The 57,671-nt window shown below is 40.6% G+C and carries 43 protein-coding genes and 3 pseudogenes (2 of these 46 only partly in view); 21 read left to right on the top strand and 25 right to left on the bottom strand.

Features of this window, described 5'->3' with window-relative positions:
• The 16 genes and pseudogenes from ACE1CI_RS28545 to ACE1CI_RS28470 form a co-directional block, all read right to left on the bottom strand.
• Nucleotides 1–220 carry the 5' portion of a GAF domain-containing SpoIIE family protein phosphatase gene (locus tag ACE1CI_RS28545; protein ID WP_413265660.1) on the bottom strand. The gene continues 1,214 nt to the left of window position 1, outside the view, so only the first 220 of its 1,434 coding nucleotides appear in the window; it begins with the start codon at nt 218–220; its stop codon lies off the left edge, out of view.
• A gap of 162 nt (nt 221–382) precedes the next feature.
• Nucleotides 383–715 (bottom strand): anti-sigma factor antagonist, encoded by a 333-nt coding sequence (locus ACE1CI_RS28540; RefSeq protein ID WP_413265659.1) that lies wholly within the window; start codon nt 713–715, stop codon nt 383–385.
• A 91-nt stretch (nt 716–806) separates the two neighbouring features.
• On the bottom strand, nt 807–2,630 hold the full coding sequence (locus ACE1CI_RS28535) for an AGE family epimerase/isomerase (RefSeq protein ID WP_413265658.1): 1,824 nt from the start codon (nt 2,628–2,630) through the stop codon (nt 807–809).
• Between the two features lie 66 nt (nt 2,631–2,696).
• On the bottom strand, nt 2,697–3,320 hold the full coding sequence (locus ACE1CI_RS28530; RefSeq protein WP_413265657.1) for a DJ-1/PfpI family protein: 624 nt from the start codon (nt 3,318–3,320) through the stop codon (nt 2,697–2,699).
• Between the two features lie 60 nt (nt 3,321–3,380).
• Nucleotides 3,381–5,066 (bottom strand): hypothetical protein, encoded by a 1,686-nt coding sequence (locus ACE1CI_RS28525; RefSeq protein WP_413265656.1) that lies wholly within the window; start codon nt 5,064–5,066, stop codon nt 3,381–3,383.
• A 224-nt stretch (nt 5,067–5,290) separates the two neighbouring features.
• Entirely contained in the window at nt 5,291–6,100 is an 810-nt protein-coding gene (locus tag ACE1CI_RS28520; RefSeq protein WP_413265655.1) for a nuclear transport factor 2 family protein, read from the bottom strand.
• A gap of 41 nt (nt 6,101–6,141) precedes the next feature.
• Nucleotides 6,142–6,513, bottom strand: coding sequence for a nuclear transport factor 2 family protein (locus ACE1CI_RS28515; protein WP_413265654.1), 372 nt, complete (start codon nt 6,511–6,513; stop codon nt 6,142–6,144).
• Between the two features lie 162 nt (nt 6,514–6,675).
• On the bottom strand, nt 6,676–7,437 hold the full coding sequence (locus ACE1CI_RS28510) for a nuclear transport factor 2 family protein (protein WP_413265653.1): 762 nt from the start codon (nt 7,435–7,437) through the stop codon (nt 6,676–6,678).
• 60 nt (nt 7,438–7,497) lie between these two features.
• Entirely contained in the window at nt 7,498–9,546 is a 2,049-nt protein-coding gene (locus ACE1CI_RS28505; RefSeq protein WP_459564096.1) for an EthD domain-containing protein, read from the bottom strand.
• 24 nt (nt 9,547–9,570) lie between these two features.
• A pseudogene (locus tag ACE1CI_RS28500) lies at nt 9,571–9,921 on the bottom strand (carboxymuconolactone decarboxylase family protein); the annotation flags it as partial.
• A gap of 165 nt (nt 9,922–10,086) precedes the next feature.
• Entirely contained in the window at nt 10,087–10,653 is a 567-nt protein-coding gene (locus ACE1CI_RS28495) for a hypothetical protein (RefSeq protein WP_459564095.1), read from the bottom strand.
• Nucleotides 10,654–10,908: 255 nt separating this feature from the next.
• Nucleotides 10,909–11,667, bottom strand: a pseudogene (locus tag ACE1CI_RS28490) (EthD domain-containing protein); the annotation flags it as partial.
• A 45-nt stretch (nt 11,668–11,712) separates the two neighbouring features.
• The gene (locus tag ACE1CI_RS28485; protein ID WP_413265650.1) at nt 11,713–12,069 is read right to left on the bottom strand and encodes a carboxymuconolactone decarboxylase family protein; all 357 of its coding nucleotides are present in this window, start codon (nt 12,067–12,069) and stop codon (nt 11,713–11,715) included.
• A 134-nt stretch (nt 12,070–12,203) separates the two neighbouring features.
• Nucleotides 12,204–12,866 carry a nitroreductase family protein gene (locus ACE1CI_RS28480; RefSeq protein ID WP_413265649.1) on the bottom strand — a complete coding sequence of 221 codons (663 nt, stop codon included), beginning with the start codon at nt 12,864–12,866 and terminating at the stop codon, nt 12,204–12,206.
• Between the two features lie 845 nt (nt 12,867–13,711).
• Nucleotides 13,712–14,632: an ADP-ribosylglycohydrolase family protein gene (locus tag ACE1CI_RS28475; RefSeq protein ID WP_413265648.1), complete on the bottom strand. Its 921-nt coding sequence runs from the start codon at nt 14,630–14,632 to the stop codon at nt 13,712–13,714.
• 193 nt (nt 14,633–14,825) lie between these two features.
• Complete coding sequence (locus tag ACE1CI_RS28470; RefSeq protein WP_413265647.1) at nt 14,826–15,389, bottom strand: Uma2 family endonuclease; 564 nt, start codon at nt 15,387–15,389, stop codon at nt 14,826–14,828.
• Nucleotides 15,390–15,537: 148 nt separating this feature from the next.
• Between ACE1CI_RS28470 and ACE1CI_RS28465 the strand changes: the two genes are divergently transcribed.
• The 7 genes and pseudogenes from ACE1CI_RS28465 (at nt 15,538) to ACE1CI_RS28435 (ending at nt 30,467) form a co-directional block, all read left to right on the top strand.
• Nucleotides 15,538–15,981, top strand: coding sequence for a tetratricopeptide repeat protein (locus ACE1CI_RS28465; protein ID WP_413265646.1), 444 nt, complete (start codon nt 15,538–15,540; stop codon nt 15,979–15,981).
• A gap of 672 nt (nt 15,982–16,653) precedes the next feature.
• Nucleotides 16,654–17,013 (top strand): annotated as a pseudogene (locus ACE1CI_RS28460) (tetratricopeptide repeat protein); the annotation flags it as partial.
• Nucleotides 17,014–17,346: 333 nt separating this feature from the next.
• Nucleotides 17,347–20,088 carry a tetratricopeptide repeat protein gene (locus tag ACE1CI_RS28455; RefSeq protein WP_496615903.1) on the top strand — a complete coding sequence of 914 codons (2,742 nt, stop codon included), beginning with the start codon at nt 17,347–17,349 and terminating at the stop codon, nt 20,086–20,088.
• Nucleotides 20,089–20,203: 115 nt separating this feature from the next.
• Nucleotides 20,204–22,405, top strand: a complete 2,202-nt coding sequence (locus ACE1CI_RS28450; RefSeq protein WP_413261969.1) for a caspase family protein — start codon at nt 20,204–20,206, stop codon at nt 22,403–22,405.
• 366 nt (nt 22,406–22,771) lie between these two features.
• The gene (locus ACE1CI_RS28445; protein WP_413261968.1) at nt 22,772–25,804 is read left to right on the top strand and encodes a PAS domain S-box protein; all 3,033 of its coding nucleotides are present in this window, start codon (nt 22,772–22,774) and stop codon (nt 25,802–25,804) included.
• A 20-nt stretch (nt 25,805–25,824) separates the two neighbouring features.
• Nucleotides 25,825–27,156, top strand: a complete 1,332-nt coding sequence (locus ACE1CI_RS28440) for a response regulator (RefSeq protein ID WP_496615878.1) — start codon at nt 25,825–25,827, stop codon at nt 27,154–27,156.
• 305 nt (nt 27,157–27,461) lie between these two features.
• A complete protein-coding gene (locus tag ACE1CI_RS28435) occupies nt 27,462–30,467 on the top strand; it encodes a plasmid replication protein, CyRepA1 family (protein WP_496615877.1) in 3,006 nt (1,001 codons plus the stop codon).
• Nucleotides 30,468–31,023: 556 nt separating this feature from the next.
• On the opposite strand, the gene ACE1CI_RS28430 is transcribed toward ACE1CI_RS28435, so the two are convergent.
• Together ACE1CI_RS28430 and ACE1CI_RS28425 are read right to left on the bottom strand one after the other, a co-directional pair.
• A complete protein-coding gene (locus ACE1CI_RS28430; protein WP_413261965.1) occupies nt 31,024–31,947 on the bottom strand; it encodes an alpha/beta fold hydrolase in 924 nt (307 codons plus the stop codon).
• Between the two features lie 160 nt (nt 31,948–32,107).
• The gene (locus tag ACE1CI_RS28425; RefSeq protein ID WP_413261964.1) at nt 32,108–32,287 is read right to left on the bottom strand and encodes a hypothetical protein; all 180 of its coding nucleotides are present in this window, start codon (nt 32,285–32,287) and stop codon (nt 32,108–32,110) included.
• Nucleotides 32,288–32,729: 442 nt separating this feature from the next.
• Between ACE1CI_RS28425 and ACE1CI_RS28420 the strand changes: the two genes are divergently transcribed.
• Both ACE1CI_RS28420 and ACE1CI_RS28415 read left to right on the top strand, forming a co-directional pair.
• On the top strand, nt 32,730–33,365 hold the full coding sequence (locus ACE1CI_RS28420) for a cold shock domain-containing protein (protein WP_413261963.1): 636 nt from the start codon (nt 32,730–32,732) through the stop codon (nt 33,363–33,365).
• Nucleotides 33,366–33,424: 59 nt separating this feature from the next.
• A complete protein-coding gene (locus ACE1CI_RS28415; protein ID WP_496615876.1) occupies nt 33,425–34,429 on the top strand; it encodes a hypothetical protein in 1,005 nt (334 codons plus the stop codon).
• 205 nt (nt 34,430–34,634) lie between these two features.
• On the opposite strand, the gene ACE1CI_RS28410 is transcribed toward ACE1CI_RS28415, so the two are convergent.
• From ACE1CI_RS28410 to ACE1CI_RS28395, 4 genes are all read right to left on the bottom strand, one after another.
• Nucleotides 34,635–36,347, bottom strand: coding sequence for an EAL domain-containing protein (locus tag ACE1CI_RS28410; RefSeq protein WP_413267642.1), 1,713 nt, complete (start codon nt 36,345–36,347; stop codon nt 34,635–34,637).
• Entirely contained in the window at nt 36,340–36,807 is a 468-nt protein-coding gene (locus ACE1CI_RS28405; protein WP_413267643.1) for a response regulator, read from the bottom strand. Before ACE1CI_RS28405 ends, ACE1CI_RS28410 begins: the two co-directional genes overlap by 8 nt.
• A gap of 57 nt (nt 36,808–36,864) precedes the next feature.
• Nucleotides 36,865–42,060, bottom strand: coding sequence for a PAS domain S-box protein (locus ACE1CI_RS28400; protein ID WP_413267644.1), 5,196 nt, complete (start codon nt 42,058–42,060; stop codon nt 36,865–36,867).
• Between the two features lie 127 nt (nt 42,061–42,187).
• Complete coding sequence (locus ACE1CI_RS28395; RefSeq protein ID WP_413267659.1) at nt 42,188–42,493, bottom strand: hydroxyethylthiazole kinase; 306 nt, start codon at nt 42,491–42,493, stop codon at nt 42,188–42,190.
• Nucleotides 42,494–42,921: 428 nt separating this feature from the next.
• On the opposite strand from ACE1CI_RS28395, the gene ACE1CI_RS28390 reads away from it, so the two are divergent.
• From ACE1CI_RS28390 to ACE1CI_RS28375, 4 genes are read left to right on the top strand one after another with little or no spacing between them, the layout of a single operon-like run.
• A complete protein-coding gene (locus ACE1CI_RS28390) occupies nt 42,922–43,194 on the top strand; it encodes a hypothetical protein (RefSeq protein ID WP_413267645.1) in 273 nt (90 codons plus the stop codon).
• Nucleotides 43,195–43,222: 28 nt separating this feature from the next.
• Nucleotides 43,223–44,305: a peptidoglycan-binding domain-containing protein gene (locus ACE1CI_RS28385; protein ID WP_413267646.1), complete on the top strand. Its 1,083-nt coding sequence runs from the start codon at nt 43,223–43,225 to the stop codon at nt 44,303–44,305.
• A gap of 55 nt (nt 44,306–44,360) precedes the next feature.
• A complete protein-coding gene (locus ACE1CI_RS28380; protein ID WP_413267647.1) occupies nt 44,361–45,191 on the top strand; it encodes a class I SAM-dependent methyltransferase in 831 nt (276 codons plus the stop codon).
• 36 nt (nt 45,192–45,227) lie between these two features.
• A complete protein-coding gene (locus ACE1CI_RS28375) occupies nt 45,228–46,583 on the top strand; it encodes an MATE family efflux transporter (RefSeq protein ID WP_413267648.1) in 1,356 nt (451 codons plus the stop codon).
• 60 nt (nt 46,584–46,643) lie between these two features.
• Here the strand turns inward: ACE1CI_RS28375 and ACE1CI_RS28370 are convergent, their stop codons facing one another.
• Entirely contained in the window at nt 46,644–47,501 is an 858-nt protein-coding gene (locus tag ACE1CI_RS28370) for a DNA adenine methylase (protein WP_413267649.1), read from the bottom strand.
• Nucleotides 47,502–47,528: 27 nt separating this feature from the next.
• On the opposite strand from ACE1CI_RS28370, the gene ACE1CI_RS28365 reads away from it, so the two are divergent.
• Both ACE1CI_RS28365 and ACE1CI_RS28360 read left to right on the top strand, forming a co-directional pair.
• Nucleotides 47,529–47,960, top strand: a complete 432-nt coding sequence (locus ACE1CI_RS28365) for a GNAT family N-acetyltransferase (protein WP_413267650.1) — start codon at nt 47,529–47,531, stop codon at nt 47,958–47,960.
• Between the two features lie 38 nt (nt 47,961–47,998).
• Nucleotides 47,999–48,706 carry a Uma2 family endonuclease gene (locus ACE1CI_RS28360; protein ID WP_413267651.1) on the top strand — a complete coding sequence of 236 codons (708 nt, stop codon included), beginning with the start codon at nt 47,999–48,001 and terminating at the stop codon, nt 48,704–48,706.
• Between the two features lie 89 nt (nt 48,707–48,795).
• Here the strand turns inward: ACE1CI_RS28360 and sbcD are convergent, their stop codons facing one another.
• Together sbcD and cysH are read right to left on the bottom strand one after the other, a co-directional pair.
• Nucleotides 48,796–50,070: an exonuclease subunit SbcD gene (gene sbcD, locus ACE1CI_RS28355; protein WP_413267652.1), complete on the bottom strand. Its 1,275-nt coding sequence runs from the start codon at nt 50,068–50,070 to the stop codon at nt 48,796–48,798.
• A gap of 80 nt (nt 50,071–50,150) precedes the next feature.
• A complete protein-coding gene (cysH, locus tag ACE1CI_RS28350; RefSeq protein ID WP_413267653.1) occupies nt 50,151–50,888 on the bottom strand; it encodes a phosphoadenosine phosphosulfate reductase in 738 nt (245 codons plus the stop codon).
• 231 nt (nt 50,889–51,119) lie between these two features.
• Here cysH and ACE1CI_RS28345 point away from each other — a divergent pair, with 231 nt between their 5' ends.
• From ACE1CI_RS28345 to ACE1CI_RS28320, 6 genes are all read left to right on the top strand, one after another.
• Nucleotides 51,120–51,401 carry a glutaredoxin family protein gene (locus ACE1CI_RS28345; protein WP_496615902.1) on the top strand — a complete coding sequence of 94 codons (282 nt, stop codon included), beginning with the start codon at nt 51,120–51,122 and terminating at the stop codon, nt 51,399–51,401.
• A 31-nt stretch (nt 51,402–51,432) separates the two neighbouring features.
• Entirely contained in the window at nt 51,433–52,929 is a 1,497-nt protein-coding gene (locus tag ACE1CI_RS28340) for a UDP-N-acetylmuramoyl-L-alanyl-D-glutamate--2,6-diaminopimelate ligase (protein ID WP_413267654.1), read from the top strand.
• A gap of 430 nt (nt 52,930–53,359) precedes the next feature.
• Nucleotides 53,360–54,676: a response regulator gene (locus tag ACE1CI_RS28335; RefSeq protein WP_413267655.1), complete on the top strand. Its 1,317-nt coding sequence runs from the start codon at nt 53,360–53,362 to the stop codon at nt 54,674–54,676.
• A gap of 42 nt (nt 54,677–54,718) precedes the next feature.
• On the top strand, nt 54,719–55,081 hold the full coding sequence (locus tag ACE1CI_RS28330) for a response regulator transcription factor (protein WP_459564152.1): 363 nt from the start codon (nt 54,719–54,721) through the stop codon (nt 55,079–55,081).
• Nucleotides 55,082–55,119: 38 nt separating this feature from the next.
• A complete protein-coding gene (locus ACE1CI_RS28325; protein WP_413267657.1) occupies nt 55,120–55,659 on the top strand; it encodes a chemotaxis protein CheW in 540 nt (179 codons plus the stop codon).
• Between the two features lie 275 nt (nt 55,660–55,934).
• Nucleotides 55,935–57,671: the start of a GAF domain-containing protein gene (locus ACE1CI_RS28320; protein ID WP_413267658.1), read on the top strand. The gene runs 1,794 nt beyond the window's last position; only the first 1,737 of its 3,531 coding nucleotides appear in the window; the start codon lies at nt 55,935–55,937; its stop codon lies off the right edge, out of view.

Genomic DNA, 57,671 nt, shown 5'->3' with positions numbered 1-57,671 from the left:
TTTCGGCACCTGTCAGTTTGCAGGAAATTTCAAAAGCCTGCTGGAGAACATTTTCTAAAATTTCCCCCGGCTTAGGACTTTCTGCCATGTTCAGCATATTTTCCAGCATCCGATTTTGCGCTTCTAGGGCGAGTCTGGCGATTTTTAGTTCAGCTACTTCTTGTTGCAGTGCTGCCATTTGTTCTAATAAAGTTTCCGTTGATTGAATTTGAGCATCCATAACTGCTTCAGTCGTTAGTCGTTTAATAGATCGGGCTTAGATCTGTATTATTCCTGAAGCAGAGAAGATTGTGCCTGCGACTCCTGATATATAGGTGCTAGAACTTTTGCCATAGCACCTATCCCGTAGTAGTAGTCTTCTTCCACTCATGCAGAGGAAAACTTACATCAGCGCTTTTAATCCTGCATCTACGTCATCAAATCTGGTAAAAAATTCCAGAAATCCAGTAATCGACATAGTATCCTGAATTTCCTCAGAAAGCCCCACCAGCACCAACTGACCATCATTACCAGTTACTTGCCGATACAGAGAAAGTAACAAACGTAAACCAGCACTAGAAGTATACGGGACTTTGGTCATATCCAGAAGGATTTTACTTCCCGGCTTCGCCAAGGGTAAAACTTCTTTCTGAACTGTGGGTGCTGTATTCGCATCGATGTCGCCAGCCATTTCGACGACAGTTACATCTTTGAGGTTTTTTATATTAATGTCCATTTTACTTGTTAGGGAATCATCAACAGTTGATTGTAGATGGCAAATCGAAAATTATTTCAACTTGCCATATATAATCTCTAGTTTCCCATTCCTAGCGAGGAACGATATTTACCTTCACTTTCACCTGTTCGGACGTATCTGGCAGTTTCACAGTCAAGCCATCAGCATCAAAATTGCTGTACTCTTCTTCATTAATCCAAACTTTGCCAATGCTGATACTTCCGGGAGGTAAAATATCTGGTGAAACCCGCAAGATATTATCTTTAAATGCTCCTGGCATCGGCTTAAAGTAAAAGTCCATTGGGTATTTGAAGATCAGCAAATTCTGATAAACTGCTGACAAATAACACAGTTCAGTTGAGTGATAAGCACTCATAGAGTGACTGCCTTTAAAGCGTTCTGTACCCATTAAGAAAGGCAAGCCATTTGCCAAAGTGTTGAAGTAAACAGCACCGTCATCATGATCGAGGAAGTGAGCATTATAGAAAGCAGAAGCTTCACGAGCGTGGCGTAAATAATCAGATTCTTTCAAAATACCATTCAAAAGTAGATAAGCTAAAATTGCTTGTTCTTGTTGCCACCAAGCTTTGCGATCGTGCCACACAAGACGATAATTTTCTTCACCTTCTGCTAAGGTTCGTTCTACCATGTCATACCAACCACCGCGTTGGCGATCGCTACCCACATCTGGCATTAATTGAGCAATCTTTTCTGCCAAAGCAACATATTGATCCTTTGATTTTAAGCTTTGCATCCGCATTAAATTCCAGGCAATTTTTAAGTTATGCCCTACAACGGCGCGGTTTAGTTGCCATCCCCATTCTTGATCCTTACTCCAATCTTCATGGAATTTTTCTTGCACAAATGGGCTATTCTCGTAATCTGGAAAATACTTTTCAATAGTGTCAAAAGTATACTCCAACATATCAGCATACTTTTGTTCCCCAGTTGCCAACCACAGGTTAATTAAATAAGCTGGAGCATGATCTCCCACTGAGTTCCAATTTTTCCGGGCACGGTTACGTCCCAAAGACTCTGCACGAGGATCTAAAGTAATTGGATCGATGTGCGAAAAATAACCGCCTTGCTCTTTATCTAAGTAGAATCTGTCAAACAAATCTACCGTCATTTCCGCATCTTTTAAAATGCGAGGATCTCCCGTAATTCTGTAAGTTTGAATTGGCCCAGCTAAAGCATAAATTTGTTCATAAGCTGGGATACAATCGTAGTCGTCGCTAAACTCAGAAACCAGCAGTTTTTGTTCCCGTTTCCCTTGAACTTTAATCCCGTGATACCAGTAAATTAAATTTTCTTCAGTATCATAAAACCTCATGTGTTCCCGCAGATAATTAGTTCCTTTTTCGGCACCTTCTAAAAAGCGGTCTTCCCCTGTTAGTAAATAAGCAGAAGCTAACCCATAAACCAAGCGGGAAATAGTATCAGTTTCTTGCAGGTAATCGTCGCGTTTTTTCTCACCTGCTAAATTTAGCATTGTGCGATATTCCCGATAATCTATTTCTTTTTCGGGATAACCAAACTGCCATTTTAGATAACAATCAGCGATCGATCGAATTTGTTTTACCCACCAATCTGGTTCTTCATGGCGATATTTATCAGGTGCTTCCCCAGGAAACACAAAAGATTTCACTTCAAATTTGTGTCCATCTCCTTGAGGATAGAAAATACCGTAAGCAAATACGTGCTGTCCTGGTGTTAGTAATTCTGCCAATCTTTGTGTAGCGTCAATATAAGATTCCCCCAAATTTTGGGCAATTCTTCCCCAAGCGTTCGCTGCTAAATATGCTGTGTATTCTCGCCCATCTGATGTTTTAATTCCAAAGCATTTATTTTGGCGATCGAAGTGAGTAACATACCCACCAATAGTATCAGAAAAAGTGAAATTCATCCGTTCCATTGTCATTGCCTCCAAAGATAGTTTAACAAAGTGGCTAAAGCTAAATAAACCAACGCGATTTTAATTTTAAACCGCTACTTTTTGGGCGGCTTGAGTTTTTTCGATTTCGGCAACGAAAGCTTCCATGAATTCATCGACTACCCCCGGATGCTTCCCTGTAATTAGATTATCATCAATCACCAAATCTGCGGTTACATCACCGTCAAAAACGACATCTGCCCCCGCATTTTCCACATCACAAACAATGTTATGGGCGCAAGTAACTTTACGATTTGTGAGCAAATCGCGATCGGCACATAACAGCCACAAACTATGGCAAATAGTGCCAATTTTAACATTTCCCGCATCCATAGCTTTTCTGATAAACGCCACTGCTGGAGCTTGATTTTTCTGCCCTTTCTTGACATTTACCTGATATCTTAATCGATCCATTGCATAAGCGCCAATGCAAATTATCCCTACATAATCTGCCGGATCGATGTCGTTAACTTCTGTAGTCACAACCACATGAAATTCAACTTGGTCATTTTCAGGATTGGAACCAAAAGTTAATGAAGGATTACCCCACAAATGAGAGATATATTCCACTTCATAACCTTGTTGGGGGAAGTATTCATTGAATCTCTTATATTCAGTGGGATCGAAATGTTCTTCAATGAGTACGCCTATTTTACCTTTGCTTTGTGTCATAATCTGATGACTCCTTGGATACTTTATATAGGAATAGAAAAGCTCGATCGGGCTCAAAAGCTAGGAAAAAACGAAATCATTAGCCGTCAAACTGGTGAAAAGAACGCCCTGGACAATTGCTAATGGCTGGGGATTTAAAACAACTAACTGTCCGTTTTCAAATCTAAAAAATTCTTGATCGGCGGTATAGATAGCAGCACTTCGCAGATCTGGTGTAGACAAAATTTTCAGATTGTTAATAGAGGTAACTCCAGTAATTCCCTTAACACCAATCTTGTCTTCACCTACTTGGAAATCTTCGATCGTGTTGCTTACTGTTGGTCTTGTTCCGTTAGCAATTCGGAACTCATCTGCACCTTCTCCCCCATTCAGAAAATCACCACTACCAGCTATTAGGATATCATTACCCATTTGACCTAGAAGATAGTTGTTACCTCTACCTGAGTCGGTCATGATTATGTCGTCATCTTTGCCACCCATGAGGGTATCATTTTGGTAGCCGACGATCGCATCGTTACCTCGATTCCCGTTAACAAAATTTCCGCCCAAAACTCTTCGGGAAACTATGACATCATTACCATTACCACCAAATACGCTATCTCCACCATTAAAACTTAGATTGTCATCGCCAGGAGTACCAATTATAGTTTGGGAGAATGGGGGTATATCGATCGCCAAAGCCTTAACTATTTCGTCGCCAAAGTTGCCAATAGAATAAGATTGACCAGGTGCAATTCCGACAAAAGTGTTTTCTTCTGCTACTTGAGTTTCCCCGTCAATATTGATACTTAATACCCCATCTTTGACGAATATAGCTTGATAGCGATCGCTAGTAACAGAACTAGGAAAAAGATTAGCTGTCTGCGGTGCTAGGGAAAACTGAGAGTATGAAAGTTCACCGCCCGTTTCTTGGAAATTGGCTAAAGAGGTGTATTCGAGCCCAAAAGCGCCAGTAAATTTCGGTCTTTGATCGAAACTCCACAACTGCACATTATCCACCCCAGCCAGTGTGTTTTGTACTCTGGCTGTTAGTTCCGCAGAAGCATCTTCTGGCAGCACCACTACATAGTCGAGATCCGTTGCTGGTACATACCCTGGAAATGCTACGCCACCACCCGTTAACAAACCAAATTCTAACTGTTTAGGGTCAATACCAGGAAGCCGAGGCGGAATCGGCTGATTTCGGTCAACTACTGGTTGCCCAGCATATTGAAAGAATAAATCCAGTCCACCGGGAGTAGTTACCGAAAGAACCCTAGCCCCTTGATTTGGCCCCGAATTTGATGCCGTCGAGTTCTGATTTCCCCAACCGTGAGGTCTTAATCTCGGCCCGAAAACAAAAGTTCCTTCCGGCGCATCATTGAGGACAAATTGTTTTGGGCTGTTGGGCACCCCAAGTTCGTCACCACCCAAAAAGTTAATTGCTCCACTCACTACATAAAACGCCTCATGTTCGTAAGCGTGAATATGTGGCAGTGGCCCACCTCCAACGGGAGCAAAGAAATCAAAGGCGTTATACGCAAAGTCTGTTTCTTGCGAGGTAGCCAAAAAAGTATATAAGTCACCAGAAGTATAAACTGCCGGACGGTTTGGATCGTCTTGTCGTGCAATTATGAAATCAGCTGGCTCTGGCGAATGAGAATGATCCGAATCAGAATGATCTGTTTCTGGATTTGTCAATCTAGGTGGTTCTTTTACTGGGTTGTTTGGGTTAAATGGTGGTAAAACAGAGACGGGGTGTGTCATGGCAGCGAATCTTTTCAGAAGATGTAGAGTGTCAAATATTTAAACTTAGGCACGCAGGAGCAAAAACTCGGTTTGGAGTGTCAACTTTGATGATTTAATCCCATGATTTTTTAAAGAAACCGAGTTTTTGCGTAACTCCTAAGATGGCGAAACTGCTAAGTTATCTTTGGTCATTAATTACCTACTGTAGATGACACTTTCTTTGGCAAAACTTGTTGATTTACCTAAACTAATGAATGACCTTTATAAGCAGCTAATAACTGAGCGTTATCTAAGAACTCGCGATAGCTGAGTAATTTGTCATCTTTCACTGTGAGAATATGTACATATTCTGATTTGAAGTCGATCTTGGTTTCTTTCACCATGCTGTGAACAAATCCCAAGACAACTATTGTGTCACCTTCAGCGATAAATCTGTGCTGTACAGAATTTTTAACTTCTAGTGTGTTGATCAGTGTTTGCAAGAAGTCTAGAATTTGATTCTTGCCCTTGCGTAAACCACATAAAGGGATTTCTTCAGGGCCATATAATAGCCAGGTACTTTCTTCTGTGAAAGCATCTAGCCAAGGTTGAATGTCACCTCGTTTAAAGGCGGCGTACAGCCCTTTGACAAATTCCAAATTCTTCTGTTTGATGGCTTCTTCATCGGGCGCAAACAAGGGGTTAATATCTAGGAAGGCTTGGAGCGATCGAATCAAATTGCTATCGTTAAATCGGATAATATCACAGCAAGGAATTTGAAAAGCTTTGCCATCGTTGCGAATGTAAAGCACATTCATTTCGCAAACAACAGTATCGCCTCCCACTTCCCACATATCTTTAATTTCGTGGGTAACTTTGCGGAACATTTGCATCACAGGGCCAGCCAAATCCCGAATTCCTTGGGGGCCGAATACTGGCTCATTATTACCCACTTTATAGAATGCGTCTCTGCTGAAGAAGGAAACTGTTTTATCTACATCATTTTCTTCAACTGCTGCAAACATCCGACGCACAATTTCTGACATAACTCCGGGAAATCTTTCAGTTGACATAAAGCCTCCAAATTTGATTTAATTTCTGTTTGTACAAAGTCTTAGCTAAACACTGGTGAAATATCCATATAAACCCGTAATTCCTGCAATTTTTCGCCTTCAAAACGAATAGTATCGGTACAAGGAAGGCGCAAAACTTTTTCATCATGACGGACGTAAGTTACATCCATTTCACAAATAACTACCTCCCCAACTTCCCACATAGATTTAATCTCATGGGTGACGGATTTCAGTTGTTGACGAAAGGCAATTGAAGACTCCCAAATCGCCTTACGTCCGATTAATGGAGGGGTGTTTCCGAACTGAAAAAATGCGTTTTCGGTGAAGTAAGAGGCAAATTCATCTGCGGTTCTGGTATCAGTTAAAAAGCGCTTGACGATGTTTGCCCGTTCTCCTGGAAGCACTTTCTGCATGGTAATCAGTTGTTTAAAAACCGAATTTTTCTGGATAAGTTTCCCATTAACAAGGTGACTCTCTCAAATTCCCCCCTTGGGTTCGGGGGGCTAGGGGGGATCTAGGTTTGGGCAAGAGAGTGCGTAAGTCCTAACCCATTACCCATTACCCACTACCATTAGTTAAGAAAATGCTGGATTAGCATCAATAAATGCTTGGTATTCCCGAACTTTTTTGTCTTGGAATCGGATGATATTCATACAGGGAAATTTAAACATTTTCCCGTCTTTTCGCAGGTAAGTAACATCTAATTGGGCAACTACTGTGTCTTCTCCCAGCAGCCACATATCATGCACTTCATGGTAAACTTTACTGAAGTTTTGCATGATAGGTAAAGCAAAATCATTAATTGCTTGCTTCCCGATTATGGGCGGGTTATTACCAATAATGTAAGCAGAATCTTCGGTGAAGTAACTGAGGTATTTGTCTACATTATTAGACTCTACAGATGCCATTAAATTCTTGGCTATATCTATGATAGTTTCTTCCTTCTTTTCTGGCGCTGCTGATAAGGGATTGGCATCAATATAAACTGCCATTTCCCGAATTTTATCGCCTTCCATACGGAAGATATCTGTGCAAGGAAGCGTCAATACGCTGCCGTCATTACGGAAGTAATTAATCTCCAATTCACAAATGACAACTTCTACGTTTTCCCAAAGAGATTTAATGTTAAAGGAAATGGCTTTAACAGACTCTAAATTGCTCGATGTTGTAGCTTCCCGAATCGCTTGTTTGCCCACAGCTGGTGGATTATTAGCGTAACAGTAAACAGCGTCTTCCGTGAAGTGGGTGAGGACTTTTTCTAAATCCATTTTCTCCATCAGCCCAATCACTTCTTTAATAACGGCTGATCTAGTTCCAGGAAACATTGTTGTAGTCATAATTCCTCCATTGCTGCTGCTATCTCTTACTGAGAAAACCAATTAATTTCTCTTTGGTATTTATGGCGTAGTGAACATGGGAGTAATGTCCATAAAAATGCGTAATTCGCTGATTTTGTCGCCTTTAAAACGCACGGTATCGGCGCAAGGAAGGGTAAACACTTTGCCGTCATGACGGATGTATGTGACATCCATTTCAATAAGTACTACGTCTTCGGAAGGTTGCCACATATTTTTGATATGGTGGTGCAGTCCTTCACATTTTTCTAAGAAGCCTGTGGAAGAATCTTTAATGCCTTGCTTGCCGTAAACTAGTGGGAAATTACCGAATTGATAGAGACAGTCTTCTGTAAAGAATTCCACAAAGTTATTGACATTCATTGCTTCGCCAGCGAGGAATAGTTGCTTGAGAATGTCATATTTTGCGCCGGAAAAATTCGGCCATTTCTTAGTATGAGGCCATTCCCATTTGGTTGCTGTTGCTGTCATCATAGTTCCATTCTCCTTAATTGCGTCTGATGCCCAAGGAAAGTTTCTGCCAGTTAACTGGTTATACTCTTGTTGTGCCCGTTTAAAGTTTTTCAGGGCGTTTCTTCTAACTTGGTTAAATTCTAATTGTTCGCCATTTGGCCCTTTGCAATAAAACAATGCCCAGCCGTCAAAGTCTCCGGGAAATTCGGTTTTTGCAAAATGAAGTCCGGCTTTTCTTCTTTCGGCTTCTGAGTTAACGTGAATAGTTTTGTTAACTACAACGTTGGTCATTCCCCGCTTTTGACATTCGTCTTCTAACATTTGGGCGAACTCGTTTAAATCTACATCATCTTTGACATGGAAAGAGATGTGGGGTACGTTCGCAAAACCAACGGAAGAAGGTATTTTGCTAAAAACATTGGGGGCTTTAGGTGATAGTTTGGCATCGCGGAAGTGAATCACTTCTACGCAAGTGTTACCGAAGGAAATAAACCGAACATCTAGTGATTCTTGGGAATTATCTCTGATGTTGGGAACGCCAATACTGCGGGGGTTGATGCCTTTTTGCAGGGCTTCTAATTCGTCTTTTTGGAAGAGGAGATTATGCAAGTCTTCGCCATAAAATCCGTCGCCTCCGATCGCAATTTTTCCCCCCAACACCTCGGTATAAAACTCTATGGCTTTGTCCATATCGTCTACAGTAATTCCGAAGTGTTGTACACCTTGCAGGTATTGAGCTAAACTCGATTTACCCTTTTGATTGCCATTACTTAAAGGTGATTCTGAGCTTTGATTATTTGTACCAACATTTGCCATCATTTCTGTTACCCTGGAACTGCCTTTTCCTGTATGAGTAATTTGCCCTTCGTCAACCAATGTGTAAGTAGCTCTTTCTGGTAGAGCGTTAATTTCTTTGATATATTTTCCCTGCTTTTTAGTGGCAGCTAAATAGTCTTTTGAGGTGAAAAATTGCTGCATTTCATGATAGTCGGGAAAAGCAATTTCAAAAGCTGCTTGATATTGCTTTTCTGGTGGTTCATAATGTGGATCGCCGGGAGGATTGGGACGGGGGTCAAATAAATGCAGCCTAAATTTTAAAACTCCCTGATATTTACTAATAGCTGGAGCCAAGGTATCGGTCATGTATTGGCGAAATTCTGCCAAACTTGCGCCATCGGTTTTTTTAATTAAAACATGAACTTTAATAGCGTCTACTGCTCCATTTAAATCGCCTTTTTCTAAGCGATCGATATATGTAATCGAATTTCCCGGACTAGTTGTATAACCTACTGCTTTACTAAACAAGTTCTTTCCATCATTTTCCAGAAGATAAGCTGATTGAAAATAAGCTTGTCGATCGCTCTCACTAGCAAAAGTTACTTCCGCAATCCCATCACAGCGATCGGTTTCTGTAGCAGTTGATTTAATCCCTTTTAAACTAGGCCAAATCTCAATAGGTTGCGGATCTAAATGATGTTGCCAATTTTGATATTGACCTGGTAATGTTGCTCCTAATGAGCCGTTAACATTCCTCCAATAGTCACTGAAAAGTGCTGTATTTAGCTCTTTCTTTTTCCACAAAAGAGCGTAAAATACGACTGTTCCTTGGCGTTCGCGTGTTGCATAATCAGGTGTCATTTCTGCCGTCCCCTGTTCGCCGGATTTCCCAAAAATTTCCTTAAGTGCGCCGAAGCTACCTGCAACTTTATTAAATCCCGCGTAAACGCACATAAATAATAGTAATTCTTCGATTTCTTCGCGAGTTGCTCCCTGTTTGAGAGCCATATTTATGTGTGCTCCAAAGGGGCTACCGGGACCATTATGGCTTTGATTAACTATGTCGATCGCGATCGTAATTAACGCTTTAGTTTTCTGGTCAATTAACGGCAAACCCCAAGCTTCACCAGCTACGCGAGTAACAAAGTCACCAAACTTCGGGTTAAGTTGTTTTAAAACCGCTTGCAGTTCTTTATCATCTAAAACTGCATTTTTATAAGGTTGGTTATTTGTCATCTTAGGCGGTGATTAAAAAAGTTTTGAATTTTGACTTTTGAGTGGGGACTAGGGACTAGGGAAGTTTTGAGTTTTGAGTTTTGAACTTTGAGTTAGGGGTAAATTTTTGAGTTTTGAATTCTCCCCATCCCCCCATCTCCCCATCCCCCCATCCCCCCATCTCTTCTATGTGGTGATTAATTGAATCAACTCATTGGGTGCGTAAACATCACGATAGAAGGTCAATTGTTCAGTTTTCAAATGACAACCTCCGCGATGTCCGCGACGTACCCAAGTTACATTTCCTTTGGCGAGTGTTTCGTTAGTTTCGTCGTCTACACACTTCCATTCAAAGTAAGTAACTTCGCCGTGAAACATGACAATAGGCCAACACATTGTTACTCCAGGTTGAGCAATTAAAGCCCACCAATGTTTTTCCCGTTCTTTTTGTTGATCTAAGCCAAAATAGGGGCCGTCTTGACACAAATAAACTAGGTCGTCGCGATATTCACCTGTTAAGATATCGCCTCTTCCTTGGCGCAAAGCTTCACAGTGAGTAGGCCACCATTCTTTATTTTCTTGTTCAATTTGTTCTAATGTATAGTTGGGGCCAATTTCGGGCAGTACTCTTTCTTTCATTGCCACATATCTTTCGCCATCTTCAATCAATTTTTTGGCAACATAAGAACTAACTAGTCCGGGGCGAGAATAATCTGCTGAGAGGTCTTTGTAATAATTTTGGCGCTTTCTCACAGCTGTTTGCCCATTTCCATTTTGAGAAGTTTGATGTCCGTTGCTAGAAACATTGCCGTTTGTAGAAGTGGAATTTAGTTGTTGGTACAGCATAAGCGATTCGATATCCTTCTGTAATTGGTTGGTTGCACCGATGTTGGAAATTAATTCTGCGACTGAAGAACTGCGTTGTCCTGCTAAGGTCATTTCGTCGTTATAAACGAATGCGTAAGCTGTTCTTTCGGGAAATGGTCTAATAGCTTTGACATATTTAGGCAGGTCTTTGACTATTGCTTGATATTCTGGAGAGTTTAAAACTATTTCCAAGTCTAAACGATTCCAAAAAGCAATTTCAAAAGCCGCATCATAAGATTTTTCTCTAGGTTCAGAATGCGCTACTCCTGCGGCATCTGGGCGAGAAAGATCGACTTCATCAAATAGATGAAGGCGGAATTTTACGACTCTGGAATTATTAGCAATGGCGGGCGCAAAAGTTTCTTTCATGTATTTACGAAATTCTTCCACGCTTGCGCCATCAGCTTTTCTCACCATGACGTGGAATTTTTCGGCTTCAACTTTGCCGTTGGGAACACCATTATCGATGCGATCGACATAAGTAATAGAATTCCCTGGACTGCTGTTATATCCGATCGCTTTACTAAAGATATTGTGTTCGTCATCCATCAAGATGGCAGCAGATTTAAACCAAATTTGCCGTTCTTGTTCGCTTCTAAAAGTTAACTCAGCTATCCCGTGAAATTGTTCATCTTCTGAGGAAGCTTGCACAAGTCCACCTAAACTAGGCCACAGACCTCCTTCATTTGGCGCAACGTGAAATTGCCAATATTGATGTTGTCCTGGCAAACGAGCACAAACTGGGCCGTGAACGTTTCTCCAATAGTCGTCGAAAAGTTCTAAGCTGATGCCTTTTCTTTTCCACAACAGCACGTAAAAGGCAACTTTTCCTTCGCGATCGCGTGCTGAATAATCAGCCTTAGTAATAGTCGATTCTAGTGATTGTTTTGCTAACAGCATAAGCTTAATTGATGGAACTTACAAGAAACTAATTTCGGTTTTCTCTTAGGATTCTGAACCTAAAATCTCATTCAATGCCCCAAAGCAACCTGCTACTTTATTGAAGCCAGCATAGACGCACATAAATAACAGTAATTCTTCAATTTCGGCGCGAGTTGCTCCTTGTTTCATCGCCATATCAACGTGCGCTCCAAAGGGGCTTCCTGGCCCTACATGATCTTGAATTACTACATCAACAGCAACAGTAATTAAAGCTTTTGTTTTTTGATCGATTAATGGCAAACCCCAAGCTTCTCCAGCTACACGAGTCACAAAATCACCAAATTTTGGGTTAAGTTGACTCAAAACTGCTTGTAGTTCTTTGTCGTCCAATACAGCATTTTTGTAAGGCGTTGTCATCATAGTCTCACAGTTGTTGGTAATAGTTACTTATTTGGTTTGTTTGCCAATTCTGAAGCATCAGATAATCATATCTGCTGTTTATTCTGTTGCTAATTATCTTGGCAAATAATCTGGTGTAAAAAGCTTAAATTTTTCTAAAGTTTGAAGGTTTCACCGTAGCTTTCGCTGTAGCAAACTTGCTCAAGGTTAAAGCGTCCTCCGTATAGTTTAAATGGCTCGTCTGCATAACCAAGGGGCAACAAACAGCAGATATCTAAATGTTCTGGAATGTTGAAGGCTTCTTTAACTTGGGCGGTGACAAATCCTTCCATTGGGCAACTATCTACCCCAAAACTTTTAGCCACAATCATAATATGTGCAACTGCCAGCATTGTGTGTCGATTTGTCCAAGCTTCTACGGATTCAAAGCTGGGATGATATTGGAACAAAACCGGGATTTGCTCTCGCATATAATTGGCGAAAGCTTCATTCATTGCTTCAGCTTCAGTGCCTAGTTTAATAACAGATTCAATGTAATCTGTTTCGGAAACTAGGCGATCGCCACAACAAATCAAAACAACTGGTGCTTCGCTGATTTGACGTTGATTGAAAGCACAGGCTCTTAGCTTCTCTTTGTTTGCTTGTTCCTTGACTACTATCAAGCGCCAAGGTTGCAAATTATATCCTGAAGATGCTCTTACTCCTAAGCGTAGGATTTCAGAAACTACTTCTTCAGGAATCGGATCGGAGCGAAAACTCCGGGCTGCACGTCTTTCTTCAATAGCTTCTTTCAAGCCTACGATCGGTTGTGCTTCCATGCTACTCCTGATTGCTTAGCTGCACTTTACTTGAAGTATTCAAACAAATCGGGAAGTTTTGGGGAAATCGAGAATTTTTTTTCTAACTTTCTCAAGGTTGCCAACAATGGTAAAATTTGCTTTATATGCAGATTTTGTCCGTTCATCTGTCTTTAGGTATATATCTATTCCAGATTACAAAGTTTTTTTCCTCGAATCGGAATTACTTCCTTTCACTGTGAGACAGAAAGCGGAAATTTACTGGTTGTTGGGGTATATTTGCATTTTATTGTTTGCTAAGAGGTAAGCTTTTCCTGGCTCTAGCTTCTGGGATTATGCAACCGATCGCAGTGATTACCATCACTTAAGTATAAGTTGTGCGATCGTCTTTTTGGGTTGGGCAATAAAAAATTTCTCAGCGTAATATATTAGCCCACAGTCAGACAAAATGCCAGAGCAACAAGTCTTACTAGGTATTAATTCCTGTATTTTGGATTGCAGAAGTTACAGGAAAAGCTGCCAAATCTTAGTTGCAGAACTACACTGCAATTTTTCCTGTTCACCTACATGATGTTGTCCAGGTTATAACTTATACCTACTTAGTTTCTACCTAAAACTTTATACAGGTTGTTTTCTCCAAAATTATTCATTATTGTTAAACACTTACCATAAGGCTTAGGGGAGTTTATGATAATTTTCTTTAAGCTCCTCTATGTTTAACTGGAGTTAATTTTAATTACATTTATTACTCAAAATTGTGCTTAATTAAATAATTAATCCCGATAAAGTTACATAGTTATCAAGCCAAGTTTTGATTTTAAGTTGTCTTTTGGAGCTCTAAAAGTTTGAAACTTCTCACTACCAACTTAACTTAAAGCAAAAATTTGTTCTGCCATTGAGACAATTAAATCATGTTTAGCTAGCTTTTCTCGCCAACTTTTCGGTATTCCCTCTTCTCCATAAAACGCCCCTGCTAACTGCCCATAAACTGCGCCAGTTGTATCAGCATCATCGCCTAAATTGACAGCTAACAAACAACCTTCAGCAAAGGAATTACTGCGATCGAATGCCCACAATGCCGCTTCTAAAGATTTGACTACGTAACCTGTTCCTTTAATTTCTGGGGGTTGACGGTGTTTGAAAGAACCTGTAGCAATTTCGTCTATTTCTGCTACTAATGGGTGATTTTCCCAATAGTTAGGAATGGGAGAATAGCGAGTTTCTAGTAATTTTTCTTTACTAATTCCGTTAATTGCGCCAACAATTAAAGCAGCTAAATATCGACAAGCATCAACAGCGGTAGCAGCGCCGTGAGTGGTGCGAGAACTGTCTTTGGATTTGGCGATCGCATCTTCAAAATTAGCAGCATAAAACAGCGGTACAGGTGCTAATCTCATAATCGAACCATTGCCAGCACTTCTGGGATCTGTAGAACCACAAAAAGGTTCGCCTGTATCTTCAAACCGCCGAAGTGCTTGTTGAACAGTATTGCCAATATCAAAACATTCCCCAGTGCTGCTAAGATGTCCTTGACGATACCATTGCAGATATTTTTGCAGTTGATGAACCGAATCGAATCCTTTTTTTTCAATCAAACTTTCAGCTAAACAAAGCGCCATTGAAGTATCATCTGTCCACTGTCCCGGTATTAGTCCAAATGGCCCATCTCCCACCATATCATTAATTGGTGTAAAGGTTCCTGGTGGTTTAAATTCCAGAGTTGTTCCAACAGCATCACCAACTGCTAAACCGAGTAAACAACCGCGATATCTAGTAATTTTTTCCATTTGATTTTTTAAGCAAAAAATAGGTTTGTTGTAAGCGCTTCAGCGCTTTTCCCACTGAAGTGGGAACAACGAACTAATCTTCATTTATTTTCTCTCTAAAGATCCACATCTGGATCGATACCCCATTCCTTCAACCTGAAAAACCCTATTTGTAGGGTGCGTTAGTGAAACGTAACGCACCATCCCAGATGCTTCATAACTTCAACCAATTAAACAAATCTCCTAAAGTTAAGCGGAGTTCTGATAGTATTTCTGGAACAGGTAATACTTCCTCTGGTTCTTGTAAAATTTCGGGTTGCTTTCCGGGTGGATAAACTAATATTGACTTCTCTTCGGGAACAATTAACCAACCTAATTTTGTTCCCTGTTTCAGGCAGTGTAAAATATTTCCTGTGACTTTGGTTTGACTCTGTTCAGGTGAGAGGATTTCAATAGTCCAATCTGGGTGAATTGGGAAAACATTAGCAATATCTCCATTTTCATCAACGGGTATTCTTTCCCAAGCAAACACAGTTACATCGGGTACAATTGATCTGCCACCAAAAGTACAGCGTAATTCGGGAAAAGCTAGGGCGATTTTACGATCTTCAGCTACTTGATTAATAGTAGTGACTAATTTACCTTGTAGTTTGCTGTGTTTTCCTTGGGGCATGGGTTTTTGGATAATTTGACCGTTGATGTATTCACTTGCTGGTTTAGTTTCTGGTAGTTTGAGAAACTCTTCTAATGTGAGGTTTTTTGCGGGAGTTTGTACCATTTAGGATGAGTCAAAATAACTAAAATCTCTCTTCATTATAGATTTTCTAGGTACGTTGTTGGGCTTTAGCCCTAAAGAAGGGCTAAAGCCCAACAACGTACAGGTAATGTTTGGAGTAAACTAATACTAACTTCTCTGATTAACAGCGATGCTTTTACCAAAACTCGGAATTGCTACAGTTTTTACTTTATTTATAGTTGTTGCAGATACTTCTGTTAGTTTCCTTTCTTTGACAAGTTTGCCTGCGGCGAAAGTGTTGGCGCAGACGAATACGGAAAAGGACAAAGAGGCTTTTCAATTGTTTTATCAAGGTCTGCAAAAGTCTAAAATTGATCAGTTTCAGGAAGCATTGCAGTTTTGGGAACAGTCGTTAGCTATTTATCGAGAAATTGGCGATCGCGAACGGGAAGGAAATCTTTTGGTTTTGCTGAGTTTTACTTATGCTAAATTGGGTGATTATCAGAAAGCTCTTTTATCGGCGCAGCAGGGTTTAGCTATTGCTAGGGAACTTAAAGATGCGAAGTTGGAACAGTTAGCTGAGGAAGCTTTGGCAAAGGTTCGAGAACATAATAATAATTCTGGGAAAAGTTAGGTGGATTGATTTTTATAGTTAGGATTTTAGGCATTTTTGATCCCCCTAAATCCCCCTTAAAAAGGGGGACTTTGAGATCCGGTTTCCTCTTAACAAGGGGAAAGTTTGAGATCCGGTTTCCTCTTAACAAGGGGAAAGTTTGAGATCCGGTTCCCCCCTTGTTAAGGGGGGTTAGGGGGGATCGATCGCAACTAGCAACTTGCATTATTAAAAACGTTAATTTCGGGAAGTTTTGCCATTTTGATGAGAGGGGTTATATCGAACTCAGATTTTGCACCAGTCGTAAAATTCGCCTGGGAATCAATTCCCACCGCGAGTAGCGAAAGTCCTCTAAAGAGGACTAAAATATTTGCAATTCTTATGCTTTGGGTCCACTTGTAGGGGCGGGTTTAGAAAGTACATTTTGTTTCTCACAGAGAATCTCACAACAAAACCCGCCCGTACTGCTATAAGAAAAGCGAATTGATAAGGCAGGCGGGCTAAAATCGCAGGTGCAAGATTTCAGCGAAAGAGATCCCCCATTATCCCCCTTAGCAAGGGGGACTTGAATCTAAATAAATTACGGATGACAGAGACGGGTTAATAATTTATACTTTTGGGAAAATCTTTTTAACTGCATAAGTTCTCAGGTGCTAGATATATAGCCACTGAGGAGCTTTTTAATTAACCGCTATGCGTTTACCAAAACTCTCAATTGCTACATTTATTGCTTTACTCACTGTTGTTGCAGATACTTCTATTAGTTTCTATTCGTTGACAAGTTTGCCAGTGCCAAAAGTTTTGGCGCAAACGAATAGTGAAAAGAAAGCTGAAGCATATCGACTTGTTCAGCAAGGACTTCAGCAGTTTCAAACAAGTAAATTTAGAGAAGCGTTGCAGTCTTTTCAACAGGCATTAGCTATTTATCGGGAAATTGGCGATCGCCAAAGTGAAGCAGGAATACTCGTAACTTCAGGTCTTGCTTACAATGCTCTGGGAGAGTACCAGAAAGCGTTAGATTCCTTGCAGCAGAGTTTAGCCATTGCCAGGGAACTCAAAGATCCGAAGCTGGAACAGTCAGTTCAACAAGTACTTTCAATAGTTCACCCTCGTAAAGCTGAGGCAGATCGACTGTTACAACAAGGGCTTCAACAGTATGGTAAAAGTCTATTTCGGGAAGCATTACAGTCTTGCCAACAAGCATTAATTATTTATCGAGAAATTGGCGATCGCAAAGGTGAAGGATTGGCGCTGGTTGTTCTGACTTATACTTACGCTAACCTGGGAGAATACCAGAAAGCGTTAGATTCCTCGCAGCAGAGTTTAGTCATTGCAAGGGAACTCAAAGATCCGAAACAGGAACAATTAGCTCAGGAAGCACTTTTAATAGTTCAACAACAAAATAATCCTCGGAAAGCTGAAGCCAATCGACTGTTACAACAAGGGCTTCAGCAGGATCAAACTAGTCAATTTCGGGAAGCATTGCAGTCTTTTCAACAAGCATTGGCTATTTATCGAGAAATTGGCGATCGCAGGGGTGAAGGAGCAGCACTGGGAAGTCTGGGTCTTGCTTACGGTTCTTTGGGAGACTACCGCAAGGCGATTGAGTACCACCAGCAGTTTTTAGCAATTGCACGAGAAATTAGCGATCGCAGGGGTGAAGAAGCAGCACTGGAAAGTCTGGGTGTTGCTTACAATTCTTTGGGAGACTACCGCAAGGCGATTGAGTACCACCAGCAGCGTTTAGCGATTGCACGAGAAATTGGTCATCGCTTTGGTGAAGGAGCAGCACTGGGAAATTTGGGTGAAGCTTACCGTTCTTTGGGAGACTACCGCAAAGCAATTGAGTACTACCAACAGAGTTTGGCGATTGCACGAGAAATTGGCGAGCGCAAGGGTGAAGGAATTGCACTGGGAAGTCTAGGTGCTGCTTACTATTCTCTGGGAGACTACCGCAAAGCGATCGATTACCAGCAGCAGAGTTTAGCGATTGCACGAGAAATTGGCAATCGCAAGGGTGAAGGAAATGCACTGGGAAATCTGGGTGTTGCTTACGGTTCTCTGGGAGACTACCGCAAAGCGATTGAGTACCAGCAGCAGAGTTTAGCGATTGCACGAGAAATTGGCGATCGCAACGGTGAAGGATATGCACTGGGAAATCTGGGTAGTGCTTACCTTTATTTGGGAGACTACCGCAAGACGATTGAGTACCAGCAGCAGCTTTTAGCGATTGCACGAGAGATTGGCGATCGCAGGGGTGAAGGAGTAGCACTGGGAAATCTGGGTGCTGCTTACCTTTCTTTGGAAGACTACCGCAAAGCGATCGAGTACCAGCAGCAGAGTTTAGCGATTGCACGAGAAATTGGCGATCGCAACGGTGAAGGAGCAGCACTGGGAAATCTGGGTATTGCTTACTATTCCCTGGGAGACTACCGCAAAGCGATCGAGTACCAGCAGCAGCTTTTAGCGATTGCACGAGAAATTGGCGATCGCAGGAGTGAAGGAGCAGCACTGGGAAATCTGGGTATTGCTTACTATTCCTTGGGAGACTACCGCAAAGCGATTGAGTACCAGCAGCAGCGTTTAGCGATTGCACGAGAAATTGGCGATCGCAACGGTGAAAGACTAGCTTTAAATAATTTGGGTGCAGCTTTCTACAAATCTGGAAATTTTGTGGAGGCAGAGAAAACCCTATTCCAAGGAATTGAAGTTAGTGAATCTCTACGAGAGAGATTAGGTGACGACGATGCTAACAAAGTGTCTATATTTGAGGAACAAGCTAACACCTATCGCATTTTACAAAAAGTCCTAATTGCCCAAAATAAAACCACAACAGCATTAGAAATTTCCGAACGAGGTAGAGGCAGAGCTTTTGTCGAATTACTCACCAGGCGACTATCAACTAAACCGAAAGAAATCATCCCAGCTGCATCTTTAACACCAACAATTGACCAAATTAAACAAATTGCCCAAAAGCAAAATGCTACTTTAGTACAATATTCCATTATTTTTGATGGATTCAAAATTCAAGGAAAAGAACAATGGAAAGAATCAGAACTTTACATTTGGGTAATCAAACCCACAGGTGAAGTCAACTTCCGCAAAGTCGATCTCAAACCTTTATGGCAACAACAAAACACTTCTCTCGGAGAACTTGTTACTAACACTCGTGACTCTATTGGTGTCAGAGGTCGTGCAACTGCAATCATCGCCCTCAAACCCGGAGTTAACGAAAAACAACGCCTACAAAAACTCCACGAAATACTCATCAAACCAATAGCCGATTTACTCCCAACCGATCCCAATAATCATGTTATCTTCGTTCCCCAAAGGGGGTTATTCTTAGTTCCCTTCGTTGCCTTACAAGACGAAATTGGCAAACACTTAATCGAAAAACATACAATTCTCACTGCACCCTCAATTCAAGTCTTAGAATTAACTCATGCTAAAAAAGCAGAAATGCAGCAAAGCAGAGGTGCAGGAGAAAAGAGTTTCCAAAATTTAATTGTCGGTAATCCAACCATGCCATCTTTAACCTTAAAAATAGGTGAACCACCGGAACAATTACCATCTTTACCTGGAGCACAACAAGAAGCAATTGAAATTGGTAAATTGTTCAATACTCAACCTTTAATTGGTTCTCAAGCTAAAGAAGCAACAATTAAATCTCAAATCTCTCAAGCTAACATTATTCACTTCGCCACACACGGACTTTTAGATTATGGAGAACTGCAAGGAAAATATCGTGCAGGAGTACCGGGCGCATTAGCATTTACACCCGACGAAAAAGAAGATGGTTTGCTGACATCTGATGAAATTCTCGATTTAAAATTGAAAGCTTCCTTAGTAGTTTTAAGTGCTTGTGATACTGGGAGAGGACAACTTACAGGTGATGGGGTAGTTGGATTATCTCGCGCTTTTATTACGGCGGGAACACCCAGCATTGTGGTTTCTTTGTGGGCGGTTCCTGATCAAGCAACCACTGATTTAATGAAGGAGTTTTATCAGCAAATGAGGACAAATCCGAATAAGGCGCAAGCGTTACGTCAAGCAATGTTAACTATGATGAAAACTCGCCCTCATCCAAAAGATTGGGCAGCTTTCACTTTCATCGGAGAAGCATTTTAAAGGTTCGTTGTAGGCGCTTCAGCGCGATTCCCACTGAAGTGGGAACAACAAACGGTTCGTTGTAGGCGCTTCAGCGCTATTCCCACTGAAGTGGGAACAACAAACAGGAGGGGTTATGAGACGGCGGCATTTTTTACAGTTTGGTGGTTCTTTGTTGGCTAGTTTGGGGATTAGTCAAGTTGAGTTTTTTCAGCAGGCTAATCGTTATGGTAAGGTGTTGGCGCAAAGTACTCCTCGGAAGCTGGCTTTGTTAGTGGGAATTAATAATTATACTGGCGATATTCGTCCTTTGCGGGGATGTTTGATGGATGTGGAAATGCAGCGAGAGTTGTTAATTCATCGCTTTGGTTTTCAGCCGCAAGATATTTTAGTAGTTACTGATTCTCAAGCTACTCGTCAAGGGATTATTACTGCTTTTGAAAATCATTTAATTAAACAAGCAAAACCTGGTGATGTGGCGGTTTTTCACTATTCTGGACATGGTTCGCGGGTAGTAGATCCTGCGCCAATTAATGGTAATAATTTGAATGGGACAATGGTTCCTATAGATACTGTTACTGCTGATAAAAATGTGGTAAAAGATATCATGGGTAAGACTCTATTTTTGTTGATGTCGGCGGTACAAACGGAAAATTTAACTGTGGTTTTAGATAGTTGTTTTTCGGGGGGTGCTGATAGGGGAAATTTGATGGTGCGTTCTGCAAGATTCGATCGCGAAACCAACAACATTCAAGTCGCTTCAGAAGAATTAGAATATCAACAACAATGGTTAACCAGGCTGAAAATTTCTCCCGATAAATTTCAAGAATTACGAGGAAAAGGTATTGCTAAAGGTGTTTCCTTAACTTCTGCTAGAGATAATCAACTTGCTACAGATGCGCGTTTTGATGGTTTTAATGCTGGCGCTTTTACTTATTTATTAACTCGTTATCTTTGGCAACAAAATCGGAATCAAGCTATTAGTACAACTTTTGTTAATTTAGCTTTGCGGACTCAAGATATAGCTCAAAATTCGGGTATGGTACAAGTACCGGAATATGAAGTGAAACCGGGAAGTAATTACGCAAATAAATTACTTTATTTCAGCGAACAAACTACGCGCAGTGCGGAAGGAGTGATTCGCAAAGTAAAAGGTAATCAAGTAGAATTTTGGTTAGGTGGAATTGCTTCGCAATCATTGGAAGGTTTTCAAAAAGGATCTATTTTTAGTTTAATTGATAATCAGGGTAAAGAAATTGGACAAATTGAACAAATATCTCGCTTTGGATTAGTTGGATATGGTAAAGTTATTAAAGCTAAACCTAATGTTGTGAAACCGGGAGTTTTACTGCGGGAAAGAGTGCGGGGAATTCCTACGGATTTAAGTTTAAAAGTTGGGTTAGATGACTCTTTGGGTGCGGAGAAAAGCCTAGCGGAAAAGGAAATTAAAGCTATTAGTCGGATGGAAGTTGTTGGGGTCGATCGAACAGATGTTGTACATTATATTTTAGGTCGAGTTACGGAAAACTACTCTCGCGAATTTCAACATTTATCAATTCCTAATCCGCCGCCAGTGGGGGCAATTGGTTTATTTACTTCGGGCCGAAAACCAGTTTATAATACTTTTGGAATTCCTGAAGAATCAACGCAAGCAGCGATTCAACAAAGGCTGAGATCTAAACTTAAATCTTTGCTGGCTGGGAGAATTTTACAAACTTTAGTGACTGGCGATTCTTCCACACTTAAAGTTACTACTACTATTCAATCTGTTAATTCAAGAAGTGCTGCTAATGTTGTTAGTAGTCGCGGAAATCAGGAATCTAAAGAAGCACCAATTAATTCTATACAAAATACTAATTTTAACCCGGGAACGGCGATGCAAATTAATATTCAAAATAATGAAAGTCAGAATCTTTATATTGCTGCTTTATTAATCGATTCTAGTGGCGAATTATTAGTTTTATTTCCCCGTGATTGGGATACGCCGGAAGATGCGGCTTTACTGGGTGCGGGAAAAACAATTACTATTCCTCGAACTGAGGATAATTTTAAGATTCTTTTACAGGGGCCTTCTGGTACTTTGGAAGTGTTAGTATTGGCTAGTGTTTCTCCGGTTCGCAATGCTTTAAAGGGTTTACAAAATATTGCTAGAAGTCGCAATACTGCTCAAGGTTCTCCTTTGGGAATAAGTGAAGATGAACCGGATAAAGTAATGGGTGATTTATTAACTGATTTTGATGAAATGTCTCGTGCTAGTGTTCAACTAATTTCTACGGTTAGAGGGGTTGATACAACGAAAATTGCTGTACTTTCTTCTTTGGTGGAAGTGGTGGAATAAGGAATTTTGCATTTTATTCAAAATGGATAATTGCATCACTGTTTTTTCAATATAAAAGTTAAGTATACAATCAGTCTTTTTTTGGATCTATCTTTAGGCATATATTTGCTTTTTTGGCTCGCGAATAACAGCAATGAATGAATGGAGAGAAAGTACTTAATTAGGGGAAATCACGGTTACAGAAATTATTAAAGTATGTAAAGATATAAAAATATAAAATAGTTGAATTTAATTTATTTGTTACGGGAAAATTTGGGGGAAGCTGTTAGTGGAACGGTGCGTTACGTTAGCAAGCTTCGCACCCTACGAATAGAGCCGAGGCGTAAGTCCTAGCTTCTTAATTACAACTGAAATGCAGGAACAAGCATGAGCAAGAACTTCCTATCTGGAAATTCGCCAGCGCCGGAACAACAGGAAATAGTGAATGAAACGCTAGAACGGTTGGTTGCACAGCGAACTGCTGCATTGCAAGAGGAATTATCTCTACTTCAGGCGGAACTTCGGGTACGTAAAGAACGGTTTGAAGCTTTTTTCTCTGCTACGTCTCAGTTGGTGTGGGTTGCAGATGCCCAAGGACAAGTATATGATACGGTGAGTTGGCGGGCTTTCACGGGACAGACGGAAGCGGAAGCAAAAGGTTTGGGTTGGTTGGATGCTATTCATCCTGACGATCGCTTCATAGTTGCCCAACAATGGAAGCAAGCGGCAGCAACAAAAAGTTTGTACAATGCCGAATATCGACTCCGCGCCAAAGATGGAACTTATCGTTATTTTGTGGCTCAAGGTGTTCCAGTTTTAAATGAAGATGGTAGCATTCGGGAGATCGTGGGAACTTCTACAGATGTTCACGAACGGCAAGTTGCACTTTACGATCGCAAAACCGCAGAAAATTCCCTCAAACAAAGCGAAGAACGTTTTCGATCGCTAATTGAAGCTAGTGCTCAAGTTATTTGGAACACGAATGCTGAAGGCGAAATTTTTACTCAACAACCTACTTGGAGCAAATTCACCGGACAGACTTTTGAGGAGTACAGAGGCTTTGGTTGGTTAGATATAATTCATCCAGACGATCGCAAATATGTTGCTGAAAATTGGCTCAAAGCTGTTAGGAAGCGATCGTTATATGAAGTTGAATTTCGGATGCGTCGCCATGATGGTGAATATCGCTACATGAGTTGTCGTGCTGTACCAATTTTGAACCCAGATCGATCGATTCGCGAATGGATTGGAGCCAATACAGATATTACTGAACGTCAGCAAAAAGACGCACAATATCGGAAAATTTACGAATCTATTAACGATGGGATTTCAATTTTTGAACTAGAAACGGGGAAGATAATTACTGCTAACCCCGCACACGCCAAAATGCACGGCTATACTCTCGAAGAGTTTATTGAGCTATCTCCCGACAAATACGTTCATCCTGACTCTATTGGTTTGTTTGAAGTTTTTATTAAAACAGTAAAGGCGGGCAAACAGTTTTTCTGCCAAGCTATTAACATCCATAAAAATGGTCATTTTATTGATATTGAAGTTACGGGAATTCCTTATTGGCAAGATGGTAAGTTGTATGCACTAGCAGTAGTGCGAGATATTAGCGATCGCAAACAAACTGAAGTTGCTCTCCAAAGAAGCGAACAGAGATTTCGATCGCTAATTGAAGCCACCACCGATATCATTTGGAACGCTAATGCTCGAGGCGAACAAATGCTCGAGCTAACTAATTGGAGCAAATTCACCGGACAAACTAACGAAGAGCGCATAGGCTGGGGTTGGCTTCAAGCCGTTCATCCAGACGATCATCCCCACACTAGTAGAATTTGGTTAGCCGCAATTGCTAACCGCACGCTTTACCAAGTTGAGTATCGCGTGCGCCGTCATGATGGCGAGTATCGCTACATGAGTGTCAGAGGGGTGCCGATTTTGGATGATTATGGCAACATCCGCGAATGGATTGGTATCTGTGCCGATATTACAGAACGCAAGGAAGCAGAAATTGCACTGACTCAAGCCAAAGAAGCGGCGGAAAGAGCTAATCGAGCCAAAAGTGAATTTCTCGCCAATATGAGTCATGAGTTACGCACTCCCCTGAATGGGATTATTGGTTATGCTCAAATTTTGTTGCGCGGTAAAAGTTTAACGGAAGAAGATCGATCGCGCATTGATGTAATTTACCAATGCGGTTCCCATTTACTAACTTTAATTAATGACATTTTAGATTTGTCGAAAATCGAAGCGCAAAAAGTGGTGTTGTCGCCAACTGATTTTCACTTTCCCGCCTTTCTCCAAGGTGTTGCGGAAATGTGCCGCATTCGCGCCGAACTTAAAGGTATTCAATTCGATTATCAATATACTTCGGAATTGCCGATCGGAATTCACGCCGATGAAAAACGGTTACGACAAGTGTTAATTAACCTGCTGACAAATGCGATCAAATTTACCGATACAGGTAGCGTAACTTTCACCGTTAGCTTCGCTTCCCCCGGAAAATTTCGCTTCCAAGTTCGGGATACAGGGATTGGCATTCCAGCGGAAAACCTAGAAAGAATTTTTCTCCCTTTTGAACAGGTAAGTGATACCAGAAGACAGTCAGAAGGAACCGGATTAGGATTAGCCATTAGCCAAGAAATTGTCGGATTAATGGGTAGTAAAATTCTGGTGCAGAGTGAAGTTAATGTTGGTAGTATTTTCTGGTTTGATGTTAATTTGCCAGAAGCAAAAGAGTGGATTAAAACTTCTCAAACCGATGCTCAAGGACAAATTATTGGCATTAAGGGATATCAACCGAAAATTTTAGTAGTTGATGATAAGTGGGAAAATCGATCGGTAATTAATAACTTACTTAGTCCGATCGGTTTTACAGTCTTTGAAGCCACAAGCGGACAAGAAGCTTGGCAAAAAATCCGCGAACATCAACCGAATTTAATCATCACTGACTTATTGATGCCCAAAGGAGATGGCTTTGAACTAATTAAACGCATTCGCCAGTCGGAAACATTCAAAGATTTAACTATTATTGTTTCCTCTGCCAGTGTCTTTGAATCAGATCAATACAGAAGTATAGAAGCAGGAGGTAACGCTTTTCTCCCTAAACCTGTAATGGCAAAAGAATTACTCGAAAAAATCCAAAAATATCTGAAACTAGAATGGATTTACGAAGAAAAACAGCCTTTAACTACATCCGATCTGGAGCAAGAAGAATTAATTCCCCCACCAGCAGAAGAACTAGAAATATTCTATGAATTAGCTATGAAAGGCAATTTCAAAGGAATTGTTAAACAAGCAAGCTTGCTCGAAGAAACAGAGCAAAAATACCAACCTTTTGCCAAAAAGTTGTATCAACTAGCAAAAGGATTTCAAGACCGAGAAATTTTGGCTTTAATTCAGTCCTTCAAGTAAAAACTAAGAGGTTAGTAAATATGCAAAATCCTACGGTTCTAATTGTTGATGATAACCTAGCTAACTTAGGAGTACTATCCGATACTTTGGATCAGGTTGGGTTAGAAGTTTGGGCAGCACAATCAGGCAAAATAGCTCTAGAAAGAGTTCAATATGCCCTACCCAATCTAATTTTGTTAGATGTTATGATGCCAGAAATTGATGGCTTTGAAACCTGTCGTCTATTAAAGGCAAATCCCCTAACTAAAGATATTCCCATTATCTTTATGACAGCACTTTCCGATATTGCCAATAAAGTTGAAGGATTTCGGCTAGGAGCAGTTGACTATATTACTAAACCATTTCAGCAAGAAGAAGTATTAGCTCGAATCAAGTTACATCTCAAGCTCTATGAATTAAACACAAAATTAGAAGAAAAGAATGCTTTGTTAGAACATAAAATTGCCGAAGTAAGTCAAGCTTACAGTGAATTGCAACAAATGCAAGTGCAACTAATTCAAAGCGAAAAAATGTCTAGTTTAGGACAAATGGTAGCAGGTATTGCCCATGAAATTAACAATCCCATAAATTTTATTTATGGAAATCTCACTTATGCAAAAGATTATATTTTGAGTATTTTGGGACTTCTAGAGATGTATCAAGAAGATTACCCAAAACCAACACCTCGGATTCAAGCTGCGATCGAAGAAGTTGAGCTAGATTTCATTAAAGAAGATTTATTAAAACTTCTGAATTCAGCAAACACCGGAGCGCAACGCATTCACGAAATTGTCAAATCAATGCGAATTTTCTCTCGCCTAGATGAAGCAGCAGTTAAAGCAGTGAATATTCACGAAGGAATTGATAGTACCCTGACAATTTTACATCACCGCTTAAAGGCTAGACCAGATCATCCAGGAATTAAAGTTACCAAAGAATATGGTCAATTACCCGCAATTGAATGCTATGCAGGACAACTAAATCAAGTATTTATGAATATTCTTTCTAATGCTATTGATGCCTTAGAGGAACATCACCAAAAACGCTGTTCTAAAGCTAAAATTAATCAACCGGGAAAAATTCACATTTCTACCCAGATTATCCGAGATAAGTGGATTACAATTCGCATCAGTGATAATGGCCCAGGAATAAAAGAAGAAGTGAAATCGAAACTATTTGAACCCTTCTTTACTACTAAACCTGTGGGCAAAGGCACTGGTTTGGGATTATCAATCAGCTACCAAATTGTAGTCGAAAAACATGGTGGAAAATTGCACTGCCAATCTGTACCAGGACAAGGTACAGAGTTTATTATTGAAATCCCCATTCAACAACGAGTCAGTCAACCTATACCAGCGCACTGTGTCGCTTAGGGCTCGCTTAGGGCTTCAGGGGCAGAGGGTAACTCAGATCTTGCACTCAAAGGAGGTAGAACCTCCCAGATCCTCGTATCCTCGTTCCCTGGTTCAACCAGGGAACGAAAAATGGAGGCTCTGCTCAGGAGTGCAAGATCTGAGGTAAAAATTCTCCTTGGTACAAGAGTTAGACAGACTCCACCTATAGAGTGTTATCATACAAACCCAACCAGCAGCACTCTAGAATTAGTGTTGAAGGGTGATTTTCTTATGTTTTGAAACCTGGTTTCAGAACCGATAACTCACGTCCTTAAGTAGTGTCCATGAAGTGCAAACCCGATCGCATCGAACAAAGTCATTGGAATGAATGGTTTGCTAGTGGTGTAAACCCTGACTTGATTTCCCTTTGTGTCACCAGTCTCAAAGGTGAAAGCATCTACAACTACCTCTGCTACTCAAACGAACTCCCGCGCAACAGTGCAGGTAGACTCTCCCTTAGTTTTATCAAACGTTACGAACACGCTACAAATGGTGGTTGGTGGTGCAATGGCGTTGAACCGCAAACTGGGGAAGCAATGGAATGGGGATGTTTCAAACCGAATCAACCGCGTTTGGGTGCGAAAAATAACTTGATTAAATATGAACATCCACCGAAAATTCCCACTAGGGCTTTTTTCTTACCTGTAACTTTGCAGATTTGGCTCAAAATTGCCGAAAGATTTAATTTAGTAATTCCCCAAAATATTGAAATTACAGAAACAGGTGAAGCTTTAGGCTTTTGGAGTTGGGTAATTAGTCAGTCTCACTTACCTATTATTATTACTGAAGGTGCGAAAAAAGCGGCTGCACTTTTAAGTATTGGCTTTGTTGCGATCGCTTTACCTGGAATTTGGAACGGGAGAAGAGTAGACCAATTTAGTAAAACTGCTACTTTAATTCCCGATTTACAACCCTTCCTCAAAGATGGGAGAGAATTCGCTTTTTGTTTTGACCAAGATACTAAAACCCAAACAGTTAACGCCGTTAATTTAGCAATAAAAAAAACTGCCCTACTTTTAATTAATGAAGGCAAATGTTCAGTTAAAGTAATTACTTGGAATTCTGGGCAAAAAGGTGTGGATGATTTAATTGTTGCTGAAGGTGCAACAGCATTTGAGCAAGCTTATAATCATGCTTTGTCTTTAGGTCAATGGAATTGGTTAATTAAAAAACAATCAAGTTTGACAATTCCTGCTACTGTGAAACTTAATGTGGCTGATTTATCTACTATTGGTTTAGAGTTACCCAAGACGGGAATTATTGCGATCGCTTCTGGTAAAGGTACAGGAAAAACTAAATTAATCGCTCAAGTTACTGGTGAAAATGAAAGGTTATTATCTTTAACTCATCGCATATTTTTAGGTCGTTCTCTGGCGGAAAGATTGGGTTACACTTGGCGCACTGATGCAGATAAAGGTAATGGTTATTATATTGATGAAAATGGTTATCCGACTTGGCGCTTGGGTTTATGTGTTGAATCTTTGTTAGGGATTCGTCCGTTTCAATTTATGGGGGCGACGGTGGTAATTGATGAAGTTTGCCAGGTTTTCCGGGCTTTACTTACTAGCAGTACTTGTAACAAAGAAGGGAGAAGACCTGCAATTTTAGCTAGGTTTGAGGAAATTATTAAAATTGCAGGGCGAGTAATTATTGCTGATGCTGATTTGGATAATTTTGTGGTTGATTATGTGAAAGCTTTGCGGAGGGAAGATGAGGTTTTTTTGATTCAAAATCAATACCAAACACCGGGATATTGTTGCACTATTTATAATTCTTTAGACCATAGTGCGATGATTGCTGATACTGTGGAAATGGCGACGGCTGGGAAAAGGTTATTTATTGCTACTGATTCGTTGAAAAGTTCTAATGTTTTGGTTTATTTGTTGGAGTCGGGGATTAGTCGCGATCGCATCCTAGTCATCAACTCTGAAACCGTAAATCTCAACGAACAACGAGAATATGTCAGACAAATCAATGAGAAATTACCCCTTTATGATATTGTCATTGCTACCCCTAGTATGTCCACTGGCGTAAGCATTGAAGCCGAATGGTTTGATGCAGTAATTGGCATTTATTATGGCGTAGTTAATGATGCAGATATCGCCCAATCTTTAGCCAGAGTTAGACATCCTGTACCCCGTTATGTTTGGGTTGCTAAATGTGGGAAAAACTTCTGTGCTGTTTCTAAATCTGAATCTCCTGATGTGATTTTGCGGGAATTAAAAACTCGCTGGGATTTGGAAGTGGGATTAATTAGAATGAGTTTATCACCGGAAATGTTGGCGGTTGTCAATACACCGATCAATTGGGAAAACTGCTGTCATAAAAAACTTTGGGCGCAAATAGAAGCTAACAGTAATGCAGCGATGTGGAATTTGCGAGAAGCGGCGATCGCTAGATTAAGATATGAAGGAAATCACCTCAAAATTATTACGGTTAATTCCAGTCCTGTTTTTCAAAATCTGACTAAAAAGGTGAGGGATAAAATTCAAGTTGCACATTACAAAGCTGTGGCTAATTCTCGCATTTTATCGACTAGGGAAAAAGAACAATTAGAATCTCAAGAAGTTATCACCGCAGAGTCAAGATTAAACTTAGAAAAAACCCAAGTTGCGGAATGGGCGGCGGTACAAAAAGAAGCAGAAATAACCCCGGAATTAGTGAAAGTTTATTCTCAGTTATCTGGGGCGATTTTGCGTTATGAAGATTTGCGTTATGGATTAGCTGTGGAAAGAGACGAAAAAGCGATCGCACTTCAAGCAAAATGGAAACTCGGTTTATTTATTCCCAATATCTACACAAAAGAACAAGAACGCATTGTGCGAGAACGTTTGGGACTTTTGCAGTGGATCGATCGCTTATTGGACGGCGAAACTTTAACCAATGAAGACTTAGAACCCCTAGCTAAATTAGTCTGGCAACATTATAAACAAGTTAACTTAATCTTAGGTTTGAATTTCAATCCCAATTCCCCTAAACACTCTAATATTTACATTTTTAACCAACTCATTAAACAACTGGGAATTCCCGTTGAAACCATCCGTTATCGACAAAATAAAGCCGCGACAATTAGCTTGCAAAAAAAACGTTGGAGACTTATAGATAGCATTCTCCAACGCCGTAAATTTAGAAGAAATAATCAAGTTGAAACTTTAAACACTGTCACCGAAGCAGAATTAACAAAATCATCCAATGCTAACAACTCATTTTTTATCCCTTGCTTAACCAACTTTTCCTTGTTTTCTAGTTTAGAAAATCAGCTAAACTTAGAAAAACTGTTAAGTAAGTAGATGTAAATAAAAGGCGGGCAAGATGCCCGCCCCACAAAAAAGCTGTAACTCTTGTGGGATTGGCATCCTGCCCGCCCCGCCCCACAAAAAAGCTGTAAATTTTGTGGGGTGGGCATCCTGCCCGCCCCGCCCCACAAAAAAGCTGTAAATTTTGTGGGATTGGCATCCTGCCCGCCCCGCCCCACAAAAAAGCTGTAAATTTTGTGGGGTGGGCATCCTGCCCGCCCCGCCCCACAAAAAAGCTGTAAATTTTGTGGGGTGGGCATCCTGCCCGCCCCGCCCCACAAAAAAACTGTAACTCTTGTGGGGTGGGCATCCTGCCCGCCCCGCCCCACAAAAAAACTGTAACTCTTGTGGGGTGGGCATCCTGCCCGCCCCATCCAAAGATAACTATTATCAATTGTTTCATATCATGTCCGGTCGATCGGCCATAATATCTTTTTTCCACGACCCTGTAGAGACGTTATATATCCTGTAGAGACGTTATATATCCTGTAGAGACGTTATATATAACGTCTCTACAGGGTGGGTAATCGACCGGACATGATATCACTTTTCAAACAACCTTTAAAAATTCCAAAACTGCTGCATTAACCGCCTCTGGAGAACCGGAAGAAGCGTCATGATCGCAATTAGGAATAATTTTTAATTGCGAATTGGGTAAAAGTCTAGCTAACTTTTCGCCATGTTTATAAGAAAACCAGCTATCCTGTTGTCCCCATAAAATTAATGTGGGACATTTGATAACAGCCAAATTTTTTTGAATTTTACTGATTAAATTTGGTTGATAATTTTGGTTTCGCTGAATCTCTTTTACCGCAATTTGAATATCTTCCGCTGCTTTGGTCAAAGTTCCGGGAAAATGAATATAAGGATAACTCATCCAATAAGCGTCTTTTTCGGTAAACTTTGTCGGATCGAATAAAACCGATCGCCTTTCGATCGCCAGAATTTCTTTCACCAAAGGTGCAAATACACTGGGAATTCGACATAAATCAGCAGCTTGCAACAATTCCAAAGGAATTTGGGATAATAACGACATTCCCCAATGAGGTAAACCGTCAGGAAAAATCGGAACATTTACTACTATCAAATCTGAGATTAATTCGGGATATTCCTGTGCAACTGCCAGACTGATTAATCCTCCTAGTGATTCGGCTAGTACGATCGCACTTCGATCGCAAAGCGCACTAATAATCCGTTTAAATTCAATAATTTGATGATCGTTTCTTTCCCGGTATAAAGGTTTATCAGAAAACCCATAACCTTTAGCATCAAAACAAATTACTCGGAAATATTTGGCAAGAGTTTCTATATTATAACGCCAATTATAACTCCAGCCGCCAATACCATGAATTAAAAATAAAGGTTTTCCCGTTCCCTTTTCACCATAAGCAATAGAAACTGGGTATCCGTTTGCATCGGTAATTCTCAGGATTTGGCGACCTTTAGGAAAAGTGGTTTTCCACCAGTCTTGCATAGCTCTTTAAAAGTGTAATTTTAATAATTATAGCAAAATCGGCTATTATTTAGAAAGCCTCTAGCATGATTCATTGCTGAGGCTTACTGTATCTTAAAAAACTAAATTAGCTGATTAATAGTCAAAAAATATTGCTTAATGCCTACTCAAAGTTCCAGGATTAAGCTACATCTTCTTGACCTAGTTGCTGTTCAACTTTGTCGATCGCCGCATTAATACCAGCCAATCTGGTTTCCAAATCATCGCGCATCCATTTCAGAAATCTTAGTTTCTGTTCTAAGCGACCTCTGCGAGAAACACCTTCATTACCGTAACAGTTATAACCCCAAAAAGGAAACATAATTAACCTCTGTTTATTCATTTCTATCATTATTATGTCTAAATATTTTTTAACATCGCTGTCAGCAATTTGGAGAAAAAACCGACCTTGGTTGTAGGGTTTTCATCTACCCCTTAGATCCCTTGATACTCAGATCCCCGACTTCTTAGAGAAGTCGGGGATCTGGGCGCTCCTGATACTCAGATCCCCGACTTCTTAGAGAAGTCGGGGATCTGGGCGCTCAGGGGATCTAAAGTAGCGTTAGTCTGGCTAATTCACTACAAAATATCTCCTGAAATTTTAGCGGTTGTAGTGAATTACGATTCATACTTTTGATAGACCAATAAATAAAACATCACCGCCATTAGTCAGAGGAAACCTATTTTTTGGCTTTTTATTATTAACTTATTAACACCAATGTTAAATCACAATTTAAATCAAAATTAATTGCCTAAGTCAGCCTATGAAAATCGCACCAGAAATCACCTACAGAAATGTAGAAAAAACCGCAGCTATTGACTCATTAGTTCAAGAGAAAATAGAAAAACTGGAGCAAGTTTGCAATTATATCAGTAGTTGCCATATTGCTATTGAAAAAATTCACGATCGCCCCAGTGGAGGTTCCCCCTATCGAGTGCGAATTGATATCACGGTACCACCTAGTCAAGAAATTGTAGCTGAAAGTAATCCGGGAGATACTGTTCAATATGTTGAGGTTGATACTGTAATCCGAGATGCTTTTAAGATGGCACAGCGCCAAGTTCGAGAACTGGCGAGACAACAACGGGAAAGCGATAAAGCTAGGGATAATAATCAAGCAGACGACACTATGGGACTAGTGACTAAGCTGTTTCGTGAACAAGGATATGGATTTATTAAAACCATAGATGATGCACAAGATATTTATTTCCATCGCAACAGTGTTTTACATGATGATTTCGATCGCATAGAAATCGGTACAGGAGTACGCTTCTTTGCTACCGAAGGCGACCAAGGACTACAAGCAAGTACAGTACAAATTGTCAATAAACCAGGTCATAGTGTTGGTGAAGCAGAGGAAACTTTGATTGCACCACCATTGGGTTGGCAAGAATTATAAATCTACTTTGAATTCAGTTTTAGCTAACAAAAATTTCACCAAAAATCCCGGAAAAAACCATGAGCAAATCACAGAGAAAAAATTCAGCTAATAAATTACTTAGCTTCACAGGAATTATCAGTGCTAGTGTTTTAATAAGTTTTCCTGCATTAGCATTAAATAACTTTAATTCCAATCTTCCAACGACAGGAAATAGACAATTACTAGCTCAAGCTACTGGCACTGGCACTGGCACTGGCACTGGCACCGGAACTGGTACTGGGGTTAACGGTACTACCGGAACTGGTACTGGGGTTAACGGTACTACCGGAACTGGTACTGGGGTTAACGGTACTACCGGAACTACCGGAACTGGTACTGGGGTTAACGGTACTACCGGAACTGGTACTGGGATTAACGGTACTACCGGAACTACCGGAACTGGTACTGGGGTTAACGGTACTACCGGAACTGGTACTGGGGTTAACGGTACTACCGGAACTACCGGAACTGGTACTGGGATTAACGGTACTACCGGAACTACCGGAACTGGTACTGGGATTAACGGTACTACCGGAACTACCGGAACTGGTACTGGGATTAACGGTACTACCGGAACTACCGGAACTGGTACTGGGGTTAACGGTACTACCGGAACTACCGGAACTGGTACTGGGGTTAACGGTACTACCGGAACAGGCAGAGGTACTACCGGAACTACTGGAACAGGCAGAGGTACTACTGGAACTGGTACTGGGGTTAACGGTACTACCGGAACTACTGGAACTGGTACTGGGGTTAACGGTACTACCGGAACTACTGGAACTACCGGAACTGGTACTGGGGTTAATGGAAGCAATGGAAACAGAAGTAATAGCGGAACCAATTCCACTGGTAATGTGCAATCTGGCAACTACAGTCGCTACATGAGAATTGGGTACGCAGCAACTCAACAGAGAGATTATCAAACTGCGTTGATAAACTTTAGAAGAGCGCTGGAAGAACGTCCCGGTGACTCCTATGCTTCCAGAGCAGTACAGAATGTAGAAGGTTACATTCGTCGCACTAACACTGCTAATCAGTGATTTTCTAGGGGTTAGGGGTTAGGGGTTAGGGGTTAGGGGTTAGGGAAGAAAAAAATTCCCCCATCCCCCCATCTCCCCTGCTCCCCTGCTCCCCTGCTCCCCTGCTCCCCTGCTCCCCTGCTCCCCTGCTCCCCTGCTCCCCTGCTCCCCTGCTCCCCTGCTCCCCTGCTCCCCTGCTCCCCTGCTCCCCTGCTCCCCTGCTCCCCTAAATGGGTGAGAGTTGACTAATCCAAGTAACAATTTGTTGTGGGGGGAGTGGTTTGGAGAAAAAGTATCCTTGTCCATATTCGCAGTGAAGACTTCGCAAAATATCCCTTTGTGCTTGCGTTTCCACTCCCTCAGCAATTACATTTAAATCCAAACGATGCGCCAAAGTAATAATTGTTTCTACAATATCTAAATTTCTGGGATCTTCTGTCATTTGATTGACAAAAGATCGATCGATCTTCACAGTATCAATTGGTAAAAGATGTAAATAAGCTAGGGATGAATATCCAGTCCCAAAATCATCTATGCAAATTTGGATGCCATTACATCGCAATTTTGCCAAAGTTTCGATCGCTACTTCGGAATTTTTCATCAACACACTTTCGGTAACTTCTAGCTTTAAATTTATTTTATTAAAACAGTGATTATTACACAAAGTTTCAATAAAATTAACTAAACTAGGTTGGGTAAGTTGCACTCCTGAAAGGTTAACAGCAATACTCAAAAGCCCTGTATTTGCTAATTCTTTTTCCCACAATTTGATTTGCCGACAAGCTTCTTGTAATACCCATTCACCCAGAGGAATAATCAGTCCTGTCTGTTCTGCTAAAGGAATGAATTGCCCCGGCGAAACCCATCCCCGTTCTTGATGATGCCATCTTACCAATGCCTCAAAACCAACTACTTGGTTAGTAGTTAAACAAATAATTGGTTGATAATTCAAATGTAATTCTTGCTGTTGAATCGCTTGCTGTAAATCAGCTTCTAGTCGCAGGCGCTCTAACTCCTCCGTCTGCATTTGCGAATTAAAAAATACTGTATTTCCCGCTAGTTTTTTAGCATTATAAGTAGCTGTATCGGCGGCACGCAAAAATTCTTCTGCCTGATTGTAACCCATTCTACTATCGACAACGCCAATGCTAACCGAGGAATAAATCAATGATTTATCTACTTGAAAGGGGAGTCGGAGGATTTTATGAATTTCAGCTACTTTTTGGCTGAGTTCATCCAAATTTACGAGATTTTTAAATAATAAACCAAAGGCATCTTCCCCAACCCGCGCTAGTCGATCGCTCGGTTGTATCCAAGCTGTTAATCTTTGAGCAACTTTGATTAAAAATTGATTGCCTTTAATATGTCCAAACCCATATTTCACGCTTTTGTAGCGGTCAATATCTAAGAATATCACACCAAATGGATTTGCCTGTTGTTTATACTCATTGATACAATCTTGTAAATCTTGCAGAAAAAGTGTGCGATTTGGTAATCCGGTTAGTTCATCATAAAATGCCAGCATTTGAATATCTTGGAGTGCTTGTTTCCTTTCCTGTCGCACCTTTGCTTCTCGCAATTCTCGCTCTGCGGCTGGCACTAATCGAGATAAACTGTTCTTGAGCAAATAATCGTGAGCACCTGCTCTCATTGCGGCTACGGCAATTTCTTCTCCGATCGTACCAGAAACTATAATAAACGGTAAATCTAAATTCTTTGCCTGCATTAAGGAAAGAGCAGCTAAAGCATTAAATTGAGGTAAAGAGTAATCAGCCAAGATCATATCCCAAGTTTGCCCATCGAGGGCTGCACTCATTTGATTCATGTTTTCTACTCTTTCCCAGATCACGGTATAACCGCTAACTTCGAGTTCGAGTACGATCAATTCTGCATCATCTGGGTTGTCTTCGACTATTAGCACCCGAAGTTCGTTATTCATAAGCAGCGGATAAAGGTGGAGGAGAGTTGATAACTAACCAATACATACCTAATTGCTGAATAACATTGAGAAACCGATCGTAATCTACAGGTTTCTGAATGTAACTATTGCAACCCAGGCTATAACTTTCTATCAAATCTTGTTGTTCGTTGGATGTAGTCAAGATCACAACGGGTATCTTCTGAGTTTTAGGAGTATGCTTAATCCTTTCTAGCACTTCTAACCCGTTAATTCTAGGGAGTTGCAAATCTAATAAGATTAAAATTGGTAAATTCTCTGGGGGTCGATCGCGGTAAATTCCTGTAGCAAACAAATAATCTAACGCTTCTACACCATCTCGCGCTACAATCACTGGATTAGTAATTCCACCTTGCTCAAATGCCATAAGCGTTAGTTCTTCATCATCAGCATTATCTTCGACTAACAGCAATGTTCCAGGTGTATTTATAGAATGTCGCATGGAAAAAAAACCTTAGAGAGATTAATAATATTTCATCCTTGGTGCAAATTTTTTGCTTCATCCTAAAGTAAAATAAAACGCTGCACCTCGATCTATAATTCCCTGCGCCCACACTTTTCCACCATGTCGATGAATAATTCTTTGGACGATCGCCAATCCTACACCTGTTCCTGGAAATTCATTAGTCGAATGTAACCTTTGAAAGGCAATAAATAACTTATTAACATAATTCATGTCAAAACCGACACCATTATCTTTGACAAAATAAGCTTGTGTATTTTCCGGCAATATGGTAAGACCAAATTCGATTTCTGTTTGGGTGCGGGTTGAGGTAAATTTCCAAGCATTACTTAATAGATTTTCTAACACAATTCGCAGCAATGCGCCATCTCCCAAAACCGTGATTTCGGGAGCTATGTTCCATGTTACAGAACGTTCTGGTTGAAATTCGCTTAAACTTTCACTAATTTCTTGAGCTAACGCACTTAAGTTTACCGAAGTTCGCTTCATTTCGGTACGAGTTACCCGTGAAAGCATCAGCATATCTTCTATCAATTCGCCCATGCGTTGTGTACCTGCGCGAATGCGATCGAGATAATGTTTACCTTTCTCATCTAATTGATTAGCATAACGTTCTAGAAGCACTTTGCTAAAACCATCTATTCCGCGTAAAGGTGCGCGTAAGTCATGGGAAACTGAATAAGAAAAAGCTTCCAATTCTTTATTTGCTGCTGATAGTTCCGCCGTTCGTTCTTTAACTCTTTCTTCCAAATTTTGGTTAAGTTGAATCACCTTTAATTCAGCTTGTTTGCGATCGCTAATATCAATGCCTACGCCCCAACTTCCCCAACCGGGAACCGGAAATATGTCAGAAATATTTGACCAAGCAATAGTTTTTTTCTCACCATTTTTGCTCAATAAATCCCATTCCCAATTGCGATAATTATTTCCTTTTTCTGCCCATTGAGTTCTCATTTTTTGCCGATAAATGGGATCGGGATAAAGCATTTCCCAGATTTGGGGATTTCCTATGACTTCCTCGGCAGAATAACCTGTAACTCGTTCGCATTCTTGATTCCAAACAATAATATTAAGTTGAGCATCAAAGGAATCTAACATTACGGGCATATTTTCCAAGATGGAACGCAGCTGTGTTTCGCTGTATCGTAATGCTAGTTCGGCAAGTTTGCGATCGCTAATATCTGTATGTGTACCGACCATTCGCACTGGTTTACCAGACTCATCCCATTCTACAACTTTACCCAGCGAAAGAATCCATTTCCATTCACCTGTCTTAGTTTTTTGCCTAAATTCCACTCGATAAGCATCGCTTTTACCAGCAATGTAATCAAGAAAAACTTGAAAAACAGTTTCTCGTTCTTCCGGGTGCAACCGCTCGCTCCATTTAGCATTTGTTTCCTGAAATTCTTCCGGTTCATAACCCAACATTTGGGCATATTCGGCACTGACGATCGCCTCTCCGGTTGGGATATTCAAATCATAAAATCCCTGATTTGCAGCTTGCAAAGCTAACCGCAAACGTTCCTCACTTTCAAGTAGGGCAGTTTCGGCTTTTTTGCGATCGGTAATATCCAGCAAAGTCGCAATTCGATAAAGTGGATTACCTTCTCGATCTTTGACCATCGTAACGTCGAGTAATATGGGAAAAATAGTTCCATCCTTTCGCAGATGATATGACTCATGGGTTAAGTGTCCAACTTCGTTAAGCTCTTGCATAAAAGAGACTGTTTTTGCCCAAGTATCAGAGGGAAACAAACTCAAAATTGGTTTGCCAATCATTTCCGCAACTGAATAACCGTGCATTCGGGCAAAGGCAGGATTTACTATTTCTAATACAGGCCCTTTGCTGACAGCTAATCCATGTTCGCTAAATTGAAAAATGTCTTTGTATTGTTGTAAATCTGCTTCGGCGCGTTTGCGTTCTGTAATATCGATCGCGGTACTAATCACCAATCTCCTACCATCAGGTAGTTTACCCAAGGGCGCGGAATAAAACTCCCAAATGCGAGTTTCCCCGCTCCGAGTGCGGATGGTATATTCTCCTTCGGAAACTCGGCGATCGAGATTATATAAGCGTTGAATATCTGCTTGCACTAATTCTTTGCGGCTACCATAAGCTTTTTGAGTCCAATCTGCGAGCGTGGGAATTTCTTGCGGAGAATAACCGGAAATTTCTGTCCAAGCATGATTAACTTGCAATATTACCCCATCTTCAGCGTGTAACATAATCGGCAGCGGAGAATTGACGATCGCCCAACGGAAACGTTCTTCGCTTTGTTGGAGGGAAATTTCAGCTTGTTTGCGATCGGTAATATCAATAACTACACCGAGCATTTTTAGAGGCCGCCCAGATTGATTATAAATGGCTCGTCCTCTAGCAATGATCCAAAGAACCGTGCCATCAGGATGAATCACCCGATGTTCTGCGTCATAGTCTGTCTCTCTTTCTACTGCCTGATTAATTGCCGTTTCTACTCGCTCTAAATCATCTGGATGAATGCGCTCGCGCCAAGTGTGATAGTTAGCTTCCGCAGTGTTAGGATCTAAACCGAGCAACTGGAAAAGTTTGCTGTTCCAGGTTAATCGATTTTCCAACATATCCCAAGCCCAACTGCCAATTTGGGCAAATTCTAGTGTCAGACGCAGTTGTTCTTCACTTGCTTGCAAAGCTGCTTCGGCGCGTTTGCGATCGGTAATATCAATAATCACTCCCAGCATTCTTACAGCTTGCCCGGATCGATCGTAGATGGCTCGTCCTTTGCCAATTATCCAATGAATACTGCGATCGGGATGAACTAGCCGATATTCTGTGTCATAGTCTGTATGGTTTTCTATTGCCTGACGAATAGCCGCTTCCACTCGCTCAAGCTCGTCTGGGTGAACGCGCTCGCGCCAAGTTTGATAGTTAACTTCTTTCGTATCGGGATCTAAACCCATCAGCCGGAAATGGTTGCTGTTCCAGGCAATTCGATTTTCCAAAATCTGCCAATCCCAACTACCAATTTGGGAAAATTCTAGAGTCAGACGTAGTTGTTCTTCACTCGCTTCCCTGGCTTCTTGGGTTTGTTTGCGTTCGGTAATATCTGTAATCGCACCATACCATTTCCCCGGTTTACCTTGAGCATCAAAAGTTACTCTACCTCGATCTACCCAAATGCGGTATTCTCCATTGCGATCGGCTATTCGGTATTCTCCTTCAAAAGCTGCTCCTGTTTCCAGACATTGTTCTATTTGGCTGGCTACGGAAGCACGATCGTCTGGATGGATGCGTGTTTCCCATCCTTCTAAAGTTCGCTTAATTCCTCCTGGATCGTACCCCAATCGGGTATCAATGTCGCCAAACCATTGCATTCTTCCGGTGACAGTATCCCATTCATAGATCAGATCGCTGCTACTTTGGGCGGCGATCCGAAATCTGAGTTCGCCTTCAGCTAAGTTAATTTGAGCTTGTTTGCGATCGGTAATATCCTGGATATTGCCCAGCATCCGTACCGCATTACCTGCTGCATCGTAGAAAGCCTGACCTTTAGTTGCGATCCAGCGAATCCCTTCGGGATGCTGGATACGATACTCAATCTCATAGTCTTTATATTGCTGGATCGCTTGGTTTAAGGCTGCAATGACTGAGGTGCGATCGTCTGGATGTATGCAATTCAACCAGTCTTCATAACTAAGACTTTGTACTGCTCGATCAATTCCTAAGAGCAAGCAATATTCTTCGGAGACTCTAGCACAGCCAGTCACAAAATCCCAATCCCAGATGCCTGACTTGGTAGTTTGTAAAGCTAGTCGCAGTCGCGCTTCATTTTCGCGCAAACAGTCTTCAGCACGTTTGCGTTCTGTAATATCGGTAACAGTTCCTATATAACCGACAATTTCACCATTAGCGGCTCGTTCTGCGACTGCTTGACCATAAACCCAGCTAATAACACCATCGGGACGCTGATATCGGTATTCTGTACAAAAAATGTTTTGGTTGTGAATAGCTTCGCACCAACTGCTAGCAATGCGATCGCGATCGTCCGGGTGTATTGCTTTCTCCCAGCCTTTTCCCATTCCTTGCTCGGCACTTAACCCCGTCAGTTCGCACCAGCGCTGATTAAGGTAGTTAATGTTACCTTGAGTATCGCTGCAATAAACGCCCACCGGAATCACAGCAGCCAGATTAGCATAGCGCTGTTCGCTTTGTTTTAAGGCAAATTCCGCTTCTTTGCGGGCGGTGATCACTTCGGTAAACAGAATTATGCCACCGATCGCCCCCGTTTGTTCGTACCAAGGACGCACTTCCCATCTCAACCAATCAATTCTGCCATCAGCACGAACAAATGGATCTTCTTCACAAATTTCTACTGCACCCGCTAAACATCTTTGATGAATTTCTTTCCAGCGTTGGGGAATTTCGGGAAACACTTCATAATGAGAACGTCCAATAATATCGAGACCTTCTAATTGATAATCTGTTAACCAACGTTGGCTAACTATGATGTATCGCATTTGAGTGTCGAATACCGCAGCTGGAATGGAAGTATGTTCGACAAAATATTGCGCCAGCCATTCCCGATATTTGAGGGCTGCTTCGGTTTGTTTGCGTTCCGTAATATCCTTAATTACTCCAATTAAACCAATTACATTACCATTGCTATCTCGCCAAGGGCTTTTTGTGGAAAGATAAATTTTATGTTGATTATTTTTTAATACTTCTTCTTCTATTTCCTCCCTTTCCCCCCTTTCCATAATGCGATTATCTGTTTGTGTGAATTTTTGGGCGTTTTCTGGAGCAAACAAATCATCATCATTGAATCCTAAAATTTCTGCCCCAGATTTACCGAGTTTTTGACTCATTGCCTGATTGACAAAAACATAGCGCCCCGATCGATCTTTGACAAATACCGCATCAGAAATCCCTTCTATTACGGAACTCAATAATTGATAACTCTCCTGCAACCCATTATTTGCATTAATCAATGAGGCTGTGCGTTCTGCCACGCGGTTTTCTAATTCTTCATCTGATTGAAGTTGATGCCAAAACCATAAAGAAATAGCACCTAAAATAAATCCCAAAGCTGTATTTACACTCATGGGGGGAAGTCCGGGAAATATGCTGGTAAGCAATGCGCTTTTAAATATCCAACCGATGAGAGCGATGCTACCAATGAGTGCAGTTACTACTGCTTTTTGGGAGAGCGATACGGCTACGCCACGCTGACGCGATCGAATTTTCTGCCAGTTCATAAGCCAGAAAAGGTATCAGTAATAGGAAAAAAAACCGACCTGAGATTTCTTTGAACCGCTACAGACGCTCCAGGACACAGAAGAAAGACATGGAGGAGTTCAGTAATTTTATCAGGTAAAATAATAATTAACTTGTAATTAATTTTAACCTATTTGTGATATCTTCTGCTTTTAAATTATATAAAGTATCTAAAAAGTTCACTTGCACACTACCTGGCCCTGTAGATTTTTCGGCGGCTATTTCCCCGGCAATTCCCATAACTGCCATAGCATGAGTCGCTGCTATAGTAGCATCAGAATTGACTGCCTGAAACGCACCAATTAAGGCAGTAGCAGTACAACCCATTCCGGTAACTTTTGACATCAGTGGATGTCCATTTTCTATCCCAAAAATTCGCTCTCCACTAACGATAAAATCAACTGCTCCACTAATAACAACCGTGCATAGGCTACCAACCCAAGCCGGGACAAGTTAACAAAAAAAATTGTTCCCTGTTCGGGAGTTCCCTGTTCGGGAGTTCCCTTCCCTCACCAAAATGTCCCGCTCGATTACCAATAGCCATTTTATTTTACTTTGCCACAACTGTCTGATAGTGAGAGTTCTTCCCTAGTTTTTCCCGATTTACTTATAAATTTACAAGTGTTCAGTTTCAGCAGCAGTGAGCATCACAAAGAAATTTGTTTGTTCTTTGAGTTAATCAACTCAATCAGTCCAAAGAAGCTACCCAGTCAGCAAAACTAATTTCTTGGCTGCAAAAAGCAATGTAACAGCCAAATAAATAAGGTGCATCATAGTTAATCTTCCCTGATGCACCAGACAAAATAAAAAAACCAGTTATAAAATTATTGAGGAGTTAAATTATGCAATCTAAATATTCTGAACATCCTGAAGCTTTCCCGCAATTTACTAATTCAGCTAATTTTCAGACTCAACAAATTGTGGGATTGTCTCAAGCAAATTCTTTAAATTTAGCTGAAGGGAACACATTTTCTATTCCGCCAGTAGGAATCGTGCCTCTTGTTGTAGTTTTAGGGGTGACAGCTTACCAACAATATCGCGCTTTTGTGCGACGACAAAGAGTTCAACTTTTGGAAAGAATCTGGCAATTAAGCCCGGAAGATACAGTTTGGTAAAAAGAGTTTGGGGAAAAGGAGATTAATAATGTTTTCTGCCTCTTCTGAACAAGGTTACGTTTTAGTTTTAGGTAATATTTTTCAATACAAACCGATTCTGAAATTAGGTAGTAGTGGTTCTGAGGTGGTAGAACTACAAAAGTTGTTATTACGTTGGAAAGCGTTGCTAGGTAGCCGTCAAGCTGAACGTCAATTTCACAATTCAAAATTGCATAAAGGCAAGTTCGATCGCGCCATGAAAATTCTGGTAGAAGAGTTCCAGGAAATGATGTTTTTACCAGTAAATGGTGTAGTAGATATCTACACTTGGCAAGCACTTTATGCTGGAGCTCCGATTCATTTACCTAAACTGAAAAGAGGTAGTAAGGGAGAAATTGTCAAAGCATTACAAAAAGCTTTGTTAAAGACTGGTGATTATCTTTATGATAGTCCCATTGATGGCGTTTTCACTTCTGTAACTGAGTGGGCTGTCAGACATTTTCAGCGGCGAGTTGGGATTACAGTTGATGGAATTGTCGGTTTTGAAACTTGGGATACTTTGAGCAGAATTTTACTAGCAGTAGCGCATCAACATCTGCCTGTGGTGAGAAGCATAGAGCTAAGTCAAATTTGGTATGTACTCTCGGAAAATAGCCGGGATTTAGCTTTAGAGAGTGCGATCGTGCGATCGATCTCTCCCGAAATAAACTCAACTCGTTACTATTACAATCGAGTCGATTTAAACGATGATGGAAAATACGAAGTAATTGTTTACTTAGTCAATTCCAACGTTAGTAATACTAACGAATATCCCATCCTAATTTTCCAACCAGAAGGCAAAGGTTATCGCTTAGTTTCACACCTTGGCTATGGTGCTGCGCCGATCGTTGTCACCGAACAAACGAGTTACGGATGGAAAGATATTGTCATTCATTCCAAACATCAAGGCGAATCAAATTATTGGTTTGCACAGTTTGATGGAGAACAATATTTAGGCGGTGCCCATAGTGGACTTTCTTACCAAGTACCTTCTAATACTAGTATCTCTGGAATGGCTTACCTTGCTGATGAAATTGATCTTGATTCCGGCTTAAAGTTAGAAAATTACCATGTAGATTCTTGGCTGGAATAAATTTAGTTAAAGTTGGCATTGATGATATAATCTTTGGAATCTCCAGATTAAGACAATGAACAACGAACAGCCGATAAATACTGATTCTCCCAAAGATTGGCATCAGGAAACTCAAGTTTCTTGGAATACCAATGCTTCTATTTGGGATACTAAAATGGGGGATGATGGCAATGATTTTCATCGCTTGTTAGTTCGTCCTGCTACAGAAAAATTGCTGGGAGTAAAAGTAGGCGATCGCATTTTAGACATCGGTTGTGGAAATGGCATATTTAGCCGAAGATTAGCAAGTTTAGGGGCAAAAGTAGTAGGAATTGACTTTTCCGAACAATTAATTGCTTGTGCTATTGGGCGAACTCAAGCGCAAGATGCGATCGCCTATCATGTAATAGATGCTACTGATGAAACAGCTTTATTAGGATTAGGTGAAAACACTTTTGATGCTGCTATATCTGCAATGGTGTTAATGGATATGGCAGAAATTGCGCCTTTATTTCGGGCGCTAACTAAATTACTAAAACCTCAAGGTTGCTTCGTTTTTTCTGTCATGCACCCTTGTTTTAACAACCCTCATATTACTATGGTTGCAGAAGAAACAGAAAGCAATGGTGAAATACAAACTTGCTGTTCTATCAAAGTACCCAAATATTTGCAGCCTACTATCACCTACGGATTAGCACTTCGCAATCAACCAAAACCACATCCCTATTTTCATCGACCACTTCATCTACTTTTGGGAGAAGCTTTTCGAGTCGGATTTGTGTTAGATGGATTAGAGGAACCTGCATTTCCATCTGACTACCCAGATAACTATTTACTGAGTTGGGGTGGTAATTATAGCGAAATTCCACCTGTGTTGGTAGTTCGACTAAAATTGTTAACTTCTTAACATTTGGTATGCAGGAGTAGTTAATCACAATGCAAGATGTATACTCTCCAAAAATCATCGATTAATTCAGAAATCAGGGCAAACTTACGGTTAGGAATTCCTTTAGCAGCAGCACAATTAGCTCAAAGTTTAACTACCTTTGTTGATACAGTAATGATGGGCTTATTAGGAAGTAAAATTATAGCTGCTGGCGGCTTAGGTTCTGTTTCTTTTACCATCTTACTACTTGTTAGTTCAGCAATTGTTTCTGCGGTTAGCCCTTTAGTAGCAGAAGCTTATGGTGCGAATCAAACCAAAATGGTGGAATGTGTAGTGCGCCAAGGTTTGTGGTTAGCAATTATTTTGGGAATTCCCCTTAGTTTAATCATTTTTCATGGGAAATCACTTTTGTTATTATTTGGACAAGATGCTAGCACTTTAGAATTAACTGAAGAGTATTTGCAAGCGATCGCCTGGGGCTTGGTACCAGCTATAATTTTTGCAGTACTGAGAAACTTTGTTTCTGCGGTTTCTCAACCTCGCCCGATCATGGTAATTGTAATTTGTGGCACTTTCTTAAACATCATTGCTAACTATGTTTTGATGTTTGGTAAATTAGGATTACCAGCATTAGGATTAGCAGGAATTGGTTGGGGAAGTACGCTATCTTTTTGGAGTATGGCGATCGCTTTAATAATTTACATTAAAAGCGAAGCAACTCTGAAAAAATATCATGTATTTCACAACCTTCACCAATTTGACAAAAAAGTATTCGGTGAATTGTTGCATATAGGATTACCAATTGGTATGTTAACTGCTGTAGAAGCAGGATTATTTACTGTGACAACATTCATTATGGGAATGTTAGGAACAGTTACCTTAGCAGCACATCAAATCGCCTTACAAACAGCAGCCACAACCTTCACCGTTGCTTTAGGAATTTCCTTTGCTACTACTGTTCGTGTCGGACAAGAACTAGGACAAAAAAATCTTAAAAATGCACGGTTAGCCGGGTATGTTGGTATTAGCTTGGGGGGAATATTCATGGCATTTATGGGAATTTTATTTTGGCTAATGCCAGAAAGAATAGTTTCCCTTTATCTTGATATTAATAATCCCGCAAATACTGCGGTTGTCAACCAAGCAAAAGCATTGCTGAGAGTAGCTGCATTCTTTCAAATAGCCGATGGAATCCAAGTTACTGCTGTAGGCGCTTTGCGCGGATTGAAAGATACAAGAATCCCCGTGTTAATTGGCATTTTCGCCTATTGGTGTATCGGGTTAACTAGCGGCTATTTACTAGGTTTCAAATTAGGTTTGGGAGGTGTAGGACTTTGGTGGGGTTTAGCACTTGGTTTAGCAGTAGCATCAATTGTTTTAACCTGGCGTTTTAGTGTTGTAGAAGTGAAGTAAAAAATTAGTTCGTTGTAACGACTTTAGTCGTTTTCTTGTCAAATAAAAAGACTAAAGTCTTTACAACGAACTTAACGAACTTAAGGCGATCGAATCATAATTCAAGATAAACACCTCTTTACCTTTATAACGTTCACCCTTGAAATTCTGTGCCTTTTTTTGACCCTTTTTCTGATCGTCTGTTCTATTAATTGTGTAATTCCATTCTCGATCGTGCATTTCCGTCGCCCAACCATACAACTCTCTCACTTCTGGGCTATTATCATAAGTGATCAGAAACTTAATTCTATCCTTATTTTCTTTCAGCACTTCACATAACCTGTAGTGATCGGTTCGAGAAAAAGAATGAGTGTAAAATTTATCTTGATCGGCATTAAAATAAGGAGGATCGATAAACAAAAAAGCATCATCGGGAACGGTTTTTATAACTTCTGCAAAATCTAAACAAGTTATTTCAACACCTTGTAGTTTTTCCGAAGTGCGGCGAATATTTCTCGGCCAATTTTCTGGACGCATACTATACTTATCACCATATCCCCAATAGCAATTTTGCAGTTTCATTATGCCTGAGTATGATGTACGATTTAGATAAAACCATCTGGCTGCTTTTTCTAACTTAGTGCGCGGGTTAAACTCATTTTTATAGTAAGTGTGTCTTTCTTTCGTCGCTTGTTCTCCGGCGAGATATTTAATTAATTCTTCAGGTCGATCGCGAATGATTAAATATGTGTTTATTAGTGCTTCGTCAATATCGTTAAGCCAATTGTTTTCTACCTTTGATTTAGCAAAAAATATCGAACTTCCACCAGCAAAAGGTTCTACATAATGGCAGTGAGTAGGAATGTGTTTTAAGATGAGATTACGGGCATAAAATTTGCCTCCCGCATAACGGAATGGCGAATTTATAGATTGATTCATAGTTGCGAAGTTTGAGGAATTAAACTTATGATAATTCAATTAGCAGAATCAGATGAGCAAATTCTTAATTGTTTTTCTACAATGTTTCAATTGCGTCCACATCTTCAGCGAGAAGAGTTTGTCGATCGCATCCACCAGCAAATGAATTCAGGTTACAAGTTAGCATTTATTGAAACAGAAAATCGAGTAGTAGCTGTGGCGGGATTTCGGCTTTCCGAATGTCTAGCTAAAGGGAAATTTTTGTATGTTGATGATTTGGTTGTGGATGAAGTAGTGCGATCGCAAACTTACGGGAAACAATTATTTCAATGGTTAATAGAATATGCGAAACAACATGATTGTCAACATTTAGAACTCGATTCAGGAGTGCCAAGATTTGATGCTCACAGATTCTATTTTCGCCAACGTATGAGCATCACCAGTTATCATTTTTCCATAAACCTTAGTTCCTTGAGATAAAGTAGAAAATATTCGATCGCACTTTTGAGCAAAAAACCATGCTCACCACTACCCCAAACTACCAAATTGCCTGGGAAAAACTGCCCGATGATTACATTTTGCCAGACGATCCAGTGGACAACATTAATCAGCCTTCCCTAGCAGCGGCGCTAACAGAGAGTTTGCAACTTTCTGGAAGATTACCAGACACCGCCCTTACCTGCACCAACTACGGAATTTGTGCCACCGTCAATGGCAAAATTGTCGTCAAAGCACCAGACTGGGCTTACATTCCTCACATCACCGTTTCCCGTGAGGAAGTAAATCGGAGTTACACCCCCCGACTTCAAGGCGAAATTCCCGCAATAGTAATGGAATTTTTGTCAGATACCGCAGGCGGTGAATATTCAATTAAAGAAACCTATCCTCCTGGTAAATTCTTCTTTTACGAACGCATTTTGCAAGTTCCTAATTATGCAATTTTCGACATTCAAACCGGAAATCTCGAATTTTATCGCCTGAATGATGAAAAACGATATGAACTGCAATCTACCAACGAACAAAATCGTTTTTGGATACCAGAAATGCAGCTGTTTTTAGGAGTTCGGCGAGGAAATCGAGACAACCGCAATGACTTTTGGTTACGTTGGTGGAATGAAGAGGGTAACTTACTCCTTTGGGGTAACGAAATCGTCGAACAAGAACGCCAACGAGTCGAACGTCTTGCAGTACAACTACGTGCAGCTGGTATTGAACCAGAATTGTAACAGAGTCCACAGATCCCCGACTTCTTGAAGAAGTCGGGGATCTCGCTCACAGATCCCCGACTTCTTGAAGAAGTCGGGGATCTCGCTTATTACAATAGTCGCAATTGACCATCTATTTCTACACCTGAAGCTTCCCAATCTTCCTCATTTTCTCCTAATAATCTTTGCGCTGCTTCCATCATTTCTGTTGCAAGATCTCGCAAATCTTCTCGATTATCTAAATAAGTTTTTAATGCTTCTAAAGGAGTCATCGTAGCGCTAGAAGTCAATTCTGGTAAACGAGGTTTTGCTAATTGACTAACTAATTCTGCTTGAATTGTGTAAGTATGAGCATCAGTTAAAGCTTGGTGCAAAGATGCTGTATCAATTAAGTCTAATTGTTCCGATCGCAATTTGTAAATCAACCTAACTACCGCATCTTTAATCTGCTTTTTCGCGATCGCCTTGATTATAACCTCTTGCGGATCTTCAGCCTTCGATACATCTACTTCGATCGTACAAAAACACCGCACAGGTAAAGGACAAAACTCCCACTCAGTATTCCCCTTTTCCAACTGAATCATCACATAACCTTTATCTTCCTTTTCTTCGCTAAAATCTACCCTTTCAATACTTCCCGGATAAACTACAGGTGGGTCATTAGACTTGTTCAAATTCTGATGTTTATGAACGTGACCTAAAGCAACATAATCAAAACAAGGACGAGTTAAAAAAGATAATGGAATCGTGAAACCTTTACCAACTGCTAATAACCTTTCCGCACCTAAACTGGCGCGATCGGCCATTAAATGCGCTAACATAATTGTCGGTAAATTAGGATCTAAACGTCTAATTTCCCCTTCTAATGCAGGTTCTAATTTTTTAATCAATAACTCGTTAACTTCAGCTAAACATAACCCTTCCGTTTCTGGTCGAGTTAATAAAGTCGATCGCGTAATCCAAGGTAAAGTAACAACTTGAACCGCACCATTAGCAGTTTGAATACGGTGAGTTTTAATCGCATCCCCAACAATAAACCCAGGAACTCCCAATGTGCGATAAATTCCTAAACTTGCGCCTCCCTGTCCTTGGGAATGTTGGTCATGATTTCCCACTAACAAAACCGTTGGAATTTCCGCATCCACTAAGCGGCGAAACTGACTTGCAAAAGCTTCTTTTACATAAGGTGGTGGCGTAGCATCAGGAAAAGCATCTCCACCGAATAATACTAAATCTACGGGTTCGGAAATTGCGCGATCGATACACTTTTCCAATGTACTAACAAAATCTTCCAAGCGCGTATTCAAACCCGTGACCGGATTAAGTTTCCCATGAGAAAACCCGCTTCCCATGTGAATATCAGATAAGTGCAGAACTTTAATCATTTTTAGCTTTGGGTAGAAGGTTGTCAGTAGTAAGTATTATGCTCTTTCCCACTACCAACTACCAACTACCCATTACCTAACTAAATATGAATCCCACACTCAGTTTTACCAGTTCCACGCCAACGACCTGCGCGTTCGTCTTCTCCATCTGCAACTGGAGTTGTGATCGGTTCGTCGCCAATGCTGGGATAACCTTGGTCGTGCAAAGGATTGTAGATCATTTTATGCTCAAAAGCATAAGCCCAGCTTAGTTTGCGTGTCCAGTTAGCTAAAGGATTGACTTTGATCCGATTCTTGATATCTTTTTCAAAGATAGGCATAGTGGCGCGAGTTGGCGCTTGGTCACGACGACGACCAGTAATCCAAGCTACTGTTTCTAATTCTGCCAAACCGCGTTGTAAAGGTTCGATTTTGGTCAAAAAGTGGAATTTTTGAATATCTGTATCCCAAAGTGCTTCGCCGTGAACTTTGGCGAATTCTTCACGGGTGTTGACATCGGGAATTTTATAAGTGCGGAGATCTAAGTTATAGATTTCAGTAGCTTTTTTAACTAATTCTAAGGTTTGGGGGAAATGGTGCAAGGTTTCCAAAAACATCACGGGTACTGGTTTTGCAGGCTTGAGTTCCCGATAGAGAATATCGGTAATTACTAAGTCGTCAACGTTAAAAGCACTAGTTTGCACAAAACCAGTGGGTAGATTCGCTACGCACCAAGCCAGAATCTCTCTCGGATGGGCGTTTTCAAAACGTTGATTTAACTCTTCTAGGTCAAGCTTGTCAACTTCGATTTGTAACCGTGTTTCTGGAGTGTGAACCATAATAACCTTTGACTTTTCCTACTGCTAATGTTCTATACTAAATAGTTTACCCCATAATCCCACATAATCCTATCGGAGATCAGACTTTTTTAAGCTAAAGATCTTGTAGGTATTAATGCTAGGGGCTTCAAGAAATGTAACACGAGTAGGTAACGAAATTTTACTATTTCTTAAAATTTTGATTTATGTTTAGCTGTGTTTAGCTGTGGTTTCATGCTCAACACGAAGCAAATGCGATTAATTCTGTACAGCAAGCCTGGTTGTCACTTGTGCGAAGGTTTGCAAGACAAACTGGAACAGGTGGAAGGAATAGATTTTGAGTTAGAGGTGCGGGATATTACTACTCGCGATGATTGGTTTGCGGCTTTTCAATATGAAATTCCGGTTTTATGTAGGGTAACCGGGGAAAATTCTGAGGTTGAGGAACAACTTCCGCGCCCTTCGCCGCGTTGCTCAGTTTTACAATTGGAGCAAATGCTACAGAAATATTTGGTTAATAATGATTCAGAATAAAGCCCAATACCCTTTGTGAGGAGCTCCTGACATGAAGCTGAGAGAAATTTTAGCAAGCGTTCCCAACATTGTGCAGTCACCTAACCATCCAGCTTTGGATGCGGAGGTGACTGGGTTGGCGACTAATTCCCATGCTTGCAAACCGGGAGATTTGTTTATTGGAATGCCGGGAACTAGGGTTGATGGGGGAGATTTTTGGCCTAGCGCGATCGCATCTGGTGCAGTCGCAGCTTTGGTTTCCCCCACAGCAGCGCAAAAAAAGGCGGAGGTTAGCGAACAACCTTGCATTATTCCCGCTACTGATATGAATCAAGCTTGCGCCCAAGTTGCCGCAGCTTTTTATGATTATCCCGCCCAAAAGCTCAAACTGGTTGGTGTGACGGGTACAAATGGCAAAACTACTACGACTCATTTAATCGAGTTTCTGTTGCGAGAAGCCCAAATTCCTACAGCTTTGATGGGAACACTTTACGCACGTTGGCAAGGTTTTGAACAAACTGCAATTCATACCACGCCTTTTGCTGTGGAGTTACAGGAACAGTTAGCTTCGGCTGTTGCCGCTGGTTCAAAAATGGCGGTGATGGAAGTTAGTTCCCATGCTTTAGCCCAAGGTAGGGTGATGAATTGTCCTTTTGAAGTAGCGGTGTTCACTAATTTGACTCAGGATCACCTCGACTTTCATAAGGATATGGAAGATTATTTTGCAGCGAAGGCGCTGTTGTTCAGTTCTGATTATCTCAAAGGTCGGGCAATTATAAATGCTGATGACCCTTACGGAAAACGACTGATTGCACAGCTGAGTTCTGACAAAGTTTGGAGTTACAGCACTCAAGATCGAACTGCTGATTTGTGGGCGGATAATTTGCAGTATCAACCAAATGGGGTTAAAGGTGTTTTGCATACTCCGGTTGGTGATGCCCAATTTTCTTTGCCTTTGGTTGGTCAATACAATTTATCCAATATGTTGGCTGCTGTGGGTGCGGCGTTACATTTGGGTTTGGAACTAGGGAAAATTACTGAGTTTTTACCGTTGTTTTCGGGCGTTCCGGGCAGAATGGAACGGGTACAAATTGCCCCAAATCAGGATATTAGCGTGATTGTGGATTATGCTCATACTCCTGATAGTTTGGAGAATTTGTTGAAGGCTTCTCGACCTTTTATTCCGGGGAAAATGATTTGTGTGTTTGGTTGTGGTGGCGATCGCGATCGCACCAAGCGACCAAAAATGGGTGGAATTGCGGCACAATTAGCTGACAAAATTGTGGTGACATCCGATAATCCACGTACTGAAGATGCCGAAAAGATTTTGCAAGATATTCTCGTCGGTATTCCTACTTCAGTAAATCCCGCAGTTATTTGCGATCGCGCCTTAGCAATTCGCACCGCTATTTTAGAAGCTCAACCCGGTGATGGAGTTTTAATTGCTGGAAAAGGTCACGAAGACTACCAAATCTTAGGCACGGAAAAAATTCACTTTGACGATCGCGAACAAGCACGTTCAGCTTTAGTAGAACGCTTAAATCAGTAGTTTCTCGGCAAAAAAGAGAATGTGGTCAAGACAGGGGAAACTTTTTCCCGATTAATACGGGTTTTGACCACATTTCCTCCAATAATTCCTTTTTTTCCGATTTTTTTATTAATTACTGTCTTTTTTCTCTAGCCTGCTATTAAAAGAATCTAAGCTAATTAATTGATATGATTTCTATATAAAATGATATCATCGTTCATAAGGAAATAATTTAATGCTTCTGTAAAGCTTTGTTGGATTTGGTGTTAGTCAATACCTAATTATTACAGATAATTTTGTGTATATTTATTGATATCGTGGGTTAGATTAAAAAGGTTTTACAATTTATTAAGAATCATCAAACTTAGCTGTAATTCATCCACAAAAAGTTATATAAAAGAAATGAGATATTGATTAGCTACTATTAAATATTGCTCTCAAGGAACTAGTAATGATTACGAACAATTTAGCTGCTAACAAGCTAAGTGACCAACTGACAAATTTGATACAGAATCAATTCACTGGCAGACTAGATATCCAAGGAGTAATAACTACTTGGAGTCTTTACTTTTGTCTAGGTCGCTTAGTTTGGGCATCAGGGGGATGTCATGAAAATAGACGTTGGTACAGGCATTTGAGGCAATACCTGTACCAGGTAACTTCCGATGATACTCGGCTGCGAGAAGGAGACGTAGCTCAATTCTGGGAATATTTAGTATTAATTGTCTTGGTAAAACGGCAAAAAATTACAGGAGAGCAAGCGGTAGCAGTAATCAAAAGTGCCGTTTTGGAAGTGTTATTTGACATACTCCAGCAAGAAGAAAAGGCTCCATTAGCTTTTAGCATTGACCAACAACAGGTGTTAGATGCTTCTTTGACGTTAATAAATCCCGAAAAAGCGCTCAGTGAAGCGCAACAGATGTGGGAAAATTGGACTAAAGCAGGGTTAACAAATATATCTCCTAATTTAGCTCCAGTAATTAAGCAGGCTGAGGAATTAAAAGAATTAGCTTCACCGAAAGTTTATGAAACTTTGATCAAGGTGGTAGATGGGAAACGGACATTGCGGGATTTGTCGGTTTTTATCAAGCAAGATTTACTGACGGTGACGCGATCGCTAATTCCTTATATTCGTAAAAAAGTTGTGGGGCTAACAGAAATCTCTGATTTACCTAAACCAAACCTAGCGATGATTGCAGCACCCCCACCCCTAACTGCCAGGGTGGAAACAGTGACAACCCCTAATTTCCCCGGAAAAACTGCAATTCAAACCACATCACCACCGAGAACTGCACCACCGAAAAGTTCACCACCAGCACCAACAACTCAACCTCCATCACTAACTAGACCATTAGTAGCTTATGTGGAAGATAGCGTACTTGATTGTCAAATTATGGAAGGATTAGTGAGCAAAGCAGGTTATGGTTTTATAAGTATTAAAGATTCCATCCAAGCTTTACCTACTTTGCTGGAATATAAACCGGATTTAATCTTTCTAGATTTAGTGATGCCAGTGGCTAATGGTTATGAAATTTGTGCTCAAATTCGCCGGATTTCTAGCTTTAAAAATATTCCGGTAATTATTGTCACTGGAAATGATGGGATAGTCGATCGGGTACGTGCCAAACTCGTGGGTGCAACTGACTTTTTATCTAAGCCAGTGGGAGAACAAAAAGTATTAGCTGTGTTGCAGAAAAATCTAAATTCTGCATCATCTTTGTCGGCAAATGAAAGCCCAACTCAATCCTTGGGTTATCAGCCTTCTTAATTTAGTTTAATGCCAACTATTACTCAGGGAAGGGAGGAATATATGGGTACTGTATTACTAGTTGAAGATAGTACGACTGACAGGGAAATCATGAGCCGTCATTTGCAACAATTAGGCTTTTCAGTGGTGATTGCTAAAAATAGTGAAGAAGCGCAAACCAAACTACAATTACAAAAGCCAAATTTAATTATTCTCGATGTGATTTTGCCTGGTCAAAGTGGGTTTGAACTATGTCGAGAAATCAAAAGCGATCCAGATACAAGTCAAATCCCTGTAGTAATTTGCTCAACAAAAGATACAGAAGTTGATAAACTCTGGGGCAGTATGTTAGGTGCAGATGCTTATCTACCTAAACCAGTACAAGCTAATGAACTAGTGCAAACAATTAAACAAGTCATTAAATAGCTATTTGTTCTGAGACAATTACTCAATTAATAAAGAATATGATAGATAATGCCAAACAGGTTTCCGCCCTGACTCGTGTAAATTATGCTACTAGTGTAACCAAAAATTCTCCGCCAGCAGGGGAGAAATTTTTACGTTTTCAACTAGGCGAAGAAGGGATAGCTTTACTACCTTTAAGTATCATCAAACAAGTGATGCAGATATCAATAGCAGAGATTTTAACAGTTCCGCAAATGCCAGCTTGTGTATTAGGAATTTACAACTGGCGTGGGGAAATGCTGTGGATAGTAGATATCGGTAAGTTTATGGGATTTCCCCATTTAGCAACGGGGGGAGTGGAAAACTTAATGACGATCGCTATTCAAGTTCAGGATCAATACTTAGGATTAGTGGTGCAACAAATCAATGATATTGAGTTGCACGATGTAGAGCAGATAAATATGCCTTCTTTGGGCTTATTTTCTCCCGAAATATTGCCTTACTTACAAGGATACTTAATTGGAGCGAACAAAGAAGTATTGATGGTGCTTAATGGAGATGCGATCGCCAAAGCTCCTCTATGGCAGCTAAATCGATGATTCAGCAAAAATTTTGCTGCGTTTGTTGAATTCTGTCTGGTTTTGGGGAATCCTAAATTAGAAGAAATAATTTTATTTCTAAAACGTCAATTTTTGATGCTGTTTAAGAAATAACTGCCAATAAACTCAGAAACAGAGATTTGGTAGGGATTAATATCATCAGGGTCGTTTCCTCACCTGTTTATACAGGAGCAATATCAACCTTCTATGTTGAACTAACCAATTCAACATATAGCCTTCTTATTAACAAGTAACAATCACCAATAATTGCAAAAATGACTACACATTATCAGTTCAAACCAAGCCAACAAACTAACGGTTCTGCCAACGGTAACAAAGTTAATGGTAATTCACCTATAAAAATAATTGCTACAGCTGTAAGCAGTCTCAAATCTGATATTGAAAAAACTTCCCTTTGGGATGCTCCAGAAGTTACCGATAAAATGCAGAAACTAGAAAGTTTAGTTTCTACAGTCGATCAGAAATTTAAAGCTAGTTGGGAAGCTAGCGTGCAAGCGAAATTCCGGCTGGAAAGAGAGAAAGTTTTAGCCATTACTGCTGCGATTCGTCAATGTGTAGACTTTGACAGTAAAGTGAAACTTGCTGTTACCGAACTTCAGAAAAATTTAGGATGCGATCGCCTAATTCTCTATCGCTTTGACAGCGAAAACTATGGCGTAATTATGGCAGAAGCAATGGAATTAGAATTAACTCCATTGGTAGGACAAGCAATAGAAAGTCACTACTTTGGTGCTGACAGATCGGCGGAATATTTTACTTTACCAATTGTGCAAGTTGATGACACATCAACCGACGAATTTACCCCGCAACAAAAGCAGCAATGGAACAAATTGCAAATTAAATCTTTTCTGACTGTACCCTTAATAGTTGGGCAACAAATCTGGGGTTTAATAGTAGCATTGCAGCATCAAGAAATTCGTCATTGGCAAGAAACAGATAACCAAATTCTTTATCAAATTGGTGCAGAAATTCTCGTTCACTTACAACAATCAGAATATCGTTGGCAATTAACAGTTCAACCAGAACAAGAAAAAGTTTTAAATAATGTACTCCAGCGAATTCGCCAATCGCAAAACTTAGATGCTTTATTTAAAGCTACTTGTCGAGAAGTCCGACAATTACTGAATACCGATCGCGTTTCCGTATTCCAATTCATCCCCGGAAAAGACTTTAACGAAGGAAAGTTTATTGCCGAAGATTTACGCCAAGGCATTTCTTCCGAATTAGGAAACATCTTTGCTGATAGCCGCTTTGGTAAAGACTTTGCACCTTTATATCGCCAAGGAAGAATTCAAGCCGTTTCTGATGTTTACACTTCGGGATTATCAGAATGTCACATTGAACAATTACTGAATTTCCAAATTCGGGCTAACTTAATTGTGCCCTTATTGAAAGGGGAAGAACTTTGGGGATTACTTTGCATTCACCAATGTACTAAACCTCACAAATGGCAAAACTATGAAATTGAATTTGTGAAGCGAGTAGCATCACAATTTGGTATTGCATTAGCTCAAACTGAATATTTAGAACGGCTGCATGAAACCAACGAAAGATTAGCCATTGTTGCCGAACGGGAAAAGAATTTTACTCAGATTATCAAAAAGATTGGTAAATCCATTTCTGAGCAAATTCAACACTCGTCAGACATGGAAACAATTTTCCGCACCACTACCCAACAAATTCGGCGGTTGCTGAAAGTCGATCGCGTAGTTGTTTATCAATTTAACCCTGATTGGAGTGGCGTTTTTGTCGCCGAATCAGTAGCTAACGGTTGGACTCCTTTAATGCAAGAAATGTTAACCGACTCCCAATTAGTAAAAGAAGAAGCTAACTGCGGAGTACTACGATTACAAACAGCAAAACCATTAATCGCAGATACTTATTTACAGCAAAGTGAAGGCGGACGTTACCAATCAGGTCAAGGCTTTATCATTGATGATGTTGATAAAGCTGGTTTTTCCGAATGTTATATGGAAGTTTTGGAACAATTA

Source organism: Floridaenema flaviceps BLCC-F50 (genome assembly GCF_041929275.2).
Taxonomy (GTDB): Bacteria; Cyanobacteriota; Cyanobacteriia; order Cyanobacteriales; family Aerosakkonemataceae; genus Floridanema; species Floridanema flaviceps.
The sequence above is the reverse complement of the archived record's forward strand: the minus strand, read 5'-3'. Positions and strand labels throughout refer to the sequence as shown.

Excerpts from the sequence above, each read along its gene's own strand:
- ACE1CI_RS28540 (WP_413265659.1), bottom strand. The coding sequence starts at position 715 with ATGGACATTAATATAAAAAACCTCAAAGATGTAACTGTCGTCGAAATG.
- ACE1CI_RS28535 (WP_413265658.1), bottom strand. The coding sequence starts at position 2,630 with ATGGAACGGATGAATTTCACTTTTTCTGATACTATTGGTGGGTATGTT.
- ACE1CI_RS28530 (WP_413265657.1), bottom strand. The coding sequence starts at position 3,320 with ATGACACAAAGCAAAGGTAAAATAGGCGTACTCATTGAAGAACATTTC.
- ACE1CI_RS28525 (WP_413265656.1), bottom strand. The coding sequence starts at position 5,066 with ATGACACACCCCGTCTCTGTTTTACCACCATTTAACCCAAACAACCCA.
- ACE1CI_RS28520 (WP_413265655.1), bottom strand. The coding sequence starts at position 6,100 with ATGTCAACTGAAAGATTTCCCGGAGTTATGTCAGAAATTGTGCGTCGG.
- ACE1CI_RS28515 (WP_413265654.1), bottom strand. The coding sequence starts at position 6,513 with ATGCAGAAAGTGCTTCCAGGAGAACGGGCAAACATCGTCAAGCGCTTT.
- ACE1CI_RS28510 (WP_413265653.1), bottom strand. The coding sequence starts at position 7,437 with ATGACTACAACAATGTTTCCTGGAACTAGATCAGCCGTTATTAAAGAA.
- ACE1CI_RS28505 (WP_459564096.1), bottom strand. The coding sequence starts at position 9,546 with ATGACACCTGATTATGCAACACGCGAACGCCAAGGAACAGTCGTATTT.
- ACE1CI_RS28485 (WP_413265650.1), bottom strand. The coding sequence starts at position 12,069 with ATGATGACAACGCCTTACAAAAATGCTGTATTGGACGACAAAGAACTA.
- ACE1CI_RS28480 (WP_413265649.1), bottom strand. The coding sequence starts at position 12,866 with ATGGAAGCACAACCGATCGTAGGCTTGAAAGAAGCTATTGAAGAAAGA.
- ACE1CI_RS28475 (WP_413265648.1), bottom strand. The coding sequence starts at position 14,632 with ATGGAAAAAATTACTAGATATCGCGGTTGTTTACTCGGTTTAGCAGTT.
- ACE1CI_RS28470 (WP_413265647.1), bottom strand. The coding sequence starts at position 15,389 with ATGGTACAAACTCCCGCAAAAAACCTCACATTAGAAGAGTTTCTCAAA.
- ACE1CI_RS28465 (WP_413265646.1), top strand. The coding sequence starts at position 15,538 with ATGCTTTTACCAAAACTCGGAATTGCTACAGTTTTTACTTTATTTATA.
- ACE1CI_RS28450 (WP_413261969.1), top strand. The coding sequence starts at position 20,204 with ATGAGACGGCGGCATTTTTTACAGTTTGGTGGTTCTTTGTTGGCTAGT.
- ACE1CI_RS28445 (WP_413261968.1), top strand. The coding sequence starts at position 22,772 with ATGAGCAAGAACTTCCTATCTGGAAATTCGCCAGCGCCGGAACAACAG.
- ACE1CI_RS28440 (WP_496615878.1), top strand. The coding sequence starts at position 25,825 with ATGCAAAATCCTACGGTTCTAATTGTTGATGATAACCTAGCTAACTTA.
- ACE1CI_RS28435 (WP_496615877.1), top strand. The coding sequence starts at position 27,462 with ATGAAGTGCAAACCCGATCGCATCGAACAAAGTCATTGGAATGAATGG.
- ACE1CI_RS28430 (WP_413261965.1), bottom strand. The coding sequence starts at position 31,947 with ATGCAAGACTGGTGGAAAACCACTTTTCCTAAAGGTCGCCAAATCCTG.
- ACE1CI_RS28425 (WP_413261964.1), bottom strand. The coding sequence starts at position 32,287 with ATGTTTCCTTTTTGGGGTTATAACTGTTACGGTAATGAAGGTGTTTCT.
- ACE1CI_RS28420 (WP_413261963.1), top strand. The coding sequence starts at position 32,730 with ATGAAAATCGCACCAGAAATCACCTACAGAAATGTAGAAAAAACCGCA.
- ACE1CI_RS28415 (WP_496615876.1), top strand. The coding sequence starts at position 33,425 with ATGAGCAAATCACAGAGAAAAAATTCAGCTAATAAATTACTTAGCTTC.
- ACE1CI_RS28410 (WP_413267642.1), bottom strand. The coding sequence starts at position 36,347 with ATGAATAACGAACTTCGGGTGCTAATAGTCGAAGACAACCCAGATGAT.
- ACE1CI_RS28405 (WP_413267643.1), bottom strand. The coding sequence starts at position 36,807 with ATGCGACATTCTATAAATACACCTGGAACATTGCTGTTAGTCGAAGAT.
- ACE1CI_RS28400 (WP_413267644.1), bottom strand. The coding sequence starts at position 42,060 with ATGAACTGGCAGAAAATTCGATCGCGTCAGCGTGGCGTAGCCGTATCG.
- ACE1CI_RS28390 (WP_413267645.1), top strand. The coding sequence starts at position 42,922 with ATGCAATCTAAATATTCTGAACATCCTGAAGCTTTCCCGCAATTTACT.
- ACE1CI_RS28385 (WP_413267646.1), top strand. The coding sequence starts at position 43,223 with ATGTTTTCTGCCTCTTCTGAACAAGGTTACGTTTTAGTTTTAGGTAAT.
- ACE1CI_RS28380 (WP_413267647.1), top strand. The coding sequence starts at position 44,361 with ATGAACAACGAACAGCCGATAAATACTGATTCTCCCAAAGATTGGCAT.
- ACE1CI_RS28375 (WP_413267648.1), top strand. The coding sequence starts at position 45,228 with ATGTATACTCTCCAAAAATCATCGATTAATTCAGAAATCAGGGCAAAC.
- ACE1CI_RS28370 (WP_413267649.1), bottom strand. The coding sequence starts at position 47,501 with ATGAATCAATCTATAAATTCGCCATTCCGTTATGCGGGAGGCAAATTT.
- ACE1CI_RS28365 (WP_413267650.1), top strand. The coding sequence starts at position 47,529 with ATGATAATTCAATTAGCAGAATCAGATGAGCAAATTCTTAATTGTTTT.
- ACE1CI_RS28360 (WP_413267651.1), top strand. The coding sequence starts at position 47,999 with ATGCTCACCACTACCCCAAACTACCAAATTGCCTGGGAAAAACTGCCC.
- sbcD (WP_413267652.1), bottom strand. The coding sequence starts at position 50,070 with ATGATTAAAGTTCTGCACTTATCTGATATTCACATGGGAAGCGGGTTT.
- cysH (WP_413267653.1), bottom strand. The coding sequence starts at position 50,888 with ATGGTTCACACTCCAGAAACACGGTTACAAATCGAAGTTGACAAGCTT.
- ACE1CI_RS28345 (WP_496615902.1), top strand. The coding sequence starts at position 51,120 with ATGCGATTAATTCTGTACAGCAAGCCTGGTTGTCACTTGTGCGAAGGT.
- ACE1CI_RS28340 (WP_413267654.1), top strand. The coding sequence starts at position 51,433 with ATGAAGCTGAGAGAAATTTTAGCAAGCGTTCCCAACATTGTGCAGTCA.
- ACE1CI_RS28335 (WP_413267655.1), top strand. The coding sequence starts at position 53,360 with ATGATTACGAACAATTTAGCTGCTAACAAGCTAAGTGACCAACTGACA.
- ACE1CI_RS28330 (WP_459564152.1), top strand. The coding sequence starts at position 54,719 with ATGGGTACTGTATTACTAGTTGAAGATAGTACGACTGACAGGGAAATC.
- ACE1CI_RS28325 (WP_413267657.1), top strand. The coding sequence starts at position 55,120 with ATGATAGATAATGCCAAACAGGTTTCCGCCCTGACTCGTGTAAATTAT.